This window comes from Zeimonas sediminis, from assembly GCF_023721795.1.
GTDB classification, from domain to species: Bacteria; Pseudomonadota; Gammaproteobacteria; order Burkholderiales; family Burkholderiaceae_E; genus Zeimonas; species Zeimonas sediminis.
On sequence record NZ_JAMQYE010000001.1, the window covers coordinates 55127 to 110291 of the forward strand.

Annotated in this window: 51 protein-coding genes and 1 tRNA gene (2 of these 52 cut by a window edge); 32 read left to right on the forward strand and 20 right to left on the reverse strand. The window is 70.8% G+C overall.

Annotated elements, in window-relative coordinates:
* Both M6I34_RS00270 and M6I34_RS00275 read right to left on the reverse strand, forming a co-directional pair.
* Window positions 1–381, reverse strand: the start of a protein-coding gene (locus M6I34_RS00270) for an ABC transporter substrate-binding protein (protein ID WP_272483721.1). Its footprint begins 1212 nt before the window's first position; 381 of the gene's 1593 nt are visible here — the first part of the coding sequence; its start codon is at window positions 379–381; its stop codon lies off the left edge, out of view.
* Between the two features lie 217 nt (window positions 382–598).
* Window positions 599–2122 carry a fumarate hydratase gene (locus M6I34_RS00275; protein ID WP_272483722.1) on the reverse strand — a complete coding sequence of 508 codons (1524 nt, stop codon included), beginning with the start codon at window positions 2120–2122 and terminating at the stop codon, window positions 599–601.
* 167 nt (window positions 2123–2289) lie between these two features.
* Between M6I34_RS00275 and acs the strand changes: the two genes are divergently transcribed.
* The 5 genes from acs (at window position 2290) to M6I34_RS00300 (ending at window position 7366) form a co-directional block, all read left to right on the forward strand.
* Window positions 2290–4272 carry an acetate--CoA ligase gene (acs, locus tag M6I34_RS00280; RefSeq protein ID WP_272483723.1) on the forward strand — a complete coding sequence of 661 codons (1983 nt, stop codon included), beginning with the start codon at window positions 2290–2292 and terminating at the stop codon, window positions 4270–4272.
* A 30-nt stretch (window positions 4273–4302) separates the two neighbouring features.
* Window positions 4303–4890, forward strand: a complete 588-nt coding sequence (locus M6I34_RS00285) for a tetratricopeptide repeat protein (protein ID WP_272483724.1) — start codon at window positions 4303–4305, stop codon at window positions 4888–4890.
* Window positions 4881–5144, forward strand: a complete 264-nt coding sequence (locus M6I34_RS00290) for a DUF4212 domain-containing protein (protein WP_272483725.1) — start codon at window positions 4881–4883, stop codon at window positions 5142–5144. Before M6I34_RS00285 ends, M6I34_RS00290 begins: the two co-directional genes overlap by 10 nt.
* A complete protein-coding gene (locus tag M6I34_RS00295; protein WP_272483726.1) occupies window positions 5144–7213 on the forward strand; it encodes a sodium:solute symporter family protein in 2070 nt (689 codons plus the stop codon). Before M6I34_RS00290 ends, M6I34_RS00295 begins: the two co-directional genes overlap by 1 nt.
* 62 nt (window positions 7214–7275) lie before the next feature.
* Window positions 7276–7366, forward strand: a tRNA-Ser gene (locus tag M6I34_RS00300).
* Window positions 7367–7371: 5 nt separating this feature from the next.
* Here the strand turns inward: M6I34_RS00300 and M6I34_RS00305 are convergent.
* The gene (locus M6I34_RS00305; RefSeq protein ID WP_272483727.1) at window positions 7372–9747 is read right to left on the reverse strand and encodes a putative bifunctional diguanylate cyclase/phosphodiesterase; all 2376 of its coding nucleotides are present in this window, start codon (window positions 9745–9747) and stop codon (window positions 7372–7374) included.
* A 322-nt stretch (window positions 9748–10069) separates the two neighbouring features.
* The gene (gene aptA / locus M6I34_RS00310) at window positions 10070–11422 is read right to left on the reverse strand and encodes an omega-aminotransferase AptA (RefSeq protein WP_272483728.1); all 1353 of its coding nucleotides are present in this window, start codon (window positions 11420–11422) and stop codon (window positions 10070–10072) included.
* Between the two features lie 162 nt (window positions 11423–11584).
* On the opposite strand from aptA, the gene M6I34_RS00315 reads away from it, so the two are divergent.
* Both M6I34_RS00315 and M6I34_RS00320 read left to right on the forward strand, forming a co-directional pair.
* Window positions 11585–12502, forward strand: a complete 918-nt coding sequence (locus M6I34_RS00315) for a LysR family transcriptional regulator (protein ID WP_272483729.1) — start codon at window positions 11585–11587, stop codon at window positions 12500–12502.
* Between the two features lie 87 nt (window positions 12503–12589).
* Entirely contained in the window at window positions 12590–13405 is an 816-nt protein-coding gene (locus tag M6I34_RS00320) for a mechanosensitive ion channel family protein (protein WP_272483730.1), read from the forward strand.
* 84 nt (window positions 13406–13489) lie between these two features.
* Here M6I34_RS00320 and M6I34_RS00325 read toward each other — a convergent pair whose 3' ends face one another.
* Window positions 13490–13804: a hypothetical protein gene (locus M6I34_RS00325; RefSeq protein WP_272483731.1), complete on the reverse strand. Its 315-nt coding sequence runs from the start codon at window positions 13802–13804 to the stop codon at window positions 13490–13492.
* A 337-nt stretch (window positions 13805–14141) separates the two neighbouring features.
* On the opposite strand from M6I34_RS00325, the gene M6I34_RS00330 reads away from it, so the two are divergent.
* The 4 genes from M6I34_RS00330 to M6I34_RS00345 all read left to right on the forward strand — a co-directional run bounded on the left by M6I34_RS00330 (window position 14142) and on the right by M6I34_RS00345 (window position 17969).
* Entirely contained in the window at window positions 14142–14642 is a 501-nt protein-coding gene (locus tag M6I34_RS00330) for a hypothetical protein (protein ID WP_272483732.1), read from the forward strand.
* Between the two features lie 177 nt (window positions 14643–14819).
* A complete protein-coding gene (locus M6I34_RS00335; RefSeq protein WP_272483733.1) occupies window positions 14820–15869 on the forward strand; it encodes a TRAP transporter substrate-binding protein in 1050 nt (349 codons plus the stop codon).
* A gap of 140 nt (window positions 15870–16009) precedes the next feature.
* Complete coding sequence (locus tag M6I34_RS00340) at window positions 16010–16573, forward strand: TRAP transporter small permease subunit (RefSeq protein ID WP_272483734.1); 564 nt, start codon at window positions 16010–16012, stop codon at window positions 16571–16573.
* A 13-nt stretch (window positions 16574–16586) separates the two neighbouring features.
* On the forward strand, window positions 16587–17969 hold the full coding sequence (locus M6I34_RS00345) for a TRAP transporter large permease (protein WP_272483735.1): 1383 nt from the start codon (window positions 16587–16589) through the stop codon (window positions 17967–17969).
* A gap of 63 nt (window positions 17970–18032) precedes the next feature.
* Here the strand turns inward: M6I34_RS00345 and M6I34_RS00350 are convergent, their stop codons facing one another.
* Both M6I34_RS00350 and M6I34_RS00355 read right to left on the reverse strand, forming a co-directional pair.
* The gene (locus tag M6I34_RS00350) at window positions 18033–18908 is read right to left on the reverse strand and encodes a DMT family transporter (RefSeq protein WP_272483736.1); all 876 of its coding nucleotides are present in this window, start codon (window positions 18906–18908) and stop codon (window positions 18033–18035) included.
* Between the two features lie 33 nt (window positions 18909–18941).
* Window positions 18942–19319, reverse strand: coding sequence for a DMT family transporter (locus M6I34_RS00355; protein ID WP_272483737.1), 378 nt, complete (start codon window positions 19317–19319; stop codon window positions 18942–18944).
* Window positions 19320–19399: 80 nt separating this feature from the next.
* On the opposite strand from M6I34_RS00355, the gene M6I34_RS00360 reads away from it, so the two are divergent.
* Window positions 19400–21274 carry a potassium transporter Kup gene (locus tag M6I34_RS00360; protein ID WP_272483738.1) on the forward strand — a complete coding sequence of 625 codons (1875 nt, stop codon included), beginning with the start codon at window positions 19400–19402 and terminating at the stop codon, window positions 21272–21274.
* Window positions 21275–21362: 88 nt separating this feature from the next.
* On the opposite strand, the gene M6I34_RS00365 is transcribed toward M6I34_RS00360, so the two are convergent.
* A complete protein-coding gene (locus M6I34_RS00365; RefSeq protein ID WP_272483739.1) occupies window positions 21363–22538 on the reverse strand; it encodes a trans-sulfuration enzyme family protein in 1176 nt (391 codons plus the stop codon).
* 103 nt (window positions 22539–22641) lie between these two features.
* Between M6I34_RS00365 and M6I34_RS00370 the strand changes: the two genes are divergently transcribed.
* From M6I34_RS00370 to M6I34_RS00390, 5 genes are all read left to right on the forward strand, one after another.
* Entirely contained in the window at window positions 22642–22800 is a 159-nt protein-coding gene (locus M6I34_RS00370) for a hypothetical protein (RefSeq protein ID WP_272483740.1), read from the forward strand.
* Window positions 22801–22831: 31 nt separating this feature from the next.
* Complete coding sequence (locus M6I34_RS00375) at window positions 22832–24811, forward strand: DNA topoisomerase IV subunit B (protein ID WP_272483741.1); 1980 nt, start codon at window positions 22832–22834, stop codon at window positions 24809–24811.
* Between the two features lie 16 nt (window positions 24812–24827).
* On the forward strand, window positions 24828–27149 hold the full coding sequence (gene parC / locus M6I34_RS00380; protein ID WP_272483742.1) for a DNA topoisomerase IV subunit A: 2322 nt from the start codon (window positions 24828–24830) through the stop codon (window positions 27147–27149).
* 92 nt (window positions 27150–27241) lie between these two features.
* Window positions 27242–28330, forward strand: a complete 1089-nt coding sequence (locus M6I34_RS00385; protein WP_272483743.1) for an enoyl-CoA hydratase/isomerase family protein — start codon at window positions 27242–27244, stop codon at window positions 28328–28330.
* The gene (locus tag M6I34_RS00390) at window positions 28327–28761 is read left to right on the forward strand and encodes a hypothetical protein (protein WP_272483744.1); all 435 of its coding nucleotides are present in this window, start codon (window positions 28327–28329) and stop codon (window positions 28759–28761) included. Before M6I34_RS00385 ends, M6I34_RS00390 begins: the two co-directional genes overlap by 4 nt.
* Window positions 28762–28802: 41 nt before the next feature.
* On the opposite strand, the gene M6I34_RS00395 is transcribed toward M6I34_RS00390, so the two are convergent.
* Entirely contained in the window at window positions 28803–29672 is an 870-nt protein-coding gene (locus M6I34_RS00395; RefSeq protein ID WP_272486563.1) for a DMT family transporter, read from the reverse strand.
* A gap of 35 nt (window positions 29673–29707) precedes the next feature.
* The gene (locus M6I34_RS00400; RefSeq protein WP_272483745.1) at window positions 29708–30340 is read right to left on the reverse strand and encodes a LysE family translocator; all 633 of its coding nucleotides are present in this window, start codon (window positions 30338–30340) and stop codon (window positions 29708–29710) included.
* Window positions 30341–30431: 91 nt separating this feature from the next.
* Between M6I34_RS00400 and M6I34_RS00405 the strand changes: the two genes are divergently transcribed.
* From M6I34_RS00405 to M6I34_RS00430, 6 genes are all read left to right on the forward strand, one after another.
* Entirely contained in the window at window positions 30432–31943 is a 1512-nt protein-coding gene (locus M6I34_RS00405; RefSeq protein WP_272483746.1) for an aminotransferase-like domain-containing protein, read from the forward strand.
* 79 nt (window positions 31944–32022) lie between these two features.
* Window positions 32023–33966, forward strand: coding sequence for a molecular chaperone HtpG (gene htpG, locus M6I34_RS00410; RefSeq protein WP_272483747.1), 1944 nt, complete (start codon window positions 32023–32025; stop codon window positions 33964–33966).
* Between the two features lie 119 nt (window positions 33967–34085).
* Complete coding sequence (locus M6I34_RS00415; protein ID WP_272486564.1) at window positions 34086–34553, forward strand: DNA-deoxyinosine glycosylase; 468 nt, start codon at window positions 34086–34088, stop codon at window positions 34551–34553.
* Between the two features lie 45 nt (window positions 34554–34598).
* On the forward strand, window positions 34599–35462 hold the full coding sequence (locus tag M6I34_RS00420) for a class I SAM-dependent methyltransferase (RefSeq protein ID WP_272483748.1): 864 nt from the start codon (window positions 34599–34601) through the stop codon (window positions 35460–35462).
* Between the two features lie 4 nt (window positions 35463–35466).
* A complete protein-coding gene (gene tfpB / locus M6I34_RS00425; protein WP_272483749.1) occupies window positions 35467–37320 on the forward strand; it encodes a type IV pilus assembly ATPase TfpB in 1854 nt (617 codons plus the stop codon).
* Between the two features lie 47 nt (window positions 37321–37367).
* Window positions 37368–38294, forward strand: coding sequence for a M23 family metallopeptidase (locus M6I34_RS00430; protein ID WP_272483750.1), 927 nt, complete (start codon window positions 37368–37370; stop codon window positions 38292–38294).
* 12 nt (window positions 38295–38306) lie between these two features.
* Here M6I34_RS00430 and M6I34_RS00435 read toward each other — a convergent pair whose 3' ends face one another.
* Genes M6I34_RS00435 through M6I34_RS00450 form a run of 4 tightly spaced genes read right to left on the reverse strand, consistent with a single transcriptional unit; the run spans window position 38307 to window position 41806 of the window.
* Window positions 38307–39020: a DUF2238 domain-containing protein gene (locus M6I34_RS00435; protein WP_272483751.1), complete on the reverse strand. Its 714-nt coding sequence runs from the start codon at window positions 39018–39020 to the stop codon at window positions 38307–38309.
* Between the two features lie 46 nt (window positions 39021–39066).
* On the reverse strand, window positions 39067–40242 hold the full coding sequence (locus M6I34_RS00440; RefSeq protein ID WP_272483752.1) for a vWA domain-containing protein: 1176 nt from the start codon (window positions 40240–40242) through the stop codon (window positions 39067–39069).
* 21 nt (window positions 40243–40263) lie between these two features.
* The gene (locus M6I34_RS00445; protein ID WP_272483753.1) at window positions 40264–40911 is read right to left on the reverse strand and encodes a GNAT family N-acetyltransferase; all 648 of its coding nucleotides are present in this window, start codon (window positions 40909–40911) and stop codon (window positions 40264–40266) included.
* 52 nt (window positions 40912–40963) lie between these two features.
* The gene (locus M6I34_RS00450) at window positions 40964–41806 is read right to left on the reverse strand and encodes an AAA family ATPase (protein ID WP_272483754.1); all 843 of its coding nucleotides are present in this window, start codon (window positions 41804–41806) and stop codon (window positions 40964–40966) included.
* Between the two features lie 156 nt (window positions 41807–41962).
* Between M6I34_RS00450 and M6I34_RS00455 the strand changes: the two genes are divergently transcribed.
* A complete protein-coding gene (locus M6I34_RS00455; RefSeq protein ID WP_272483755.1) occupies window positions 41963–42280 on the forward strand; it encodes a c-type cytochrome in 318 nt (105 codons plus the stop codon).
* A 20-nt stretch (window positions 42281–42300) separates the two neighbouring features.
* Complete coding sequence (locus tag M6I34_RS00460) at window positions 42301–42648, forward strand: c-type cytochrome (RefSeq protein WP_336254289.1); 348 nt, start codon at window positions 42301–42303, stop codon at window positions 42646–42648.
* Here the strand turns inward: M6I34_RS00460 and M6I34_RS00465 are convergent.
* Window positions 42627–43397, reverse strand: coding sequence for a helix-turn-helix domain-containing protein (locus M6I34_RS00465; protein ID WP_272483756.1), 771 nt, complete (start codon window positions 43395–43397; stop codon window positions 42627–42629). The genes M6I34_RS00460 and M6I34_RS00465 overlap by 22 nt on opposite strands.
* A 219-nt stretch (window positions 43398–43616) precedes the next feature.
* On the opposite strand from M6I34_RS00465, the gene M6I34_RS00470 reads away from it, so the two are divergent.
* From M6I34_RS00470 to rraA, 6 genes are read left to right on the forward strand one after another with little or no spacing between them, the layout of a single operon-like run.
* Window positions 43617–44786 (forward strand): efflux RND transporter periplasmic adaptor subunit, encoded by a 1170-nt coding sequence (locus tag M6I34_RS00470; RefSeq protein WP_272483757.1) that lies wholly within the window; start codon window positions 43617–43619, stop codon window positions 44784–44786.
* A gap of 52 nt (window positions 44787–44838) precedes the next feature.
* A complete protein-coding gene (locus M6I34_RS00475) occupies window positions 44839–48063 on the forward strand; it encodes an efflux RND transporter permease subunit (RefSeq protein WP_272486566.1) in 3225 nt (1074 codons plus the stop codon).
* A 27-nt stretch (window positions 48064–48090) separates the two neighbouring features.
* Window positions 48091–48324, forward strand: a complete 234-nt coding sequence (locus M6I34_RS00480; protein ID WP_272483758.1) for a YgaP family membrane protein — start codon at window positions 48091–48093, stop codon at window positions 48322–48324.
* Complete coding sequence (locus M6I34_RS00485) at window positions 48321–49364, forward strand: SLAC1 family transporter (RefSeq protein ID WP_272483759.1); 1044 nt, start codon at window positions 48321–48323, stop codon at window positions 49362–49364. The genes M6I34_RS00480 and M6I34_RS00485 overlap by 4 nt, the downstream gene beginning before the upstream one ends.
* Window positions 49365–49377: 13 nt before the next feature.
* Window positions 49378–49686: a metal-sensing transcriptional repressor gene (locus M6I34_RS00490; RefSeq protein WP_272483760.1), complete on the forward strand. Its 309-nt coding sequence runs from the start codon at window positions 49378–49380 to the stop codon at window positions 49684–49686.
* A gap of 5 nt (window positions 49687–49691) precedes the next feature.
* Window positions 49692–50204 (forward strand): ribonuclease E activity regulator RraA, encoded by a 513-nt coding sequence (rraA, locus tag M6I34_RS00495; protein WP_272483761.1) that lies wholly within the window; start codon window positions 49692–49694, stop codon window positions 50202–50204.
* A gap of 66 nt (window positions 50205–50270) precedes the next feature.
* On the opposite strand, the gene M6I34_RS00500 is transcribed toward rraA, so the two are convergent.
* The gene (locus M6I34_RS00500) at window positions 50271–50837 is read right to left on the reverse strand and encodes a septal ring lytic transglycosylase RlpA family protein (protein WP_272483762.1); all 567 of its coding nucleotides are present in this window, start codon (window positions 50835–50837) and stop codon (window positions 50271–50273) included.
* 71 nt (window positions 50838–50908) lie between these two features.
* Between M6I34_RS00500 and M6I34_RS00505 the strand changes: the two genes are divergently transcribed.
* Window positions 50909–51775, forward strand: coding sequence for a DUF6544 family protein (locus M6I34_RS00505; RefSeq protein WP_272483763.1), 867 nt, complete (start codon window positions 50909–50911; stop codon window positions 51773–51775).
* Between the two features lie 91 nt (window positions 51776–51866).
* On the opposite strand, the gene moeA is transcribed toward M6I34_RS00505, so the two are convergent.
* The 4 genes in view from moeA to moaA are tightly spaced (at most 5 nt apart) and all read right to left on the reverse strand, a layout consistent with a single transcriptional unit that may run on beyond the window.
* Window positions 51867–53159 carry a molybdopterin molybdotransferase MoeA gene (gene moeA, locus M6I34_RS00510; RefSeq protein WP_272483764.1) on the reverse strand — a complete coding sequence of 431 codons (1293 nt, stop codon included), beginning with the start codon at window positions 53157–53159 and terminating at the stop codon, window positions 51867–51869.
* Window positions 53156–53779, reverse strand: a complete 624-nt coding sequence (gene mobA / locus M6I34_RS00515) for a molybdenum cofactor guanylyltransferase MobA (RefSeq protein ID WP_272483765.1) — start codon at window positions 53777–53779, stop codon at window positions 53156–53158. The genes moeA and mobA overlap by 4 nt, the downstream gene beginning before the upstream one ends.
* Window positions 53776–54675: a formate dehydrogenase accessory sulfurtransferase FdhD gene (locus M6I34_RS00520; protein WP_272483766.1), complete on the reverse strand. Its 900-nt coding sequence runs from the start codon at window positions 54673–54675 to the stop codon at window positions 53776–53778. The genes mobA and M6I34_RS00520 overlap by 4 nt, the downstream gene beginning before the upstream one ends.
* Before the next feature lie 5 nt (window positions 54676–54680).
* Window positions 54681–55165 carry the 3' portion of a GTP 3',8-cyclase MoaA gene (gene moaA, locus M6I34_RS00525; protein ID WP_272483767.1) on the reverse strand. It continues 619 nt past the right edge of the window, so 485 of the gene's 1104 nt are visible here — the last part of the coding sequence; its start codon lies beyond the right edge, outside the window; the stop codon is at window positions 54681–54683.

Genomic DNA, 55165 nt, shown 5'->3' on the forward strand with positions numbered 1-55165 from the left:
CTGGCCCATCGCGTCGCGCTTGCCCCAGCGCGACAGCGAGGCGATGACGTCCTCGCCGGTGACCGGCGCGCCGTCGTGGAACACCAGGCCCTTGCGCAGCTTGAAGGTCCACAGGCGGTTGTCGTCGCTGACCGTCCAGGAGTCGACCATCTGCGGCTTGATCTGGCTCTTGGCGTCGGTGCCGAACAGCGTGTCGTAGATCATGTACCCGTGGTTGCGGACCATGTACTGCGTGGTCCAGATCGGGTCGAGGATGGCCAGGTTCGAGTGCGGGATGACCTTGAGAACCTTCTCCTGCGCCGCGACCTGCGGGCCCTGGAAGGCGGCGAACGCGACGATGCCCGCCGCGATGACCGACTTGAGCCTGAAACTGACTGCCATGTGAAGCCTCCGCTGTTTGGTGTACGACAACGCGTTGGGATGCGCCGTTCCGGAGCCGGCCCGAAAGCCGGCTTCGCGGAATGTTACCGCGAGATCCGGGCGGCCGCGCCCCGCGCGCCCCGGCAGATGGAATGCAGGAATCGTGCCCGCCCCGCGGCGGGGGCGGGCGCCCCAATCCGGGGCGAAAGGGCCCGGGCGGTCGGTCCCCGGCGACCGGTCAGGCGGTCGCGACCGGGATCTTGCCGATCCGCGCCTGCCACTCGGCCGGGCCGGTCTGGTGCACCGAGGTGCCGCTGGAGTCGACCGCCACGGTCACCGGCATGTCCTGGACCTCGAACTCGTAGATCGCTTCCATGCCCAGGTCGGCGAAGCCGACCACCTTCGCGCTGCGGATCGCCTTCGACACCAGGTAGGCCGCGCCGCCGACCGCCATCATCGAGGCGGCCTTGTGCCGGCGGATCGCCTCGATCGCGGTGGGCCCGCGCTCGCCCTTGCCGATCATCGCGATCAGGCCGGTCTGCGACAGCATCATCTCGGTGAACTTGTCCATCCGGGTGGCGGTGGTCGGGCCGGCCGGGCCGACCGCCTCGTCGCGCACCGGGTCGACCGGACCCACGTAGTAGATGACCCGGTTCGTGAAGTCGACCGGCAGTTTCTCGCCGCGGGCGAGCATGTCCTGGATGCGCTTGTGCGCGGCGTCGCGGCCGGTCAGCATCTTTCCGGACAGCAGCAGCGTCTGGCCGGGCTTCCACGACGCGACCTCTTCCTCCGTGAGGGTGTCGAGGTTCACCCGCTTCGAGGCCTTCACGTCGGGCGTCCAGTTGACGTTCGGCCAGGCCGACAGCGGCGGCGGCTCGCAGTAGGCCGGGCCCGAGCCGTCGAGCACGAAGTGCGCGTGCCGGGTGGCGGCGCAGTTCGGGATCATCGCGACCGGCTTGGAGGCCGCGTGCGTCGGGAACATCGCGATCTTCACGTCGAGCACCGTGGTCAGGCCCCCGAGGCCCTGCGCGCCGATGCCCAGCGCATTGACCTTCTCGTAGAGCTCGATGCGCAGCTCCTCGACCTTGTTCGACGGCCCGCGCTTCAGCAGGTCGAACATGTCGATCGGGTCCATCAGCGATTCCTTGGCCATCAGCATCGCCTTCTCGGCGGTGCCGCCGATGCCGATGCCGAGCATGCCGGGCGGGCACCAGCCGGCGCCCATCGTCGGGACGGTCTTGAGCACCCAGTCGACGATCGAGTCCGACGGGTTCATCATCACCAGCTTGGACTTGTTCTCCGAGCCGCCGCCCTTGGCGGCCACGGTCACGTCGATCGTGTCGCCGGGCACCAGCTCCATGCTGATCACGGCGGGGGTGTTGTCCTTCGTGTTCTTGCGCTCGAACTGCGGGTCGGCCACCACCGAGGCGCGCAGCGTGTTGTCCGGGTTCAGGTAGCCGCGGCGCACGCCCTCGTTGACCGCGTCGGCGATCGAGCCGGAAAAGCCCTCGAAGCGCACGCCCATGCCGATCTTCAGGAACACGTTGACGATGCCGGTGTCCTGGCAGATCGGGCGATGGCCCTCGGCGCACATCCGCGAGTTGGTCAGGATCTGCGCGATCGCGTCCTTCGCGGCCGGGCCTTGTTCGGTCTCGTAGGCCCGCGCGAGGTGCTCGATGTAGTCGCGCGGGTGGTAGTAGCTGATGAACTGCAGCGCGGCGGCCACCGATTCGATCAGGTCGTCCTGCTTGATGACGGTCATGGGTCGGTCCTCGCGGAAATCGGGCCGAGTTTAGCGGATTTGCCGATGGCTCCCGGCCGGGCGGCAGGCCCCCGCGCGGCCGCTCTCCGTAAGGCGTCCGTAAGGCAGTCTGCGCAGAATTTTTCTTGTATAAGTGGAAATCCAGCAAAAAAGATGGAGGATGGGACATGTCCGCTCAGATCGAATCGGTGCTCCAGGAAGGGCGTCTCTTCCCGCCGCCCCAGAGCTTCGTCGAGCAGGCCGCGATCGCGGGAATGGACCAGTACCAGGCCCTCTGCGCCGAGGCCGAGAAGGACCACGCCGGCTTCTGGGCCCGCCTGGCCCGCGAGCACCTGGTGTGGCGCAAGCCCTTCAGCCGCGCGCTCGACGACTCCAACGCGCCGTTCTTCAAGTGGTTCGACGACGGCGAACTGAACGTCTCCTGGAACTGCCTGGACAGGCACCTCGGCACGCCGGTCGAGAACAAGACCGCGATCGTCTTCGAGTCCGACGACGGCAAGGTGACCCGGGTCACCTACCGTGAACTGCACGACAGGGTCTGTCGCTTCGCCAACGGCCTGCGCGCGATGGGCTTCAAGAAGGGCGAGCGGGCGATCGTCTACATGCCGATGTCGATCGAGGGCGTCGTGGCGATGCAGGCCTGCGCGCGGCTGGGCATCGTGCACTCGGTCGTGTTCGGCGGCTTCTCGGCCAAGAGCATCCACGAGCGGATCATCGACGCCGGCGCCACGCTGGTGATCACCGCCGACGAGCAGGTGCGCGGCGGCAAGCACATTCCGCTCAAGCCCGCGATCGACGAGGCCTTCGCGATGGGCGGCTGCGACGCGGTCCGCAAGGTCGTCGTCTTCCGGCGCACCGGCGGCAACGTGGCGATGCAGCCCGGCCGCGACCTCGGCTGGGAAGAGGTCGTCGCCGGCCAGCCCGCGCAGTGCGAGCCCGAGTGGGTGGGCGCCGAGCACCCGCTCTTCATCCTCTACACCTCGGGATCCACCGGCAAGCCCAAGGGCGTCCAGCATTCGTCGGCGGGCTACCTGCTGCATGCCGCGCTGACGATGAAGTGGACCTTCGACATCAAGCCCGAAGACGTCTTCTGGTGCACCGCCGACATCGGCTGGGTCACCGGGCACACCTACATCGCCTACGGCCCGCTCGCGTGCGGCGCCACGCAGGTGGTCTTCGAGGGCGTGCCCACCTTCCCGAACCCCGGGCGCTTCTGGGAGATGATCGATCGCCACAAGGTGTCGATCTTCTACACCGCGCCGACCGCGATCCGGTCGCTGGTCAAGGCCGGCGAGGCCAGTCCCGACCACCATCCGCGCAAGTACGACCTGTCCTCGCTGCGGCTGCTCGGCTCGGTCGGCGAGCCGATCAACCCCGAAGCCTGGATGTGGTACTACACGAACGTCGGGCGCGAGCGCTGCCCGATCGTCGACACCTGGTGGCAGACCGAGACCGGCGGCCACATGATCACGCCGCTGCCGGGCGTTCACGCGCTCAAGCCGGGCTCGTGCACGATGCCGCTGCCCGGGGTGGCCGCGGCGATCGTCGACGAGACCGGCGCCGACGTGGAGAAGGGCAAGGGCGGCTTCCTGGTCATCAAGAAGCCGTGGCCGTCGATGATCCGCACGATCTGGGGCGACCCCGACCGCTTCCGCAAGAGCTACTACCCGGACGACTTCAAGGGCCGCTACTACCTGGCCGGCGACGGCGCCAGCCGCGACCTCGACGGCTACTTCTGGATCATGGGCCGGATCGACGACGTGCTCAACGTGTCGGGCCACCGGCTCGGCACGATGGAGATCGAGTCGGCGCTGGTGTCGAACCCGCTGGTGGCCGAGGCAGCCGTCGTCGGGCGCCCCGACGACCTGACCGGCGAGGCGGTGGTCGCCTTCGTTGTGCTCAAGCAGGCCAGGCCCTCGGCGGAAGACGCGAAGAAGATCGCCAACGAGCTGCGCAACTGGGTCGGCAAGGAGATCGGGCCGATCGCCAAGCCCAAGGACATCCGCTTCGGCGAGAACCTGCCCAAGACTCGCTCCGGCAAGATCATGCGCCGGCTGCTGCGCTCGGTCGCCAAGGGCGAGGAGATCACGCAGGACGTGTCCACGCTCGAGAACCCGGCGATCCTCGACCAGCTGAAGCAGGCCAACTGATCGTCACCGGGGCGGGCCGCGCGCGCGTCCATGATCGCGCTCCGGGTCTGGCTCTGCGCCCGTATGGCGCTGCTGTCGCGCCTGCTGCGCGCGAGCGAGGCATCGGAGCGCTGGTGGGGAAGGGCGCTGGCGCTCGCGCCGTCCCATCCCCGCGCGCTGGCCTCGATCGGCTTCCTGAAGGCCGCCGCGGGTGACTACGCCGCGGCGCTGCCCTGGCTGGAGCGAAGCGCCGCGCTGAGCGACGCGCCGGCTTCGGCCTGGTTCAACCTGGGCTTCGCGCGCCAGCAGCTCGGCGATCACGACGGCGCGAACCAGGCCTTCGACCGGGCGATCGCGCTCGACGAGCGCTTCGACCGCGCCTGGTACGGCAAGGCGATCTCGATGCTCGCGATGGCCCGGCCCGCGGACGCGATCCCCCTGCTCGAGCGCAACACCGCACTGCAGCCGATGTCGCCCTACGGCTGGTACCAGCTCGCCCACGCGTATCACCGGCTCGGCCGCGCCGACCGGGTCGCGGCCACGATCCGGCACCTGGCGGGCTTCGAACCGGCGGTCGCGCGCCGGCTCGAGCGCGAGACCGGCGTCTGCGCCGCGGCGGGGGAGGGCGGATGCGGCTGAGCGCGCGGCATCGCGATTACTGGCGCAAGAGCCTGCGGCTGACCTCGGTGCTGCTGGCGATCTGGTTCTTCGTGAGCTTCGTGCTGGTGTTCGGCGCGCCGTGGCTCACCTTCGACTTCTTCGGCTGGCCGTTCTCCTTCTTCATGGGCGCCCAGGGGGCGCTGCTCGTCTACTTCGCGATCATCGTCTTCTACGCCTGGCGCATGAACCGCATGGATCGCGACTACGGCGTCGGCGAAGAAGAGGACTACTGATGGACGGCGGGGGCGCGAGCGGCAAGGCCTTCCGCGCGCAGCTCAGGCGCGTCTACGGCATCTACACCGGCGGGTTCGCGCTGTTCGTGGTCGCGCTGGCGCTGCTCGAGCAGGCCGGCATGCCGCGGCAGACGATCGGCTACGTGTTCCTGGTCGCCACCGTTGTGCTGTACGCCGCGATCGGCATCGTCAGCCGCACCAACGAGGCCGCCGAGTACTACGTTGCCGGACGTCGGGTGCCGGCGATGTTCAACGGGATGGCGGTCGGCGCCGACTGGATGTCGGCGGCCTCCTTCATCGGGCTCGCGGGCACCCTGTACCTGACCGGCTTCGGTGGGCTGGCCTTCGTGATGGGCTGGACCGGCGGCTACGTGCTGGTCGCGCTGCTGCTCGCGCCCTTCCTGCGCAAGTTCGGGCAGTTCACGATCCCGGACTTCCTCGGCGCGCGCTACGGCGGCCACATCCCGCGCCTGATCGGGATCCTGATCGCGATCCTGTGCTCGTTCACCTACGTGGTCGCGCAGATCTACGGGATCGGCATCATCACCACGCGCCTGACCGGCGTGCCCTTCGAGATCGGCATCTTCCTGGGGCTGGCCGGGGTGCTCGTGTGCTCCTTCCTGGGCGGCATGAAGGCGGTCACCTGGACGCAGGTGGCGCAGTACATCGTGCTGATCATCGCGTACATGATCCCGGTGGTGTGGCTGTCGGTGAAGCAGACCGGCATCCCGGTGCCGCAGATCGCCTACGGCGAGCAGCTCACCAAGGTCACGCAGCTCGAGGAGAAGCTGATCGCCGACCGCCAGGAGAACGAGGTCAGGCGGATCTTCACCGCTCGCGCCGAGGCGGCCGCCCGAAAGCTCGAGAATCCGGCGCAGGCGTGGAGCGAGGGCAGGGCGTCGCTCGAGCGCGCGCTGATCGAGGCGCGGGCCTCGGGCAGCCCGGGCGCGATCGAGCGCGCCGAGGACGCGCTTGCAGTCTATCCGCGCGACGTGGCGGCGGCGGTGGCCGCCTGGGAGCGCGAGGCCGCGCTGGCCGGACGCGGGGCGCCGCTGGCGCGCCACGCCGAGCCGTTTCCGGGCGCCGACGCCGAGGCGCGCGGCGACGCCCGAAAGAACTTCCTCGCGCTGATGTTCTGCCTGATGGTCGGCACGGCCGCGTTGCCGCACATCCTGATGCGCTTCTACACGACGCCGTCGGTCCGGGAGGCGCGCAACTCGGTCGCGTGGTCGATCTTCTTCATCCTGCTGCTCTACGTGACCGCACCGGCGCTGGCGGTGCTGGTCAAGTTCGTGGTCTACAGCGAGATCACCGGCTCCGCCTTCGCCGAGCTGCCGGGATGGGTCCACTCCTGGGCCCGCGTCGACCCCGGGCTGCTGTCGATCGAAGACGTGAACGGCGACGGGATCGTCCAGCGGGCGGAGATCGCCATAGGCGGCGACATCGTGGTGCTGGCCACGCCCGAGATCGCGGGGCTGCCCTACGTCGTGTCGGGCCTGGTGGCGGCGGGGGGGCTGGCCGCCGCGCTGTCCACCGCCGACGGGCTGCTGCTCACGATCGCCAACGCGCTGTCGCACGACCTGTACTACCGGATGATCGACCCGAACGCGGCGGCGGCGCGGCGCGTGCTGATGTCGAAGATGCTGCTGCTGATCGTGGCGGTGCTGGCCGCCCTGGTGGCGTCCCAGAAGCCTGCGGACATCCTGTTCCTGGTGTCGGCCGCCTTTTCGTTCGCGGCCGCCGGCTTCTTCCCGGCGCTGGTGCTGGGGGTGTTCTGGAAGCGCACGACCGGCATCGCCGCCTCGCTCGGCATGATCGCCGGTTTCGGCATCACCTTCTACTACATGACCCTGAACCAGCCCTGGCTGCGCGAGCTCTTCCTCGGCATTCCGCGCACCGCGCCGGTCACCGAGCTGTGGTGGAACATCCAGCCGATCTCGGCCGGGGTCTTCGGCGTGGCGCTCGGCTTCGTGGTGATCTACCTGGTCTCACTGGTCACGCCGGTGCCCGATCCCCGCACGCAGGAGCTGGTCGAGAGCCTGCGCTACCCGAACCTGCGCGCGCCCTGAGCGGCGGTGCCGGCCCGGCCGCGCGCTTGCCGGCCCTTTCGTTTGCTAGAATGGCGGGTTCCGGAGGGATGGATGAGTGGTTTAAGTCGCACGCCTGGAAAGCGTGTAAGGGTTAACAGCCCTTCGGGGGTTCGAATCCCCCTCCCTCCGCCACTCGGCTAGGCAAGACTGCGCGCCCTGCGCGCCGGCCGGAGGTTCTCCAGCGATTCCTCGAAACGTTCCCGCGTCACGCCCGGCGAGAACAGGAATCCCTGCACCTTGTCGCAGCCCATTTCCTCGAGCATCGCCAGCTGGCGCTCGGTCTCGACGCCTTCGGCCGTCACGGTCAGCCCCAGGCTGTGGCCGAGCTCGATCGTCGAGCGCACGATCGCGTTGTCGTGCGAATTGGTTCCCATGCCGGCGATGAAGGACTTGTCGATCTTGAGCTCCGTCACCGCGAGCCGCTTCAGGTAGGAGAGCGACGAGAATCCGCTGCCGTAGTCGTCGATCGCGACCTGGACGCCCAGCTGCCGCACTGCGCGCAGGGTCTCGGCTGCCCGGTCCGGATCCTCGATCAGCGCGCTCTCGGTCACCTCGACGCACAGCAGCCTGGGCGGCAGCGATTCGAGCGCCAGCAGGCTGGCGATCCGCTGCGGCAGCAGATCGTCGACCAGGTCGCGCGCGGAGACGTTGACCGACAGCTCCACCTCGCGCCCGCCCTTTCGCCAGGCGGCCGCCTGCGCGATCGAGCGCTTCAGCAGCCAGTGCGTCATCTCGCGGATGAAGCCGGTCTTCTCGGCGAACGGGATGAAGTCGTCCGGCGCGACCAGGCCGCGCGTCGGGTGCTCCCAGCGCATCAGCACCTCGGCGCCGGCCGTCGGCCGGTCGGGGCGAAGCGCGACCTTGGGCTGGAAGACGAGCAGCAGCTCCGGCCTGTCCAGCGCGTTGCGCAGCTCGGAGAGCAGCGACAGGTGGTGCTCCCGATTGGTGTCGAACGCGGGGTCGTAGACCGAGCAGAGCACGCCCTGGCGCTTCGCGGCGTACATCGCCACGTCGGCGTGGCGCAGCAGGTCGCTCGGCGCGGTCCCGTGCTCGGGGAAGTGCGCGACGCCGATGCTCGCCCCGACGTCGACCTTCTGGCCGGCCACCGTGATCGGCGACTCCAGCGCCCGGCCGATGCAGGACACGAGGTAGTCGATCCTGCCGTCGGCGGTCTGCGCGAGGATCGCGAACTCGTCGCCGCCCAGGCGCGCGATCGTCTGGCCTTGGGGCAGGGCATCCCGGAGCCGGTCGGCGACCATCGCGAGCACCTGGTCGCCGCAGTGGTGACCGAGCGTGTCGTTCACCCACTTGAAACGGTCCAGGTCCATCAGCATCACGGCGAAACGCGCGCCGCCGGGGTCGTGACTGTGCGATGCGTCGTGCACCGCCTGCTCGAGCTTGCCCGCGAAGCTCGCCCGGTTGTCCAGCCCGGTCAGGGTGCAGCGGTAGGCGAGGCGCGAAACCTCCTGCTCGCGCGCGGCCATGCCGCGGCGCATGTGCTCGAGGCTGTCGGCCAGATCGCCGATCTCGTCGCGGCGAGCCAGCGCGAAGCTGGCCTCGGCGTCGCCGCTGCGCACGCGCTGCGCGGCGGCCGCGAGTTGCCGGATCGGCCGCGTGATCGAGGCGGCGATCACCGCGCTGCCCAGCATGAACACCAGCATGCCCCCGGCCGTCACCAGGCCGAAGGTCGCCCGCAGCAGCTCGACGGTGCTCTCCAGCTCGCCGATCGGCTGGCGAAGCAGGATCGCCGACTCCGTGTCGCCTGTCGGCAGCTCGATCCGCGCGGTCCGGTGGGTGCGCGGGCGGAAGACGTCGAGCAGTTCGGAGATTTCGGGGGGAAGCATCGCGGCGATCGAGGGGTTGGCGATCTCCGGCAGCGGCCGGCCGCCGCGCGACGCGAGCTGCCATTTTCCGTCGTCCGATCGCTTCGCGACGCTCAGCTCGACCCCGGGCGCCCCGGCCAGCGCTGCGGCCAGGCGCTCGTCGATCGCCTGCCCGACGACTACCCGGTGCCCCGGACCCTTGCCGCCGGCCCTCGAGACCGCGACCAGGTAGAGACGGCCCTGGACATCGCCGAAGGTGCCGACTGCGGGACGGCGACCCGGCGACAGCGACAGGGAGCCGGGAAATGCCTGCCGCGACCAGGTCCCGCGGGCGCGCGTCAGCGCGAACCGGCCGTCGTCGGACACGAAGCCGACGATGTCGGCCGCGAGTCGGGCGGTTTGCGACTCGAGAAGGCCCTGGACCTGACGGGCGTTGCGCGCCCTGGCCGCCGCGAGCAGCGTCGCGTTCGATGCGATCGCCGCTGCCGCCTCGCTCAACGAGGCCTCGCGCCCGTCCAGTTCGCGCTCCAGCCGGTCGCGCGCGGCGTCCAGCTGCGAGTCGCCCGGGCTGCCGGCCACTTGCGTGCCGAGGTGGCTGATGACCACGAAGGCGCCGGCCTGCACTGCCACGAGCAGCGCGAGCAGCAGCAGGGTCATCCGCAGCCTGATGCCGCGCGGCAGCAGCCTCATGGCGAGGGCGCCGCTCTGTCCGTGCGGGGGGCGGGGCGAGTGCGCTCGGCCTTGCACGGGTTGGTGACTGGACATGGCATCGGCAGGGGCTCTTCAAGCCGGCTGAAACCGGCCCGGGTGGGCGGATCACGACCGGATTCTTTCGGCCGAACAAGGAAGATCCTGTGCCGGATGTCTCACGCACGCGCGATCCGCGACGTGCGGCGGGCGGGCCCGGACGAGCGGCGCGTCGCGCGTCGGGCAGGGGCCACGCGCCTTCGGGCCGGAAGCGAAACGGGCGCCCGTGGGGGCGCCCGTTCGGCAAGGCGAGAGCGCCGCAGCCTCAGGCGGTTTCCTGCAGCGTCTCGCCGAGGGCGTCGACCAGGCTCGCGATCTCCGCCGGCGTGCTGATGAAGGGCGGGGCCAGCTGGATCGTGTCGCCGCCGTAGCGCACGTAGAAGCCCTTGCGGTACATCGCCATCGCGATCTCCCAGGGGCGCTTGGCGGGCTCGCCCGGCAGCGAGTCGATCGTGATGCCAGCGGCCAGGCCGATGTTGCGCACGTCGGCCACGTGCCGGGCCCCCTTCAGGCCGTGCACCGCGTCCTCGAAGACCGGCGCGAGTTCGCGGACCCGCTGCATCGCGTCGTCGCGCTCGAGCAGGTCGAGCGAGGCGATGCCGGCGGCGCAGGCCACCGGATGCGCCGAGTAGGTGTAGCCATGCGGGAATTCGAGCATGTAGTCGGGCCCGCCGGCCGCCATGAAGGTGTCGTGGATCTCCTGCCGGGCGATCACCGCACCCAGCGGCTGCACGCCATTGGTGACCTGCTTGGCGACGTTGATGATGTCCGGCGTCACGCCGAAGGCCTCGGCGCCGGTCCAGTGGCCGGTGCGTCCGAAGCCGCTGATGACCTCGTCGAAGATCAGCAGGATGTCGTGCGCGGTGCAGATCTCGCGCAGGCGTTGCAGGTAGCCCTTCGGCGGCACGATGACGCCGGCCGACCCGGCGAAGGGCTCGACGATCACCGCGGCGATGTTCGATGCGTCGTGCAGCGCGATCAGCGTGAGCAGCTCGTCGGCGAGCTCGGCGCCCCTGTCGGGCATGCCGCGGAAGAAGCTGCCGTTGGGCGGCTGCGTGTGGGGCAGGTGATCGGCCTCGACCGCCTGGCCGAACAGCTTGCGGTTGGCGACGATGCCGCCGACCGAGATGCCGCCGAAGTTCACGCCGTGGTAGCCCTTCATCCGGCCGATCAGTCGGGTCTTGCCCGCCTGGCCCTTCGCGCGCCAGTAGGCGCGGGCCATCTTCAGCGAGGTGTCGGCCGACTCCGAGCCGGAGCCGGTGAAGAAGACGCGGTTCAGGCCTGCCGGCATCCGTTCCACGATCCGGTTGGCCAGCTCGAACGACAGCGGGTGGCCGAACTGGAAGGCGGGCGAGTAGTCCAGCGTGGCGGCCTGCCGGCTCACCGCGTCGACGATCTCCTTGCGGCCGTGACCCAGGCCGGTGCACCACAGGCCCGACAGGCCGTCGAAGATCCGGCGCCCGTCGTGGCTGGTGTACCAGGCACCCTGCGCGCCGGTCAGCAGCCGGGGGTTCGCCTTGAAGTCCCGGTTGCCGGTGTAGGGCATCCAGTGCGCGGCGAGCCATTCCGCGTCGGTGCGGGGCCGGTCCTGCAGGTGCTCGCGGTCGGTCATGTCCATGGCCGTCGATCCTCGTCGTCGTGTCGGTGGGGTGGTCGACGCGATTGTGCGGATCGGTGTTAGTCTTGGGAATGGCAAGTTATGTCAGCTGACTTGAAGAAATCTGCAAGTGATTGTCGTGTCGTGACTGCCCTGTCGAATCCTGCCTCGCCGAGCCCTTCATTGCCGGGTGGCGCCGTCCCCGAACGGGTCGGCGACGTCGACCTGCGCCTGCTGCGCGTGTTCAAGGCGGTGGTCGACTGCGGCGGCATGGCCGCGGCCGAGCTGGAGCTCGACCTGGCCATGTCGACGATCAGCCGGCATGTGAAGGAGCTGGAGACGCGCCTGGGCTTCGTGCTGTGCCGGCGCGGGCGGGGCGGCTTCGCGCTCACGCCCGAGGGCGAGCAGCTGTACGCGGCCACCGGGCAGCTGCTCGCGGCCACCGAGGCCTTCCGGGGCAGCCTGCACCAGATCCGCCGGCGACTGGGCGGCGACCTGCACGTGGCGGTGTTCGAGAAGACCGCGAGCAACCCGGCCTGCCGGATCGCCGAAGCGGTCCGTGCGTTCCGGCAGCAGGCGCCCGAGGTCACGCTGCACATGCACGTCGGAACGATCGCGATGATCGAGCGCGGCGTGATCGACGGGCAGTACCACCTCGGTGTGGTGCCCGAGCACCGGCGTTCCGAGAGCCTCGCCTACGACGAGCTGTTCGGCGAGCGGATGCTGCTGTACGCGGGCGTGTCGCATCCGTGGTTCGACGCGGACGACGCTGCCCTCGACTGGCCGGACCTGCGCGCCCGGGACCTAGCCGCGCTCGGTTATCACTCGCCCAACATGATGCTCGCGCACGAGCGGCGCCTTGCGCGGGCAGCGACCGCATCGGACCAGGAGGCGGTCGCGACGCTGGTGCTGTCGGGGGCCTACGTGGGCTTCCTGCCCGATCACTACGCCGCGCCCTTCGTGCGCGACGGCCGGATGCGCGCGGTGGCCCCCGGCCGGTTCAACTACCACTGCCGCTTTTCCTGCATCCGCAGGCATGCGCCGGCCCCGCTGCGGGTTGCGCAGGCCTTTCGCGACGCCCTGCTGGGCGCGCATCGCTGAGCGCGCGCCGGCCGGCCTCGGGCCCTCCGGCCCCGACGGCGACCGGCGGCCTCGACCCTTGCATCCAACGACCGGAAGGAGAGAACGATGTCCAGTGAGCAGATCGACGCACTGTTGAGCTACGTGACCGAGTACGGAATGAAGGTCGTCCTCGCGCTGCTGATCTTCGTGGCGGGGAAATGGATCGCCGGCCTGGTCCGCAAGGCGGTGCGCCGCGCGATGGAGCGCAGCAAGGTCGACGCGACGCTGGTCGGCTTCCTGTCGAACATCGTCTTCTACCTGTTGATGGTGGCGGTCGTGATCGCCGCGGTCTCCCAGCTGGGCATCCAGACCACCTCGTTCGTCGCGGTGCTCGGTGCCGCCGGCCTCGCGGTCGGCCTGGCCCTGCAAGGCTCGCTGTCGAATTTCGCCAGCGGCGTGCTGATCATCCTGTTCCGGCCGTTCAAGGTGGGCGACTTCGTCGAGGCGGGCGGGGTCGCGGGCACGATCGACGAGATCGGCATCCTGGCCACGCAGATGCACACGCCGGACAACAAGGGCATGACGGTGCCGAACTCGCAGATCATGGGCGGACAGATCGTCAACTTCAACGCGTTCGACACCCGCCGCTGCGACATGAGCTTCGGCATCGGCTACCAGGACGACATCGATCGCGCGAAGGCCGTCCTGGCCGAGATGGTGGCCGCCGACGAGCGCTGCCTGAAGGAGCCGGCGCCCGTGATCGTGGTCGGCGGGCTCGGCGAGAGCAGCGTGGACATCCTGTGCCGCCCCTGGGTCAAGGCCAGCGACTACTGGGGCCTGTACTGGGACATGCAGGAGCGGGTCAAGAAGCGCTTCGATGCCGAAGGCATCTCGATCCCGTTCCCCCAGCGCGACGTGCACCTGTATCGCGCGGCGGAGTGAGGCGGGCGCGCCCTCGAACGAAGGATTCGCGCCGGCGCTCGGGATGGAATCGCGCCGGCGCTCAGGATGGAATCGCGCCGGCGCTCAGACGAACCGTATGCGAGCGCCGAGGGCCTCGGCGCCGATCACCGGGTCGGCGAGCGCCGAGCCCTCGGCCCGCGAGCCGACGACGACGCCCTTGCCGGCCACTGGCGCGAGGCTGTCGAGCTGGAAGCGGCCGGCGCCGGGCACCGCGCGCAGGAAGCACTCCTCGTCGAAGAACAGCCGGTCGCCGGTCGCGTCGATCTCGTCGGAGTCGATCGTGTCGAAGCCGATCAGCTGGCGCAGGCCGTCGAGGCTGCCGTCGAACTCGACGGCTTCGATTCGCCTGGCGGCGGGGTCGATCAGGAAGGCTTTCATGAGCTTGTCGCCGGAAGAGGGCTTGGGAGGGTAGGGGGACACGAGGCGCGCGCCTTCATCGGATGCCGCCGGAAGCGAGCCCGGAGCGGGCCGGTGCCCTGGAGGGGGCCGGTGCGACTCAGCGGGGATTCTCGGGTGCTTCGGCCCCGAGGCGGAAATTGATTGTCGCAATCGGGCCGATTGGCGCTGGCAATGCCGCGGCGGGGCCGGACGGTCCCCGGGCGTTGACCTCGGTCAGCGCGCGCCGCGCCCAGGGCGATATCTTGTGTCGAAGCGGTCGGCGAGCCGCGCATCGTCTTGCCAACCGCTCCACCGCACTGGCCGAAGGAGGTAGACGATGTCGATGCCGATGCCGATCGACGGCGAGAGCCGGGCGAGCGAGGCGCTCGCCGCGTTCATGGAGTCGCTGCTGGTCGATCCTGACATCCAGGAGCCGATCACCCTGGGCTTCGTCCGCGACCGGCTTCGGCGCTCGCTGGTGAGCCGCGGGTTGAAGGCTGACCGGTCGCGCTTCGGCACCGAGCAGTCGCTGTACGCCGAGATCGAGGCGTTGGTCGACGAGTTCGGCGAGGAGGCCTTGGCTGCCGACTTCACGGCCGTGAAGGCCAGCGAACAGCTCTCGTCGATCATCGAGGCGATGGTCGACGAGAGCGAGGCCGACCTGGCGCCGACCCTGGGCATGGTGCGGGAGGCGATGGCCGACGGGCTGCTCGCCCGCCTGGTGGGCGAGGGCGCGGTCGACGACGACCAGGAGGCGAGCCTGCTTGCCGAGATCGACGCGTTGATCGACCGCTACGGCGCCGACGTTCCGGCCGAGCATCTGCTGCGCTTCGAGTAGACGGGCGCATCGACGCGTGCCCACCGCAAGTCCGCCCCGCCGAGGAGGCGCGGTGCGGAGAATTCCCGTTGCCGTGAACGACGGGCCTGTGATAGCGTCCCTCCACCGCGCCGCGCCACAGGCGCCGGCACGGACCAAAGAATCGGCGCGCAACGCGTCACGATGGAGGAGACAGGAATGGCGTTCAAGCGATTGGCGGCGGCGGCGCTCGCCGTGGGCATGGTTTTCGGCGGCTCGCAGGCGATTGCACAGGACAAGAAGGTCCGCGCGCAGATGGGATGGGCCTTCCCCAGCACCACCGGCCTGCTCGGTCCGGCGCAGACCCGGCTCGTCGAGATGATCCGCACGATGTCCGGCGGCAGCATCGACGTGAAGGGCTTCGAGCCCGGCGCGCTGGTCCCGGCGAACCAGTACCTCGACGCAGTCGGGAACGGCTCGCTCGACATGGCTTTCACCGTGTCGGCGTTCTGGACCGGCAAGGACATCGCGTTCGCGCTGTACGGCGCGGTGCCCTTCGGGCCCGAGGGCGGCGAGTACATCGCCTGGCTCAAGCACGGCGGCGGCGAGAAGCTGATGAAGGAGCTCCATGCCAAGTACAACGTGGAGGTCATCCCCTGCGGCCTGATCTCGCCCGAGGCCTCGGGCTGGTTCCGCAAGGAGATCAAGTCGGTCGAGGACCTCAAGGGCCTGAAGATGCGCTTCCTGGGGCTGGGCGCGAACGTGATGCAGAAGTTCGGCGTCGCGACGCAGCTGCTGCAGGCGGGCGAGATCTTCCAGGCGCTGCAGCTGGGCACGATCGACGCGACCGAGTTCTCGATGCCGATCATGGACGCCACGCTCGGCTTCCACCAGGTGGCCAAGCACTACTACTTTCCGGGCTGGCACCAGCAGTCCACGCTCAACGAGCTGATCATCTCGAAGAAGAAGTGGGCCGAGTTCAGCCCGAACCAGAAGGCGATCATCCAGAACGCCTGCGACGCGAACATGCTGCAGATGTTCGCCGACGGCGAGGCCTCGCAGTTCGCGGTGCTGCAGGACCTGCAGAAGAACAAGGGCGTCACGCTGCACCGCTGGCCCAAGGAGATCCTGGCCCAGTTCGAGAAGGCCTGGGAGGAAGTCGCGGCCGAGCAGTCCGCGAAGAGCCCGGACTTCAAGAAGGGCTACGAGTCGTACACCGCCTTCCGCAAGAACTACAAGATCTGGCAGGACCTCGGCTACCTGAGGTAAGCGCCGGCGCGAGCGTCCGTCCTGGGCGCTCGCGCCAGCCAGGATGTCCGATGCGGCTCTCGGAGCCGCATCCCCGTTCCCTTGCAGCATGCCCGTGCCGGCCCACGGAGGCGGGTGCGTGGCCGTCCGGAGCCCGTTAAATGGCCCTTCTCCTGCGCTTGAGCGACCTGATCGAGGCATTCCTCGGCGCGGTCGCGCGCCTGTTCGCGTGGGCGTTCATCGCCTGCATCGTGGTGATCGTGTTCGATGTCATCACCCGAAAGTTCGGTTTCCAGTTGCCCGGCCTGGGCTCCACCCGGCTCCAGGAGCTCGAGTGGCAGATCCACACGCTGCTGTTCACAACCTGGCTGGGCTTCGCCTACCTGAAGAACGCGCACGTGCGCATCGACGTGTTCGTCGCGGGGCTGTCCACGCGAAAGAAGGTCTGGCTCGAGCTGATCGGGTGCATCGTCTTCGCGCTGCCGTATCTCTACGTCGCGCTGCCGCACGCGCAGGACTTCTTCGTGACGTCCTTCCTGCAGAACGAGAGCTCGGACGCGCCGACCGGGTTGCCCTATCGATGGATCGTCAAATTCTTCCTGTACGCGGGCCTCTGGGGCGTTCTGCTCGCGGTGCTGTCGGTGATGGCGCGCTGCATCGTCGTGCTGTTCGGGCCGCCGGAGCTCGCGCGTCGCGCGCCGCTGCCCGTGGCTTCCTCGCACTGAGCCGGAGAGCGCGATGATCGACTGGCTGATCGACCACCTGGCGGTGGTGATGTTCTTCGGACTGATCCTGGTGATGTTCATCGGATACCCGGTCGCGTTCCTGCTGGGCGCGGTCGGCGTGTTCTTCGGGCTCGTCGGCGTGTGGTTCGACGTGTTCAACCTCGCGCAGTTCGCCAACCTGCTGCCGCGCATCTACGGGCAGGCCGCGCAGAACCAGGTGTTGGTGGCCATCCCGATGTTCGTCTTCATGGGCACGATGCTCGAGAAGAGCAGGGTGGCGGAGGACCTGCTGCGCGCGCTGCAGGTGCTGCTGCGCCGCCTGCCCGGCGGCCTGGCCGTGGCGGTGACCGTGCTCGGCACGGTGATGGCCGCGACCACCGGCATCGTGGGCGCCTCTGTGATCATGCTCACGCTGATCGCGCTGCCCGCGATGCTGCAGCGGGGCTACCAGAAGGAGCTCGCGGTCGGCACGATCGCGTCGGCGGGAACGCTGGGCATCCTGCTGCCGCCCAGCATCATGCTGGTGATCATGGGCGACCTGGTCGGCCTGTCGGTGGGCTCGCTGTTCATGGCCGCGGTGATCCCGGGCCTGCTGATGAGCGCGCTGTACGTCGTGTACATCGTCGTGCTTGCGGGGTTCCGGCCGGGGCTTGCGCCGGCGCTCGAGCTGAGCGAGGGGCCGTCGGACGCCGGCGAGATGACCCGGATGATCCTGCGCAGCTTCCTGCCGCCGGCCTCGCTGATCGTGCTGGTGCTCGGCTCGATCTTCGCCGGATGGGCCACGCCGACCGAGGCCTCGGGCGTGGGCGCGCTGGGCGCGATCCTGCTCGCCTGGTTCAACGGCCAGCTGAGCATGAAGGTCCTGAAGGAGGTGATGTACTCGGCCGCCCAGACCAACGCGATGGTGTTCTTCATCATCTTCGGCGCCACGCTGTTCTCCTACGTGTTCCGGGCGCTCGGCGGCGACGAGGTGGTGCTCGACATCCTGAAGGCCTTCGGCCTGGACACCGGCTGGGAGGTGCTGGTGTTCGTGATGGTGCTGGTGTTCGTGATGGGCTTCTTCTTCGACTGGATCGAGATCTGCCTGATCGTGATCCCGGTCTTCGCGCCCATCATCGGCAAGCTGGACTTCGGCACGGTCATCGAGGGCAGGCAGGTGATCCTGCTCTGGTTCTCGATCCTGCTCGCGGTGAACATGCAGTCGGCCTTCCTGACCCCGCCCTTCGGCTTCGCGCTGTTCTACATGAAGGCGACGGTGCCCAAGGAGGTCACGATGATGCACATCTATCGCGGCATCATCCCCTTCGTGCTGATCCAGATGGTGGCGCTGGCGCTGTGCGTGGCCTTCCCCGAGCTCGTGCTGTACCTGCCGAGGGAGATGGGGCTGCTCGATTGACGCCCGGCCCGTCCGGGCGCCCGGGGCCCGGAGGACCGGCCCCGGCGGGGGCGCGGGCCGGCGTCAGCCGGCGCTGCGCTCGCGCCAGAGCAGGTACAGCCCGCTCGCGATGACGATCCCGGCGCCGGCCACCACGGCGGCGCTCGGAACGTCGCCGAACACCAGGAAGCCGAGCAGCGTCATGTACAGGATCTGCTGGTACAGGAAGGGCGCAAGCGTCGAGGCGGGCGCGTAGCGGTGCGCGTGGGCCAGGCAGAGGTGGCCGGTGCCGCCGGCCAGGCCGGTCAGCGCGATCAGCAGCCACTGCAGCGGCTCTGTCGGCGTCACCCACACGGACAGCGCGAAAGGCGCGATGACGACCACGGCGCCGACCCCGGACAGAAGGTTGGTGACCGCCGGCGGATCGGTGGCCGCCAGGCGCCGGGTGAGAAGGTTGAACAGCGCATACAGCACCGCGTTGCAGAGCGCGATCAGCATTGCGGGGTGGAAGCCGGCGGTGCCGGGTCGCACGATGACAAGCACGCCGGCGAAGCCGACCAGGACGGCGACCCAGCGCCCGGCGTCCAGGCGCTCGCCGAGCAGCCATGCCGCGAACAGCGCGACCAGGATGGGCACCGCGAACTGGATCGCGCCGGTCTCGGCCAGTTGCAGGTACTGCAGGGCCCAGAAGTTCAGCCCGGTCATCGAGCAGAGCATCGCCGCCCGCAGCAGCTGCAGGCCGGGCCGGCGGACCCGGTGCAGCTTGCGGCCGCCGGCGCGGGCCATCGGCACCAGCATGAACAGGACGTGGGTCACGAAGCGCAGCCACACCACCTCGAGCACCGGCAGCGACTTCACCAGCCACTTCGCCGAGGTGTCGAGCACCGCGAAGCAGAGGTAGGCGCCCGACACGATCGCGATGCCGAGCAGGCGATTCCGGGAACTGTCGGGAAGGAGCAAGGCGTGGTCCCGCGGGTTTCGGTCTCTTGCGAGTCAGGCCCCCTGCCGGGCGATCAGCGCGACCCCGGCGCCGATCAGCGCGATGCCGAGCCAGCCGCTGGTCCCGAGCGTCTCGCCCAGCCAGAAGCGCGCGATCAGCGCGTTGATCACGTAGCCGATAGACAGCATCGGGTAGGCGATCGTGACCGGCACCCGCGTCAGCGCGGCGATCCAGACGATCAGGCTGATGCCGTAGCAGGCGAAGCCGAGCAGGAACGGCCACTCGCCGAGCACGCGCAGCGTGACCGGCCAGGCCTGGGACAGCGAGAACTCGACGGGCCCGAGGCGGTTCGCGCCGGCCTTCAGCAGCGACTGGGCGAGCGCGTTCAGGACGACGCCGGTCAGGACCAGGACCAGGCTCAGGGCGTTCATGCGCGGTGTCGGGGCGTGGAAGATCCGCGGATGATAGCGGCGAAACCGGCGCGGCCCCCCGGGTGTAGACTTCCGCCCTCATGAGCAAGCCAGCCCGCACCGGCCTGCCGGCGATCGCCCTCGCGGCCCTCGGCGTCGTGTTCGCCGACATCGGCACCAGCCCGCTTTACGCCTTTCGCGAGGCCTTCCGCCCAGGCTTCGGCATCCCGCTGACCCCGGCCAACGTGTTCGCCGTGCTGTCCATGATCTTCTGGACGGTGACGCTGATCGTGTCGCTGAAGTACGTGGCGATCATGCTGCGCTTCGACAACCGCGGCGAAGGCGGGGTGCTCGCGATGCTGTCCTGGTGCATGCACCGGCTGCGCGCCAGCCCGCGCATGCTGTGGCTCGGCACGGTGCTCGGCATCCTGGCGGTGTCGCTGTTCTACGGCGATGCGGTCATCACGCCGGCGATCTCGGTGCTGGCCGCGGTCGAGGGGCTCGCGGTGGCGCGGCCGGCGCTCGCGCCCTTCGTGCTGCCGGTGGCGCTGACGATCGTCGTCGCGGTGTTCCTGATCCAGCGCGGCGGCACCGACGCGGTCGGCGCGCTGTTCGGCCCGCTGATGCTCGCCTGGTTCGCCACGCTTGCGGTGTCGGGCGGGCTCAGCGTGCTGCAGACACCCGACGTGCTTTGGGCGCTCGATCCGCGCCACGCGCTCGGCTTCGTCGTCGAGCATCCGGGGCTGGCCTTCGTCGCGGCCGGCGCGGTCTTCCTGTGCGTGACCGGCGTCGAGGCGCTGTACGCGGACCTCGGCCAGTTCGGCCCGAAGCCTGTCCGGCTCACCTGGTTCGCGATCGTGCTGCCGGCGCTCACGCTGAACTACTTCGGCCAGGGCGCGCTGGTGCTGCGCAACCCCGGCGCGGTTCACAACCCGTTCTTCCTGCTGGTGCCGCCGGAGATGGTGCTGCCGCTCACGGCGCTGGCGATCGCCGCGGCGGTCATCGCCTCGCTGGCGGTCATCTCGGGGGCCTTCTCCGCCACGCAGCAGGCCTCGCGGATGAACTTCCTGCCCCGGCTTCGGGTGATCCAGAAGTCGCGAACGCGCAAGGGTCGCATCTACATCCCGGTCGTCAACTGGCTGATGCTCGCGCTGGTGGTCTTCCTGATGCTCGAGTTCCGCGACTCCGGCTCGCTCGCCGCGGCCTACGGGATCGCGGTGTCGGGCGACCTGCTGCTGGCGAGCGTGCTGATGCTGGTCACGCTGCCGCGGGTCCGGGGCGCCAGGAGCCTGCGGCTGCTGTGGCTGCCGTTCGCGGTCTTCGCGCTGGTCGAAGGGGCCTTCCTGGCGGCCAACGCCACCAAGGTGCTCGACGGCGGCTGGTTCCCGCTGCTGCTGGCGATGGCGGTGTTCACCGTGCTCACCACCTGGCGGCGCGGCATCGACATCATGCGCTCGAAGAAGCGCTCGGGGCCTCGCAACGCGGTCGACGGCCTGGCGATGGACCTGTCGGGCCTGCAGCGGGTGCCCGGCGTGGCGGTGTTCTTCTCGTCGTCTTCGACCCGCTGCCCGAGTTCCTTCCTGCACAACCTGAAGCACAACGGCGTGGTCCACGAGACGACGATCTTCCTGACCGCCGAGTTCGAGGACGTGCCGCTGGTGCCCGAGGCCGAGCGGGTGCAGGTGCAGCGGGGCGCCAACGGCGTGATCCGGCTGACCGCCCACCTCGGCTACCGGGAGGACCCGGACATCCAGGGGATCCTGCGGCTCGCCGCCCGCAAGGGCCTGGTGATCAAGGTCGAGGAGGCCTCGTTCTTCACCAGCAAGCCGACCGTCGTGTCGGTCAGCCAGCGCGGCCTGTTCGGCTGGCGGCGATCGCTGTTCGGCTGGATGCTGCAGAACAGCACCAGCGTGGCCAACTACTTCCGCCTGCCGGCCGACCGGGTGATAGAGGTCGGCACCCAGGTGGCGATCTGAGCCGTCGCGCGCAAGGGCAGGGGCCGTCGCGCGGGGGGCCACGGCCGGCGCGCGGGGGGCCGCGGCCCGCGGCCTTCGGTAGCCGGCTTCAGCCGGCGTCAGTGTCCAGCGCCTGCGCCAGGTCCGCGGTCAGGTCGTCGGCCGCCTCGATCCCGCAGGCCAGCCTGACCAGGCCCGGCTCGACGCCAGCCTCGCGCATCTGCGCCTCGTTCAGCGTGCCGGCCCACATCGCCGCGGCGTGCACCGCGAGCGACTCGACCCCGCCCAGGCTCACCGCGTTGGCGAACAGCCGCAGCGAGGCGGTGAAGCGGGCGGCCGGCAGGTAGCCGCCGCGGATCCGGACCGCGACGACGCCGCCGAAGCCGCTCATCTGGCGCCCGGCGAGCGCGTGCTGCGGATGGCTTTCCAGGCCCGGATAGTGGACTGCCTCGACCCGCGGATGCCGCTCGAGGAAGCGCGCCACCGCCATCGCGTTGTCGTTGGCGCGCGCCACCCGCAAGGGCAGCGTGCGCATGCCGCGCAGCAGCAGCCAGGCGTCGAAGGCGCCCAGCGTGGCGCCGAGCACGATCGCGCTGTCCCAGATCCGCTCGACCAGGGCGGCGGGGCCTGCGACCGCACCGGCGATCAGGTCGTGGTGGCCACCGAGGTACTTGGTGGCGCTGTGCACGACCAGGTCGATGCCGTGCTCGAGCGGGCGCTGGTTGATCGGCGTGGCGAAGGTGTTGTCGGCCACGCTGATCGCGCCGGCGGCGCGGGCGGCGGCGGCCACCTCCGCCAGGTCGGTGACCGCCATCGTCGGGTTGACCGGCGTTTCCACCATGACCAGCCGGGCGCCTTCGCCGATCGCCGAGACCAGCGCCCCGGTGTCGGTCTGGTCGACCAGCCGGGTGCGCACGCCGAAGCGGGGCAGCAGCTCGGTGAACAGCTTCGTCGTGCCCATGTAGTGGCTGGCCTGGCCCACGGCCAGATCGCCTGCCTTCAGCAGCCCGAGCGCGACCGCGCTGATCGCGCCCATGCCGCTCGCGGTCATCAGCGCGGTCTCGGCGCCCTCGAGCCCGGCGATCAGCCGGGCGGCGCGCTCGTGGGTCGGATGGCCGTAGCGGGTGTAGAAGCGCGGATGGCGCGGCCGGCTGGCCATGTCCGAGAATTCGGCCGCGTCGGCGGCCGCGTGCGTGACCGACGGAAAGACGGGGGGCGCCAGCGAGCCGTCGCCGGCCAGCTCGGCGTCGCCGTGGATCAGCAGGGTGTCGGGGGAGGGGCGCATCGGATGCCTTTTTCGGGGGGCGCGGCCGGCAAGTAGAATCGGGGGCCATGAAACCGAACCGTCGCCGGATTCTAGCCGCCGTGCCCGCGCGCGGAGGGTCGTCGTGACCGGCTCGCGCGCCCTGCGAGCGGCCGGCTGGACCCTGCTCGCCGCGCTTCTCGGCTTCGCGGTCGTCTGGGCCTTCCTGGCCTACCTGCACCCCGACCGGGTGCTCGACTTCGCGAGCATGCTGCAGATGTGCGGCTTCCCGATCGCGCGCTGAATCGCGCGACCCCGATCTTCCTCCGTTCCCCATGGCAACACGCAACAGCGAATACAGCGAAGCCTCGATTCGCGTCCTGAAGGGCCTGGAGCCGGTGCGCCAGCGCCCCGGCATGTACACCCGCACCGAGAATCCGCTGCACATCGTGCAGGAGGTGATCGACAACGCCGCCGACGAGGCGCTCGCCGGCTTCTGCCGCGAGATCGTGATGACCCTGCACGCCGACGGCAGCATCGCGGTCGAGGACGATGGCCGCGGCATTCCGGTCGGCGCGCATCCGGAAGAGGGCGTGCCGGTCGTCGAGATCGTCTTCACCCGCCTGCACGCCGGCGGCAAGTTCGACAAGGCCGGCGGCGGCGCCTACAGCTTCTCCGGCGGCCTGCACGGCGTCGGCGTGTCGGTGACCAACGCGCTGTCGAAGCGGCTCGAGGTCACCGTCTGGCGCGACGCCGGCGTGCACGAGATCGCCTTCGCCGGCGGCGAGGTCTCGCAGCCGCTGGCCTCGCGTCAGGCCGCCCGCGGCGAGCGGCGCAGCGGCACCCGGGTGCGCTGCTGGCCCGACCCGAAGTACTTCGACTCGGCGGCGATCCCGCACGGCGAGCTGGTGCAACTGCTGCGCTCGAAGGCGGTGCTGCTGCCCGGCGTCAAGGTCACGCTGGTCGAGGAGAAGGCCGGCCGCCAGCAGACCTGGCAGTACGCCGAGGGCCTGCGCGGCTACCTGGTCGAGGCGCTGCAGGCCGGGCCGGGCGCGGCGCCGGTGATCCCGCTGTTCGAGGGCGAGCAGTACATCGCGGCCGGCCACGAGACCTTCGCCGAGGGCGAGGGCGCGCAGTGGGTGGTGGCCTTCACCGAGGACGGCGCTCCGGTGCGCGAGTCCTACGTGAACCTGATCCCCACGCCGGCCGGCGGCACCCACGAGGCCGGCCTGCGCGAGGGCCTGTTCAACGCGGTCAAGGGCTTCGTCGAGCTGCACAACCTGCAGCCCAAGGGCGTGAAGCTGTTGCCCGAGGACGTCTTCGCGCGGGCGAGCTTCGTGCTGTCGGCCCGCGTGCTCGATCCGCAGTTCCAGGGCCAGATCAAGGAAAGGCTCAACTCGCGCGACGCGGTCAGGCTGGTCGGCTCGCTCGCGCGCGCGCAGCTCGAGCTGTGGCTGAACGAGCACGTCGAGTACGGCCGCAAGCTCGCCGAGCTGGCGATCCGGCAGGCGCAGATCCGCAGCCGCGCCGCCCAGAAGGTCGAGAAGAAGAAGAGCTCGGGCGTCGCGGTGCTGCCGGGCAAGCTGACCGACTGCGAATCCACCGACACCGCGCGCAACGAGATCTTCCTGGTCGAGGGCGACTCGGCCGGCGGCTCGGCCAAGATGGGCCGCGACAAGGAGTTCCAGGCGATCCTGCCGCTGCGCGGCAAGGTGCTGAACACCTGGGAGACCGAGCGCGACCGCCTGTTCGCGAACAACGAGATCCACGACATCGCGGTGGCGATCGGCGTCGACCCGCACGGGCCCGGCGACTCGCCCGACCTGTCGGGGCTGCGCTACGGCCGGATCTGCATCCTGTCGGACGCCGACGTCGACGGCTCGCACATCCAGGTGCTGCTGCTCACGCTTTTCTTCCGGCACTTCCCCAGGCTGGTCGAGCGCGGGCACGTGTACGTGGCGCGCCCGCCGCTGTATCGCGTCGACGTGCCGGCGGCCGGCAAGCGGCCGCTGCGCAAGCTCTACTGCCTGGACGACGGTGAGCTGCAGCACGTCGAGGACAAGCTGCGCAAGGACGGCGTGCGCGAGGGCAGCTGGACGATCTCGCGCTTCAAGGGGCTGGGCGAGATGAACGCCGAGCAGCTCTGGGAAACCACGATGAACCCCGACACCCGCCGGCTACTGCCGGTCTCGCTGGGCGAGTTCGGGGCCGAGGCCACGGCCGAGCGCTTCACGATGCTGATGGGCAAGGGCGAGGCGGCCGCGCGGCGCGCCTGGCTCGAAGAGCGCGGCAACGAGGCCGAGGTCGACATCTGACCGTCACAAGAACTCCATGATCGAACAGGACCTCTTTGCCAACGCCCCGTCCGACGACGAGGCGCTCACCCTGGCGAGCTACGCCGAGCGCGCCTACCTCGACTACGCGATCTCGGTGGTCAAGGGCAGGGCGCTGCCCGACGTGTGCGACGGCCAGAAGCCGGTGCAGCGGCGAATCCTGCACGCGATGAACGAGATGGGGCTGGGCCCGTCGGCCAAGCCGGTCAAGTCGGCGCGCGTGGTCGGCGACGTGCTCGGCCGCTTCCATCCGCACGGCGACATCGCGGCCTACGACGCGCTGGTCCGGATGGCGCAGGACTTCACGCTGCGCTATCCGCTGATCGACGGGCAGGGCAACTTCGGCTCGCGCGACGGCGACGGCGCCGCGGCGATGCGCTACACCGAGGCGCGGCTCACCCGCTACGCCGAGCTGCTGCTGTCGGAGATCGACGAGGGCACGGTGGACTTCGTGCCCAACTACGACGGTTCGACGCAGGAGCCGCGGCTGCTGCCGGCGCGGCTGCCCTTCGTGCTGTTGAACGGCGCATCGGGCATCGCGGTCGGCATGGCCACCGAGATCCCGCCGCACAACCTGCGCGAGGTCGCCGCGGCCTGCGTGGCGGTGCTCAGGAACCCGGCCACGCCGCTCGACGAGCTGCTGACCTTGGTGCCGGGCCCGGACTTCCCGGGCGGCGGCCAGATCATCTCGCCGCCGGCCGACATCCGCGAGATCTACGCCGGCGGGCGAGGCTCGCTGAAGGTGCGGGCGCGGCACCGCTTCGAGGACCTCGCGCGCGGCCAGTGGCAGCTTGTCGTCACCGAGCTGCCGCACGGCGTGTCCGCGCAGAAGGTGCTCGAGGAGATCGAGGAGATCACGAACCCGAAGGTCAAGGCCGGCAAGAAGTCGCTGACGCCCGAGCAGCTGCAGGCGAAGCAGGCGATGCTGGCGGTGCTCGACTCGGTGCGCGACGAATCGGGCAAGGACGCCGCGGTGCGGCTGGTGTTCGAGCCGCGCAGCTCGCGGATCGACCAGAACGAGCTGCTGAACACGCTGCTGGCGCAGACCAGCCTCGAGACCAGCGTGCCGATGAACCTGGTGATGATCGGCGCCGACGGCCGGCCGCGCCAGAAGACGCTGCCGGCGATCTTCGGCGAGTGGTGCGCCTTCCGTGTCGACACGGTCACGCGGCGCAGCCGTCACCGGCTGGCGAAGGTCGACGACCGGATCCACATCCTCGAGGGCCGGCAGCTGGTGCTGCTGAACATCGACGAGGTGATCCGGATCATCCGCGAGTCCGACGAGCCCAAGCCGGCGCTGATCGCGGCCTTCGGGCTGAGCGACCGGCAGGCCGAGGACATCCTCGAGATCCGGCTGCGCCAGCTCGCCAGGCTCGAGGCGATCCGCATCGAGAAGGAGCTGGCCGAGCTGCGCGAGGAGAAGGGCGGGCTCGAGGCGCTGCTCGCCAGCCCGGCCGCGATGAAGCGGCAGGTGATCCGCGAGATCGAGGCCGACGCCAAGCGCTACGGCGACGACCGCCGGACGCTGATCGAGGCGGCCGAGCGGGCCAGCGTCGAGGTGCGCGTGGCCGAGGAGCCGGTCACGGTCATCGTGTCCGAGAAAGGGTGGGTGCGGGCGCGCCAGGGCCACGGCCACGACTGGTCGCAGTTCTCGTTCAAGTCGGGCGACGCCTTCGACGGCGCCTTCGAGGTGATGACGACCGACCAGCTGTTCGTGCTCGCGACCAACGGCCGCGTGCACTCGGTGCCGGTGGCCCAGCTGCCCTCGGCGCGCGGCGACGGCGCGCCGGTCACCTCGCTGGTCGAGCTCGAGCCGGGCAGCCGCGCGGCCTTCGTGTTCGCCGCGCCCGAGTCGGCCGGCGTGCTGCTCGCCACCCGCGGCGGCAACGGCCTGCACTGCCGAGCCGCGGACCTGGTCGGGCGCACCAAGCAGGGCAAGAGCTTCCTGACCCTCGACGAGGGCGACGCGCCGCTGCGGCCCGCCGTCTTCTTCGATGGGATGGACACCGTGTTCTGCGTGTCCGAGGGCGGGCGCGGGCTGGCCTTTCCGCTGGCCGAGGCCAGGCAGCTGCGCAGCGGCGGCCGCGGCACGATCCTGATGGGGCTGGACCCGAAGGAGTCGCTGCTGCAGGCGATCGTGTGCGGCGCCGCCGGGCTGATCGTGCGCGGCACCGGCCGCGGCGCCAAGGCCATCGAGAAACCGCTGTCCGGCGCGGCACTGGCCGCCTATGCCGGCGCGCGGGCGCGCAAGGGCAAGCTGATCGAGCCCCGGGTCAAGCAGGCCGCGCTGGCGCTGCCGCGCAGCCTGCCGCAGGCCTGAGCCCGCGCATCGCAACCGCCGTCTTCCCGGGGCCGCGCTGACGGCGCCGGGAGGCCGCACCGAATTCGAGACCCAAGACAGGAGCCAGGAGAATGACCGAGCAAGCACCGGTGCTGTTCGAGGAGCGCGAGGCGGCGGGCGGCCGCCGGATCGGCTTCGCGAAGCTGAACCGCGCGAAGCAGTTGAACGCGCTGACGCTGGAGATGTGCCAGCTGATGCTCGACCGCTTTCGCGCCTGGGCATCCGACGAGGGCATCGTTGCCGTGGTGCTCGAGGGCGACGGGCCCAAGGGCTTCTGCGCCGGCGGCGACGTGGCCGGCGTGATCCGCGAGGTGCGCGCCGGCGGCCCGAAGCGCTTCGTCTACGGCGACGCGTTCTTCGACGTGGAATACACGCTGGACCTGCTGATCCACACCTACCCGAAACCGCTGCTTTCCTGGTCGCACGGCGTGTGCATGGGCGGCGGCGTGGGCCTGTCTGTGGGCGCGAGCCACCGGATCGTGTCCGAGGGCAGCCGCATCGCGATGCCCGAGATCCACATCGGCCTGTTCCCCGACGTGGGCGGCGGCTGGTTCCTGAACCGCCTGCCCGGCGGCGCGGGCATCGTGATGGCGCTGACCGGCATGATCGTCAACGAGGCCGACGCGATATTCGCCGGGCTGGCCGACGCCTTCGTGCCCGAGGAGGCGCGCGCGCGCTTCTTCGACGAAATGCTCGCGCTCGACTGGAACGGCGAGCCGGCCGCCGACCGCGAGCGGCTGACCCGGCACTGCCTGTCGCACCACCGCCGCTGGAAGGCCGGCATGCCGGTGTCGAACCTGCAGCAGTACTTCGACGCGATCCGCTTCATCGCGGCGCAGCCGACCGCGGCAGGCATCCGCGACGCGCTGCTGGCCGCGGCCGCCGAGGACCCGTTCTTCCGCGCCGCCGCCGACAACCTGGCCAACGGCTCGCCCACCGCGGCCCACGTGAACCTGGAGTACCTGCGGCGCACGCGGCAGCTGTCGATCGCCGAGGTGCTGCGGCTCGACCTGGTGCTCGCGCGCAACTTCCAGCGGCTCAACGACTTCCCCGAGGGCGTGCGCGCGCTGCTGATCGACAAGGACCGCTCGCCGAAGTGGTCGCCCGACCGCTTCGAGGACGTGACGCCGGAACTGGTCGAGCGGCACTTCCGCGGATGAGCGCCGGCCCGGCCTCGAGGGGCGCGCAGCGGGCGAGCGCGCCGCTCTTCTCGGTCCGAATCGCGGCGATCCTGGTGGCCGCGCTGTCGGCCTGGCTGGTCGTCGTGCTGCCCGGGGAGCTCCGGTGGACCGAGGAGGCGAGGCCTCTCGGCGGCACGATCCTCGGTGTAGCGGCTCAGCCCAGGTCGAGGGTCGCCAGCGTGCGGATCGATGCAGCCACGGGGCCGGGCACGGTCGAGGTCCGGCTGCCGGCGTTCGGAACCTGGCAGGCGGGCCAGATCGTGCCGTTGCTGCAGCGGGGCAAGGAATTCAGGCTCGACGCATGGCCGACCCGCTATCCCCGGAGCTTGGTCGGGACGGCCGGAATCGTCGCGCTCGCCGCGCTGCTGTTGCTGGCCGAGATGGCGCGGCGGGCACGCCGCCGGGGCTGACGCTCGGCCCGCTGGGGCTGCGGCGGCTGCGGACTGCGCTGTCAGCGCGCAGCCGAAGGAAGCGCCTTCACCGGTGCGCGCCGGCCCGCAGCGACGATCGCCACGACCCCCGCGGCCACCGCCCAGGTCCATGCATCGACCCGCTCGCCGCCGACCCAGGCCGCGAAGACCAGCGTGAGGAACAACTGCAGCAGCTGCACCTGCGAGACGCGCGCGACGCCGCCGATCGCCATGCCGCCGTACCAGAAGAAGAAGCCGACGAACTGGCTGAACACGGTCACCCACAGGAAGCCGGTCCAGGCCGCCGGGCCGGCCGACGAGAGATCGGTGCGCAGGCTCAGCCACAGCGTGGGCAGGGCCAGCACCGGCGCGCTGAAGACCAGCACCCAGGCGATCGTCTGCCAGCCGCCCAGTTCGCGGGCCAGCCGGCCGCCCCAGGCGTAGCCGGCGGCCCCGGTGGCGACCGCCGCCAGCATCGCCAGGTCGCCGGCCCCGACGCTGCCGGCGCCTTCGCGCAGCGCGAAGCCGCACACCACCAGGCTGCCGGCGATCGCCGCGAGCCAGAAGCCACGACTCGGCCGCTCGCCGGCGAGGCGGGTGGCGATCAGCGCGGTGGCCAGCGGCATCAGGCCGGTGATCACCGCGCCGTGCGACGCGTCGGTGTGGCGCATCGCGATCGAGGAGAAGAGGGGGAAGCCGACCACGACGCCCGCCGCGGTGGCGGCCAGCGCCGGCCAGTGGCGGCGCGCCGGCAAGGGGCTGCCGGCGGCCAGCAGCGCGGCGGCGGCCAGCAGCGCGGCGCCTTCGGCGCGGGCGCAGGCGAGCCAGACGGGGTCCAGCTCGGCGACCGCGAGCCGGGTCATCGGCAGTGTCATCGCGAACATCGCCACCGCCACCAGGCCCAGCAGCATCCCGCGGGTCTCGGCCGAACGGGGCGCTGCGGCGCTCACGACAGGGCCAGCCAGCCGGCGGTCGCCACCAGCGACAGGCCGAGCAGCCCGTTGAACCAGGCGAGCCGGCGACCGTCGGCGAGCCAGCGCCGCAGTGCCGCGCCGAGCCAGGCCCAGAGCACCAGCGCGACCATGCAGCAGGCGACGAAGATCGCCACGATCAACAACCCGTTGAGCCAGCCGGGCCGGGCCAGGTCCTGGTAGGCGCCGACTGTCGCGGTCATCAGCATCCAGGCCTTCGGGTTCGCGAACTGCAGCAGCGTGCTCTCGTGCACTCGCGGGGGGCGGGCGCTTCGCCGCTCGGCGAGGCTGCGCGAGCGCGCGAGCTGAACGCCCATCCACGCGAGCCAGCCGATGCCGAACCACTTCAGCGCCAGGCCGAGTGCCGGCGACGCCGCCAGCAGGCCGTGGGCGCCGGCCAGCGCCACCGCCAGCATCGTCGAGAAGCCGATCGCCACGCCCAGCATGTGCGGGCCTACGCTGCGCGCGCCGAAGTTCGCGGCGGTCGACAGCGCGAGCGCGCAGTTCGGGCCCGGGGTCACCGAGCCGACCCAGGCGAACCAGGCGAAGGCGGCGAGCAGCGGCAGGTCGACCTGCCAGTGGCCGGAGGAAAAGGACAGCGATTGCATGAGGCGGGAGTGTAGACTTCCGTTCAGGTACGGTACCGGTACAGTTTGCCGATTCGGCTGCTGACTGTTCCGGTCGAACGGACGGCACGGCATGGAAAGGATCCTGACCCCCGGCAGCGACCGCACGTTGGTCGAGCAGATCGTCGACTGGTACGCGGCGCGGATCGACGAAAGGCTGTTGCGCCCCGGCAGCAAGATGCCGTCGGTGCGGCAGTTCGCGGCGGGCCACGGCGTGTCCCGGTTCACGGTGGTCGAGGCCTACGACCGGCTGATCGCCCGCGGTTACCTGGAGTCGCGGCGCGGATCGGGCTTCTACGTCCGCGAGCGCGGCGAGGGGCTGGCCGCGCGCAAGCCGGACGCCTGGACCGAGCCGCCGGGCACGCGGATCGACATCGGCTGGCTGCTGCGAAACATGTTCCGCAAGCTGCCTCCGCAGAACATGCCCGGCGGGGGCGTGCTGCCGCCCGACTGGCTCGACGCCGGCATCGTGGCCGCCGGCCTGCGCGCGCTCGGCCGCCAGAGCGCTTCGCCGCTGCTCGACTACGGCGAACCGCAGGGCTTCGCGCCGCTGCGCGAGCGCTTGCGGCACAAGCTGGCCGAGTTCGGCATCGGCGTGAGCGCCAGCCAGATCGTGACGACCAATGGCGTTTCGCAGGCGCTGGACCTGCTCGCCCAGCATTTCCTGAAGCCGGGCGACACGGTGCTGGTCGACGAGCCGTCCTGGTTCCTGATGTTCGGCCGGATGTCGCTGCTGGGCGCGCGGATCATCGGCGTGCCGAGGCGGGCCGACGGGCCGGATCTCGACCGGCTGCAGGAGCTGGCCGAGGCGCACCGGCCCAAGCTGTTCGTCACGGTGTCCGTGCTGCACAACCCGACCAGCACCGCGATCTCGCCGGCGGTCGCCTTCCGGCTGCTGCAACTCGCCGGTCGCTTCGGCTTCACGATCGTCGAGGACGACGTCTACGGCGACCTGCACCCTGGCCCGGCGGTGCAGCCCTGCCTGCGGCTGGCCGGGCTGGACCAGCTCGAGCGGGTCGTCTACCTGGGCGGCTTCTCCAAGACGCTGGCGGCCAGCCTGCGGGTGGGCTTCGTGGCCTGCGAACCGGGGCTCGCGCGGGCACTGACCGACCTGAAGATGCTGGTCGGGCTGACCACGCCCGAGCTCGGCGAGCGGCTGGTCCATCGCGTGCTCTCCGAGGGCCACTACCGGCGCCATCTCGACCGGCTGCGCGCGCGGCTGGCGGAGGCCCACGAACCGGCGCTGCGTGCGATCGAGCGACTGGGGCTGCGGCCCTTCGCCACGCCGGGCATCGGCATGTTCGTCTGGGCCGATGCCGGGGTGGACACGACCGCCGTGGCACAGGCGATGCACGAGCGCGGCTACCTGATGGCGCCGGGCAGCCTGTTCCTGCCCGACCAGCGGCCCAGCACGTGGATGCGCTTCAACGTGGCCACCACCTGCAACCCGAGGATGCTGGCCGACCTGGAGGACGTGCTCGGCCGGGTGCGGGCGCGCGCCGGCGTGGCGGCGCAGCCGGCGCCCGCGGCGGCGGCCGTGCCGCCGTCCGCCCGGCCGCGGCGCGACGCCGCGGCGGGGGCTTGAAATCGGCGGTGGCGCCCCAATCCTTGCGGACTGCTTGCTTACCCTTGCCACCGCAACGACACGAAGAGACGACAAGACGATGGGCGCGATGAAGGAAACCCTCGGCTTCCAGACCGAAGTCCGTCAGCTGCTCCAGCTGATGATCCACAGCCTCTACAGCAACCGCGAGATCTTCCTGCGCGAGCTGGTGTCCAACGCCTCCGACGCCTGCGACAAGCTGCGCTACGAGGCGCTGAACCGGCCCGAGCTGCTCGAGGGCGACGGCGAGCTGCAGATCCGCATCGACCTCGATCGCGATGCGCGCACGATCACGATCTCCGACAACGGCATCGGCCTGTCGCGCGACGAGGCGATCGAGCACCTGGGCACGATCGCGAAGTCGGGCACCCGCGAGTTCTTCGGCCGGCTGTCCGGCGACGAGGCGAAGGACGCCCAGCTGATCGGCCAGTTCGGCGTCGGTTTCTACTCGGCCTTCATCGTGGCCGACCGGGTCACGGTCGTGTCGCGGCGCGCCGGCCTGCCGGCCGACCAGGGGGTGCGCTGGGAGTCCGACGGCAGCGGCGAGTTCTCGGTGGAGACCGTCGAAAAGGCCGGCCGCGGCACCGACGTGATCCTGCACCTGCGGCCCGACGACGAGGGCGGCGACGGCGAGTCCTTCGGCGATCTGCTGGCCTCCTGGCGCCTGAAGAGCATCGTCACGAAGTACTCGGACCACATCTCGTTGCCGATCCGCATGCGCCGCGAGGAGTGGGACAAGGACAAGGGCGAGTACCGCCGGCTCGACGACTGGGAAACCGTCAACCAGGCGAGCGCGCTCTGGACCCGGCCCAAGTCCGAGATCACCGAGGACCAGTACAAGGCCTTCTATTCTCACCTGTCGCACGACGGCAGCGAGCCGCTGGCCTGGACCCACAACCGGGTCGAGGGGCGCGCCGAGTACACGCAGCTGCTCTACGTGCCGGCGAAGGCGCCGTTCGACATCATGGACCGGCAGCGGCGCCAGGGCCTGAAGCTCTACGTGCGCCGCGTGTTCATCATGGACGACGCCGAGCAGCTGCTGCCCGCCTACCTGCGCTTCGTGCGCGGCGTCGTCGATTCCAACGACCTGCCGCTGAACGTGTCGCGCGAGATCCTGCAGGAGAGCCGCGACGTCAAGGCGATCCGCGAGGGCTGCGCGCGCCGCGTGCTCGGCATGCTGGAGGACCTGGCCGAGAACCAGCCCGACAAGTACGCCGGCTTCTGGGCCGAGTTCGGCCAGGTGCTCAAGGAGGGGCTCGGCGAGGACTTCGGCAACCGCGAGCGCATCGCGAAGCTGCTGCGCTTCGCGAGCACGCAGTCCGAGGGCGACGCGCAGACCGTGTCGCTGGCCGATTACCTGGGCCGCATGAAGGAAGGCCAGGAGAAGATCTACTACCTGACCGCCGACTCGCTTCAGGCCGCGCGCAGCAGCCCGCACCTGGAGGTCTTCCGCCGCAAGGGGGTGGAGGTGCTGCTGCTGACCGACCGGGTCGACGAGTGGATGCTCAGCTTCCTCGATTCGCACGAGGACCGCGAGCTGGTGTCGGTGGCCCGCGGCGGGCTCGACCTCGGCAAGCTCGAGGACGAGGAAGAGAAGAAGCAGGCGCAGCAGGTCGCCGAGGAACATCGCGAGCTGACCGACAAGGTCAAGGCCGAGCTCGGCGACGCGGTCAAGGAGGTTCGCGTGACGAACCGGCTCACCGACTCCGCGTCCTGCCTGGTGTCCGACGAGGGCGACATCAGCGGCCACCTGGAGCGGCTGCTGAAGCAGGCCGGCCAGAAGGCGCCGCCGCGCAAGCCGATCCTGGAGCTCAATCCGCAGCACCCGATCGTGGCCCGGCTCAACGACCAGATCAGGCGGGGCGAAGGCACGCAGGTCGGCGACTGGGCGCGGCTGCTGCTCGACCAGGCGCAGCTCGCCGAGGGCGGCCAGCTCGAGGACCCGTCCGGCTTCGTGCAGCGGCTCAACCGCATGCTGCTGTCGATCTCGCCGCCGTCGGCGTGAGCGGCAAGGCGGGCAGCGCTCGCGCGACCGCACGGCAGGGCGCGCGGGCGGCCGCGCATCCGGACGCGCATCCGGACGCGCGGGCGGTCGAGCGCCGGGAGAAGGCCGGCTTCCCGCCGGTGGTCGGCCCCGGCGCGCGGCTGCTGATACTCGGCAGCTTCCCGAGCGAGGCCTCGCTCGCGGCCGGTCACTACTACGCGCATCCGCGCAACCTGTTCTGGACCATCCTCGGCCAGCTGCTCGGCGAGCCGCTGGCCGCGATGCCCTTCGAGCGGCGCTACGCGATCGTGGTCGCGCACGGCATCGCGATCTGGGACGTGATCTCCGCCTGCCGGCGCGAGGGGAGCCTGGACAGCGCGATCCGCGACTCCCGGCCGAACGACTTCTCGCGGCTGCGCGAGCTGGCGCCGGGCATCGAGCGCGTAGTCTTCAACGGGCGGCACGCCGGCCGCTACGCCGGCGCCTTCCGCGACCAGGGCTACGATGTCCTGGTGCTGCCGTCGACCAGCCCGGCCCACGCGGCCATGCCTGCGGCGGACAAGCTGGCGGCCTGGCGGCAGGCCTTGTCTCCCTTCCTTCGAACCTGAACCCGGGCCCAGAACTTGCCTGCACGCACCCGATCGCCACGCGACTTGCGCGATCCCGCGGAACGCCGCGCGCCCCGCGCGTCTCGCCCGCAATTTGCCGAGCCCTCGATCACGCTGTCGGAGGAGAATGGCATCCGCTACCTGCACTTCGGCTCCGAGTGGGTGCAAGGCGCGATGTTCATCCGCCGCCCCTGGGACATCGCGATCGACTACGTGGCGCAGATGATGGGCTGGCTGCTGTTCCTGGACCCGCCCGCTCGCATCCTTCAGCTGGGCCTGGGCGCCGGCGCGCTGACCCGCTGGTGCTGGCGCAGGCTTCCCGACACGGGCGTCGACGTGGTCGAGGCCTCGGCGGGCGTGATCCGGGTGGCGCGCTCCCAGTTCGCGCTGCCGCCCGACGACGCCCGGCTCGCCGTCCATCACGCCGACGCGGCGCGCTTCATGGCCGCGGCTGCGGCCTCGCTGGGCCCGGCGGCTGCGCCCGGCGCCGGCCAGCGCCGCTGGGGCGTGATCCAGGCCGACCTGTACGACGCCGAGGCGCGCGGCCCGGTCTGCGACAGTCTGGCCTTCTATCGCGACTGCCGCGCCGCGCTGGACCCGGCCGGCGGCATGCTGGTCGTGAACCTGTTCGGCGAGCACGCTTCGTACGCGCGGAACATCGCGCGGATCCGCCGCGCCTTCGAAGGCCGCGTGCTCGAGATGCCGCAGGTGAGGGCCGGCAACGTGGTCGTGCTGGCCTTCACCGGCCCGCCGCTGTCGGTCGAGGCCGGCGCCTTGACCGCGCGCGCCGTGGCGGTCGAGCGGCGGTGGCGACTGCCGGCCACCGGCTGGGCGAGGGCGCTTCTGGACGGCGCAGGCCGCCGTTCGTCCGGCGGGGCCGTCGGCCCGGAGGCGGCGCTGGTAGTGTGAGGCCATGAGCCTCGCCACAGCCTCCCGGGCCGATACCGCCGTCCAGGCCGACACCGTTCCCCTCGCCGCCGGCGCCGCTTCCTGCGCGCGCGCCGCGCTGCCCGCGCGCCCTGGCCGCCGGGTCGCGCTCGAGGACCTGCTGCCTTCGCTGGTCGCCGACGGCCTGCTGTCGGACGCCGACGCCGACGAGGCGGGCCGCTATGCCGGCCTTTCGAGCGAGCAGCACGCGCTGGTCGGGCTGGCCCGCCGCAAGCTGCGCTCGCCGACCACCGGCCGCACGCTGGACCTCGACACGCTGTGCGCCTGGTTCGCCGGCAAGGTGGGCCTGCCCTACGTGCGGATCGATCCGCTGAAGGTCGACCTGTCGCGCGTGGCCGACGTGATGTCCAGCCAGTACGCGACCCGCTTCAAGATCCTGCCGCTCGACGTGCGCAGCGGCGAGGTCACGATCGCCACCGCCGAGCCCTGGCTGACCGACTGGGTCGCCGAGCTGCGCGGCCTTCTGCGCCGCGAGATCCGGCTGGTGCTCGCGAATCCGCTGGAGATCAATCGCTACATCGCCGAGTTCTTCACGCTGGCCCGCACGGTGCGCGACGCGCAGAAGAAGGGCGGAGCGGCCGCGCAGGACAATTTCGAGCAGCTGGTCGAGCTGGGCCGCTCGGGCCGCAATCTCGACGCCAACGACCGGCACATCGTCACGATCGTCGACTGGCTGTGGCAGTACGCGTTCGACCAGCGCGCCAGCGACATCCACCTGGAGCCTCGCCGCGACCTCGGCGTGATCCGCTTCCGGATCGACGGCGTGCTGCACAACGTCTACCAGGTGCCGCCCACGGTGCTGGCCGCGATGACCAGCCGGATCAAGCTGCTCGGCCGGATGGACGTGGTCGAGAAGCGCCGCCCGCAGGACGGTCGGGTCAAGACGCGCAACGCCGACGGCCGCGAGATCGAGCTGCGGCTCGCCACGATGCCGACCGCCTTCGGCGAGAAGCTGGTGATGCGGATCTTCGACCCGGAGGTGCTGGTCCGCGACTTCACCGAGCTGGGCTTCTCCGACGACGAGCGCCGCCGCTGGGACGCGATGACCGCGCGGCCCAACGGGATCATCCTGGTGACCGGACCCACCGGCTCGGGCAAGACCACCACGCTGTACACGACGCTGAAGCAGCTCGCGACCGAGGACGTCAACGTCTGCACTGTCGAGGACCCGATCGAGATGGTCGAGCCGAGCTTCAACCAGATGCAGGTGCAGCCCGGCATCGAGCTGGGCTTCGCCGACGGCGTGCGCGCGCTGATGCGCCAGGACCCGGACATCATCATGGTCGGCGAGATCCGCGACCTGGAGACGGCCGAGATGGCGGTGCAGGCGGCGCTGACCGGCCACCTGGTGCTGTCCACGCTGCACACCAACGACGCGCCCTCGGCGATCACGCGGCTGCTGGACCTCGGCGTGCCGTCCTACCTGCTGAAGTCGACGTTGATCGGCGTGATGGCGCAACGGCTGGTGCGCACGCTGTGCGAGCACTGCAAGAGCGAGGGCGATCCGTTGCCCGACGACGACTGGTCGGCGTTGCTCAAGCCCTTCCGCGCGACCCGGCCGGGCCGCGCCTGGCGGCCGGTCGGCTGCATGGAGTGCCGGATGACCGGCTACCGCGGCCGCACCGGCCTTTACGAACTTCTCGCGCTGGACGAAGGCCTGCGCGCGCTGATCTCCGACAAGCCCGACCTCGACGCGATCCGCCGCAAGGCGATGCAGGGCGGGCTCAGGCCGCTGCGGCTGGCCGGCGCGCAGAAGATCGCGGCCGGGCTCACCACCCTCGACGAGGTGCTGAAGGCGGCGCCGCCGATCGAGGGATGAGGCCGCGGGCGGGGCGCCCGCCCGCCTTGCGGTAGTAACATCGACGCATGTCGAAGCTGCAGCATCGCCGGCCTCCGGCCGGCCGGTTTCCGTCTTATTCCCTGTCGTCCTTCATCGTGTCCGCCGCCGGCCGAAGCCGCCGCGCGCTGGTCCGTATCGCGCTGGCCGTGGCGGCCGGCGCTCTCGCACTCACTGTCGCCGCGGTCGAACTGCCGCGCCCGCGCAGCGTGCCCGGCGGTGTCGCGGTGATCGACCTGGGCGCGGCGCCCGAAGCGCCCCGGGCCAGCTTCGACGAGGTGCCGGTGCTGGTAGTCGGCGACCCGGGCCGATGGACCGCGGTGGTGGGCATTCCGCTCGCGGCCGAGCCCGGCACGAAGCGGCTGGCAGTGCGCCGCGCCGGCGCGGCCGAGGCTCACCTGTCCTTCGAGGTCGAGCCGGTCCGCTATGCAGAGCAGCGGCTCACCGTACCGCGGGCCAAGGTCGACCTCTCGAAGGCGGACCTGGAGCGTTACCGACGCGAGCGCGACCACCTGGCCGGCGTGATGGCCACGCACAGCGAGGCCGCGCCCGCGTCGCTGCGGATGCGCGCGCCCACCGACGGGGAGCGCTCGAGCTCCTTCGGTCTGCGCCGCTTCTTCAACGGCCAGCCGCGCAATCCGCACAGCGGCATGGACATCGCCGCGGCCGAAGGCACGCCGGTCGTCGCGGCGAGCGCCGGCCGCGTGATCGACACCGGCGACTACTTCTTCAACGGCAAGACGGTCTGGATCGACCACGGCAGCGGCCTGCTGACGATGTATTGCCACCTGAGCGCGATCGACGTGAAGACCGGCGACCGGCTGGCGGCCGGCGACAGGATCGGCGCGGTCGGCGCGACCGGCCGGGTGACCGGGGCGCACCTGCACTGGTCGGTGAGCCTGAACCGGGCGATGGTCGATCCGGCGCTGTTCCTGGAGCCGTTGCAGGCGAGGTGAGGGGCCGCGTGCCTACCGCGACCGCAGCCGCGCGATCTCGTCCTCGCCGAGCGGCTCGGGAATCTTCACCCGCAGGCTCTCCGACCACTCGCGCGCGAAGTCGCGCCGCGTGCGCGCGTTGACCACGAAGATGACGAGCATCGCGACGCCGGCGCCCAGCGCGGCCAGCAGCATGTCGCGCTGCGCGTCCCAGACGTCGCCCTGCGTGCCCAGGTAGGCGACGCCGAGGTCGCCGCCGAAGAGCTCCGCGGCGCCCCATTCGAACAGCTCGAAGATCGCCGAGGTGCTGATCGTGACGTCGAGCGGCAGGAAATAGCCCCAGAAGCCGCGCGCGTCGGCCACCCGCAGGAACAGCTCTCGCATCGGGTAGGCGAGCAGCAGGCCGTACAGGAAGTGCGCGAAGCGGTCGAAGTGGTTGCGCTGCCAGCCCATCGCCTCGTTCAGCGATTGCCCGGTCAGCGCCCGGATCCACGCGTCGTAAGGCACCAGCGCGTAGGTGTAGTGCGCGCCGATCTCGTGGATGCACAGGAAGACGAAGATCAGCGTGTACGAGGCGCGCGAGAACCGGAAGCGGCGCCGGGTGGCGGCGAGCGCCACGACGAAGACCACGGCCAGCGCGTTCTCGAGCGCCCAGTCGGCGCGGTCGTGCGGATCGATCGCCAGCGCGATCCACAGCACCCCGAAGAGCGCCGCCAGGATCGCCAGGTAACGGTCGCTGGAGGCCAAGGGGCGTTCGAGGCGGGGGCGGACGACGCCGGGGCGGGGCCGAGGATCAGCGCGACAGTTCGCGCATCGCCCGCTCGAGGCCCTGCAGCGTGACCGGGTACATCCGGCCGCCCATCAGCTGCTGGATCACCGAGATCGACTGCCGGTACTGCCAGACGCCCTCGGGCTCGGGGTTGAGCCAGGCGTACTTCGGGAAGCGCTCGACCAGCCGGCGCAGCCAGATCGCGCCGGCTTCCTCGTTGTTGTACTCGACCGAGCCGCCCGGCTGCAGGATCTCGTAGGGGCTCATCGTGGCGTCGCCGACGAAGATCAGCCGGTAGTCGGCGTTGTACTTGCGCAGGATGTCCCAGGTCGAGAAGCGCTCGGCGTGCCGCCGCCGGTTGTTCTTCCAGACGAAGTCGTAGACGCAGTTGTGGAAGTAGTAGAACTCGAGGTGCTTGAACTCGGTCTTGGTCGCCGAGAACAGCTCCTCGGTCCGCTTGATGTGGTCGTCCATCGTGCCGCCCACGTCGAGCAGCATCAGCACCTTGATCGTGTTGTGCCGCTCGGGCCGCATGCGGATGTCGAGCCAGCCGGCGTTGCGCGCCGTGTTCGCGATCGTGCCGTCGAGGTCGAGCTCGTCGGGCGCGCCCTGGCGGGCGAAGCGGCGCAGGCGGCGCAGCGCCACCTTGATGTTGCGGGTGCCGAGCTCGACCTGGTCGTCGTAGTCGCGGTAGGCGCGCTGCTCCCAGACCTTGACCGCGGTCCGGTTGCCCGCCGACGGGCCGCCGATCCGGATGCCCTCGGGGTTGTAGCCGCCGTTGCCGAAGGGCGAGGTGCCGTTGGTGCCGATCCACTTGTTGCCGCCCTCGTGGCGGCCCTTCTGCTCCTCGAGCAGCTCCTTCAGGCGCTCGATCAGCTTGTCGAGCCCGCCCATGGCCTCGATCGCTGCCTTCTCCTCGGCGGTGAACTCGCGGTGCAGCTGGCGCTTGAGCCACTCGAGCGGCACGTTCACGTCGATGCCCTCGATCGCCTGCACGCCCTTGAAGTAGGTCGCGAAGGCCTTGTCGAACTTGTCGAAGTTGCGCTCGTCCTTGACCAGCGTGGCGCGCGACAGCCAGTAGAAGTCGTCGACCGACTGCCCGATCACGTGCTCCCTGATCGCCTCGAGCAGCATCAGGTATTCCTTGATCGACACCGGCAGCTTGGCCTGCCGCATGTGGAGGAAGAAATCGATCAGCATGTCGCCTCCCGTCCTTTGCGCTCAGGCCCGGCCGGCGGTCGGGGCGTCCGCCGCGCGCCAGGCAGCCCCGGCGGGGCGCGGCCGCTCGAGTTGCCAGCGAAGGTTCTCGCGCACCGCCGGCCATTCGGGGGCGACGATGCTGTAGACGCAGGTGTCGCGGATCGTGCCGTTGGCCAGCAGCTGGTGGTGACGCAGCACGCCGTCGAGCTTCGCGCCGAGCCGCTCGATCGCGGCGCGGCTCTGCCGGTTCATGAAGTGGGTGCGCATCTCGACCGCGATGCAGCCGAGCGCGTCGAAGGCGTGGGCCAGCAGCATCGCCTTGCACTCGGTGTTGACGGCCGAGCGCTGCACGCTCGCCGAGTACCAGGTGTGGCCGATCTCGAGCCGCCGGTTGGCGGCGTCGACGTTGAACATGCGGGTGACGCCGACCACGCGATCGTCGGCGGCGCGCCGGACCACGAAGGGCATCGCGCCGAGCCGCTCTCGCTGGTCGAGCGCGGCGTCGAGCCATGCGTCGATGGTCTCCGGGCCGGGCGCCGCGGTGTACCAGAGCCGCCAGAGCTCGCCGTCGGCCGCGGCCGCCAGTACCTGGTCGCGATGCGCGCGCGCGAGCGGCTCCAGCACGGCATGCGCGCCGCGCAGCGTGACCGGCTCGATCCAGCGGCTCATCGCTGCATCGCCCCGGAAAACGGAAACCGGCGGGCAGGCCTGCGCACGGCTGTCAGCGGTTGTGGCGGGCCATGAACACCAGCCGCTCGAACAGGTGCACGTCCTGCTCGTTCTTCAGCAGCGCGCCGTGCAGCGGCGGGATCACCGCCTTGGCGTCCTTCGAGCGCAGGGCCTCGGCCGGAATGTCCTCGGCCACCAGCAGCTTGAGCCAGTCGAGCAGCTCGGACGTGGACGGCTTCTTCTTCAGGCCGGGCAGCTCGCGGATCTGGAAGAAGGCCTCGAGCGCCTCCTTGAGCAGTTCCTTCTTCAGGCCCGGGAAGTGGACGTCGACGATCGCCTGCATCGTCTCCTTGTCCGGGAACTTGATGTAGTGGAAGAAGCAGCGGCGCAGGAAGGCGTCGGGCAGTTCCTTCTCGTTGTTGGACGTGATCATGACCACCGGGCGGTGCCTGGCCTTGATCGTCTGGCGAGTCTCGTAGACGTGGAACTCCATCCGGTCGATCTCGCGCAGCAGGTCGTTCGGGAACTCGATGTCGGCCTTGTCGATCTCGTCGATCAGCAGCACCACCGGCCGGTCGGACTCGAAGGCCTGCCACAGCACGCCCTGGACGATGTAGTTGTTGATGTCGCGCACCCGCTCGTCGCCGAGCTGCGAGTCGCGCAGCCGCGAGACCGCGTCGTATTCGTACAGGCCCTGCTGCGCCTTCGTCGTGGACTTGATGTGCCACTGCAGCAGCGGCATGTCGAGGGCGCGCGCCACTTCCTCGGCGAGCATGGTCTTGCCGGTGCCGGGCTCGCCCTTGATCAGCAGCGGGCGCTGCAGACGGATCGCGGCGTTGACCGCGAGCTTCAGGTCGTCGGTGGCGACGTAGGAATCGGTGCCTTCGAAGCGCATGGGTCGGGGAAGAAGCGGTGGGGATGCGATCGAGTATAACCGCCGGTGACGGCGCCGGTTTCGCGATCGTTGGACGACGCCGGGCCGAGTCCGATAGAATCCCCGGTTGATCCAGCGCAAGCATTCCAGCGAAAACCCGATCCACGCTCCAATCCCATGTCCAACAAACTGCTGATCGCCGCCGGCCTGCTCGCCGCAGCCGCCCCGTTCGCCGCGTCGGCGCAGGGCAATGCCGAGGCAGCCCGCGACAAGATCTCGATGTGCGTCGGTTGCCACGAGATTCCCGGGTACAAGGCCTCGTTCCCGTCCGTGTACCCGGTGCCCAAGATCGCCGGCCAGACCTCGAAGTACATCGAGGCGGCGCTGATCGCCTATCGCAAGGGCGACCGCAGCCATCCGACGATGCGCGCGATCGCCGGCAGCCTCAGCGACCAGGACATCGCCGACCTGGCGGCCTACTACGGCTCGAAATGAAGGCGACGGGATTCGACATCATGATGACGCTCTCCAAACTGAAGTTCGCCGCCTTCGTGTCCTTCGCCGGGCTCGCCTTCGCGGCCGCCCCGGCCTTCGCCGGCGACGTCGCCAAGGGCAAGGAGAAGGCCGACCAGGTCTGCGCCGCCTGCCATGGCAAGGACGGCAACACGCCGATCGACCCGTCGTATCCGAAGCTCGCCGGCCAGTTCGCCGAGTATCTCGAGCAGGCGCTGATCGACTACAAGGCCGAGCGCCGGAACAACGCGATCATGGTCGGCCAGGCCAAGGCGCTGTCCCGCGAGGACATCCGCAACCTGTCGGCCTACTACGCGAGCCTGCCGGGTCAGCTCTCGGTTCGTCGCTGAGCATCGCCTTCCCCGGCGTTCTGGCGGCGAAGCCGCCGCATGAACGCCGGTTCCCATCTTCTCGCAGCCACCAGCAGGCTCAGGGGCCGACGCATCGCCGACGGCACCGCGGCCTCGGCGTTGTGCTGCCCCGAGTACTCGGCCACCAGGGCCTCGATCCGGGCAAGCAGCTGCAGCCTGGCGGCCTCGGTCAGCCGCACGTTGACCACCCTGACCACCTCTCCCGGCCCGTCGAAGCGTGAGCCGAGGAAATCGCCTGCCTGCGAACGGAAGTAGCGCAGGATCGGGCCGTCCGGCAGCCACCGGAAGGTGCGCGAAACCAGCAGCCGGTAGCGGTTGTTCGGCAGCAGGCGCAGGAATCCCATGCGGTCGAGCCTGAGCAGGCAGCGCACGCAGTCGGCCGGGGCGAGCCGGTAGAGCGCCAGCATCTCCTCGAAGTCCATCAGGTTCAGCGCGCACACGGCCGTGGCGAACAGCCGGTCGTCGCCGACGATTTCTGCCTCTTGTTCCCAGCGAAGCTGCGAGACCAGCGGCTCGGCGCGCCCCAGCCCGCGGGCCAGCGACTCGAAATCGATCCCGGTGGCGCAGCAGATCGCGTCGAGCCGGGCCAGGTCGAAATTGCGCCGCGAGAACATCCGCTTGACGGTGGCGGTCGAAAGGCCGAGCCGCGCGGCCAGCGCGGCGTAGCTGATTCGCTGGGCGCGAAGTTCGCGTTTCAGGCAGTCGGTGAGCAGGGCACTCGGGCTCATGAGCGCAGCTTGACCCGGCAGCGGCCCCGGCGCAATGTCACTTCGCGCCTAGGCCATGGGGCCGGCCGGTCAGGGTCGGCCGGGTGTGGCCAGCCGGGTCGGGCCACCCGGCTTGCTGCGATGCCGCATCTTGACTCCCGCCAGGCTGTTTAGATACTATGGGGGGTATACGGAAACCCCCGGCAGTATCGACACCCGCCGCCCAGCCAGGAAAGCCAGATGAACGAACCGATCCGCAAGTCACCGCGAACCCGCGCGATCCACGCGGCCGCGCTGCGCCGGCCGGCGCTGCTGGCAGCAGCCTTGCTGGCGCTCGGCGCCGCCGCCTCGGTCGCGCTTCCGGGCGGCCGGGCCGATGCGCAGATCGCAGTTGCCGGCGGCGCGCCGGGAACTGCGGCGAACGCCCCGCAGGTGCCGGTGGCCACGGTCGGCCGGGACCGTTTCGCCCAGTCCGAGTCCTGGGACGGCACGCTGCAGGCGGTCCGGCAGGCAACGATCGGTGCGCAGGCGCAGGGGCGGATCGTCAAGCTGCACGTGCAGGCCGGCGACGGCGTCAAGGCCGGGCAGGTGCTCGCCGAGATCGACGCGCGCGAGGCGAACCTCGCGGTGTCGCGCGACCGGGCCCAGCTCGGCGAGTCGCAGGCCACGCTGGCCGAGGCGCGCGCCGCCTACGAGCGCAGCCGCGAGCTTCACGAAAAGGGCTTCATCAGCAAGGCGGCGCTGGAACAGGCCGCGGCGGCGCTGAAGGTCGCCGAGGCCCGACAGAGCCAGGCGCAGGCCGGCATCGGCCTGTCCAGCGTCGCCTCCGAGCACACGATCGTGCGCGCCCCGTGGGACGGCGTGGTGACCGCGGTGCCGGTGCAGGTCGGCGACCTGGCCACGCCCGGGCGGCCGCTGTTCGAGCTGCATGCGCCGGACAAGCTTCGCGCGGTGGCCTTCCTTCCGAACAGCCGGGTCGCCGAGGCGGCCGGCGCGCCGCGCGCCTGGGTGCGCCTGGACGCGGCGGGCCGGACCACCCAGCTGGAGAGCACGCAGATCGTCGCGATTCCTTCCGCCGATCCGGCCTCGGGCACGACCGAGGTCCGGGTCGAGCTGCCGGGCGGCGCGGGCGCCGGGCCCGACTGGGTGCCGGGGCGGCACGTGCGGGTCGCGTTCGACACCGCCGGCGCGCAGCAGGCGCTGGTCGTGCCGGCCGCGAGCCTGCTGGTGCGCGGCGAACTCGTCGGGGTCTACGTGGCCACCGACTCGGGCTTCGTGCTGCGCGCGGTGCGCGTGGGCCAGCGCTCGGGCGACTCGGTGGAGATCCTGTCCGGCCTTCGCGAAGGCGAGCGCATCGCGCTCGACCCGGTGCGGGCCGGCCTGAAGGGCGCGATGCCCGCCGCACGCTGAGCCGGAGCCGACGATGAGCGACGATTCGCAGCGTACCGAGGCCCGGCCGGACATGCCGGCCGGCGACGAGACCGGCGCCACCGCCTTCGGCGTTTCCGGTCGCCTCGCGGCCTTCTTCCAGGATCACGCGCTGACGCCGCTGATCGCGATCGTGCTGATGCTGATCGGCATCTTCGCGGTGCTGGTCACGCCGCGCGAGGAAGAGCCGCAGATCGACGTGACGATGGCGACGGTGAGCATCCCGTTTCCGGGCGCGTCGGCGCGCGACGTCGAGCGGCTGGTGGCCACGCCGGCCGAACGGGTGCTGTCCCGCATCGCCGGGATCGAGCACGTCCATTCGGTCTCGCGGCCCGACGGGGCGCTGGTCACGATCCAGTACGAGGTCGGGGTGCCGCGCACCGAGGCTCTGGTTCGGCTCTTCGACACGCTCGAGGCGCACTCCGACTGGCTGCCGCAGGGCCTGGGCGTCGGCGATCCGCTGGTGCGGCCGATGGGCATCGACGACGTGCCGATCTGGAGCGTCACGCTGTGGGCCGACGACGCGCGTTCCGCCGACGAACTGGCCCGCGTCGCCCGCTCGGTCGAGCAGGAGCTCAAGCGGGTCGCCGGCACGCGCGACGTGATGCTGCACGGCGCGCCCGAGCGCGCGGTGCGCGTGCTGCTCGACTCGGGCCGGATGCGCAGCGCCGGCATCCCGGTCGAGCGGCTGGCCGCCCGCCTGCAGGGCGTCAACGTTTCGTCGCCGGCCGGCACGCTGCTGCGCGAGGGCGGGGCGATCCAGGTGCAGACCGGCGATTTCCTGCGCTCGGCCGAAGACGTCGCGTCGCTGGTGGTCGGCGCGCGCGACGGCCGCCCGGTGTTCCTGCGCGACGTCGCCACGATCGAGGCGGGCCCGGCGCCGGCGTCGCGCTACGTCTGGCACATGCCGTCGGCGGGCAGCGTGCACCCGGCGGTCACGATCGCTGTCACCAAGAAGCCCGGCGAGAACGCGGTCGACGTGGCGCGCGCGCTGGACGATCGCTTCGCGGCGCTGGTCGACGCGGTGGTGCCTTCCGACGTCGCTCACACGGTCACCCGAAACTACGGCGAGACCGCGGCGCAGAAGGCGTCGCAGCTGATGCACAAGCTCGCCTTCGCGACCGCGTCGGTGATCCTGCTGGTCGGGTTTGCGCTCGGCGTGCGGGAGGCGGTCATCGTGGGCGCCGCGGTGATCCTGACGCTGACCGCCACGCTGTTCGCCTCCTGGGCCTGGGGCTTCACGCTGAACCGGGTGTCGCTGTTCGCGCTGATCTTCTCGATCGGGATCCTGGTCGACGACGCGATCGTCGTCGTCGAGAACATCCACCGGCACCGGGCGCTAGAGCCAGGCGCGCCGCTGTCGAAGATCATCCCGGTCGCGGTCGACGAGGTCGGCGGCCCGACGATCCTGGCCACGCTGACCGTGATCGCCGCGCTGCTGCCGATGGCTTTCGTGACCGGCCTGATGGGCCCGTACATGAGCCCGATCCCGATCAACGCGTCGATGGGGATGATGCTGTCGCTGGCGATCGCCTTCATCGTGACGCCCTGGCTGTCGCTGAAGCTGATGAAGTCCGGCGGGGTCGCGCACCACAGCAAGGTCGCCACGATGCTCGAGCGCGGATTCGGCGGCCTGCTGGCGCGCTTCATCACCGCGCCGCGCGCCCGCGCGGGCCGGATGCTGCTCGGCCTGCTGGTGCTCGTCGGGCTGGCGGGCGCGGTGGCGCTGGTGCCGATCCAGGCGGTCATCCTGAAGATGCTGCCCTTCGACAACAAGTCGGAGTTCCAGGTCGTCGTGGACATGCCGGCCGGCGCCCCGGTGGAGGCGACCAACGCGGTGCTGGTGGAGCTCGCGCAACGGCTCGTCCGGGAGCCCGAGGTCACGCACGTGCAGGGCTATGCGGGCACCGCGTCGCCGATCACCTTCAACGGCCTGGTGCGCCAGTACAACATGCGCTCGCTCGCCGAGCAGGGCGACCTGCAGGTCACGCTGGTCGGCAAGGAGGCGCGCGACGAGAAGAGCCACGCGATCGCCACGCGGCTGCTGCCCGATCTCGAGGCGATCGCCGCGCCGCATCGCGCGCGGATCAAGCTGGTCGAGGTGCCGCCCGGCCCGCCGGTGATGTCGCCGATCGTGGCCGAGGTCTACGGGCCCGACGACGCCGGCCGAGCCGAGCTGGCGCGTCGCATCGAATCGGCCTTCCGCGAGGTGCCGGGCATCGTCGCGATCGACACCTCGCTGGAGTCGCGCGCGCCGAAGCTGCAACTGGTCGTCAAGCGCGACCGCGCGGCCACGCTCGGGATCTCCGACGCCAGCGTCGCGCTGGCCGCCCGTACCGCGCTGTCCGGCCACGACGCCACCTGGATGCGCTCGCCCGACGCGATCGACCCGGTGCCGGTCCGGCTGCAGTTGCCCGAGACCTCGCGCGGGTCGCTGGCCTCGGTGCTGAACATGCCGGTGGCCGCCGCCGACGGACGGATGGTGCCGCTGGGCGAGCTGGTGCGGGTCGTCGAGGCCGACCGCGACCTGCCGATCCATCACAAGGACCTGGTGCCGGTCACCTACGTGTTCGGCGACATGGCGGGGGTGGCGGGCAACCGGATCGACAGCCCGCTCTACGGGATGTTCGAGCTGCGCGGCAAGCTCGCCGAGGCGGCGCTGCCCGGCACCGGCGCGCTGGGCGAGCACTTCTTCGCCCAGCCGCGGGACACGCTGCGCGGCTATTCGCTGAAGTGGGACGGCGAGTGGCAGATCACCTGGGAGACCTTCCGCGACATGGGCCTGGCCTACGGCGTGGGCCTGATCCTGATCTACCTGCTGGTGGTGGCGCAGTTCCGCTCGTACCTGACGCCGCTGATCATCATGGCGCCGATCCCGCTGACCATCATCGGCGTGATGCCCGGGCACGCGCTGCTCGGCGCGCAGTTCACCGCGACCTCGATGATCGGGATGATCGCGCTGGCCGGCATCATCGTGCGCAACTCGATCCTGCTGGTCGACTTCATCCAGCTCGAGACCGCGCGCGGCGTGCCCTTCGCCGATGCGGTCGTGCGCTCGGCCGCGGTGCGCGCGCAGCCGATCCTGCTGACCGCGCTGGCCGCGATGCTCGGCGCCTTCTTCATCCTCGACGACCCGATCTTCAGCGGCCTGGCGGTCTCGCTGATCTTCGGGATCCTGGTCTCGACGCTGCTCACGCTCGTCGTGATCCCGGTCCTTTACTACATCGTCTGGCGCAAGCCGGCATCCAGAGCGGCCTGACAGGGCCCATTCGAAAGGAGCATGAAAATGACCACCGAACGCTTCATCCGCATCTTCGCAGGCGCAGTCATCCTGGTCTCGCTGGGCCTCGGCGTGCAGGGCAGCCCGATCTTCGTCAGCCAGAACTTCCTGTGGCTGACCGCCTTCGTGGGCGCGAACCTGTTCCAGAGCGGCTTCACCCGCCTGTGCCCGCTCGAGACGATCCTGCGCCGCGTGTTCAAGATGCCCAGCGGCGAGGGCGGCGCGGCCTGCAGCCGGTGAGCGCCGACGTGCAGCCTGCGACGGCAGCCGGCGCGACTCCGGCGGGCGCGGTCCCCGCGTCGGCCGGCGACGCGCTCAGGCACCTCGGCCCGCAGTGGTTCGCGATCGTGATGGGCTGGTGCGGGCTCGCGCTGGCCTGGCACCGGGCCGAGCCGATCTTCGGCAAGGCGGCGGGGACGCTGTCGGGACTCGCGGGCGGCGTGGCGCTGGCGGCGTTCGCCGTGCTGGCGGTCGCCTCGCTGATACGCTGGCGGCGGTTTCCGGACGCGGTCGCCGACGACCTGCGCCACCCGGTGCTGCACGCGTTCTTCGCCGCGGTGCCGATCTCGCTGATGCTGCTCGGCACGCTCGCGGTGGCGCTGGGCGTGGCTCACGACCTCGCCCGGGTGCCGTGGGCCGTCGGGCTGGTGCTGCAGTTCGCCGCTACCGTGTGGGTGCTCGGCCGCTGGCCGGTCGGCGCATCGAGCTGGCCCGCCAAGTCGCCGGTGCTGTTCATCCCGATCGTCGGCAACGTGCTGGTTCCGCTGGCCGGCATGCCGATGGGGCATCCGAACCTGTCGTGGGCCTTCCTGGGGATCGGCGCGTTCTTCTGGCCGGTCGTCGTGGCGCTGCTGCTCGCGCGGCAGTCCCATCAGCCGCTGCCGGAGCGCCTGCAGCCCAGCTGGTTCATCCTGATCGCGCCGCCGGCGGTGATCGGGCTGGCGCTGCCCGCGATGGGATTCGGGCAGGGGGCGGTCTTCGCGATGATCGGGCTGGCGGCCTTCAGCTTCGCGCTCGCGCTGCGGGTCGCGCCGCGGCTGCCGAAGCTGCCCTTCGGCATGCCTTTTTGGGCCATGTCGTTCCCGCTCGCCGCCTTCGCGGCGCTGCTGCTGCGCAGCTCGCAAGCCGAGCCCCTGCTGCGGCTGCCGGCGGTGGCGATGCTGGCGCTCGCGTCGGTCGTCGTGCTGTGGCTGAGCCTGGCCACGATCCGGGGCTTGCGCAACCGCAGCCTGCTGCAGCCCGAGCCGGTCGCCGCGATCGTGCCGGTCGCCAACGCCTGAGAGGATTTCGAAGATGTCGGAAACCGAGACCAAGTCCTTGCCCGCGGGCGCGATCGTGCAGGGCGAGGGCCGCAAGGACATCCTTCGCCGCCTGCGCCGCGTCGAAGGACAGCTTCGTGGCGTGATGCGGATGATCGAGGAAGGCGAGGGCTGCATGCCGGTCGCGCAGCAGCTCAGCGCGGCCCGCAAGGCGCTCGACGCGGTCTTCTTCCGGATGACCGTCTGCTATCTCGAGCAGGAGCTCGGCGAGGCCGGCGGGCTCGACGACGAGACCGCGGACAAGCTGCGCACGGTCGGGACGCTGCTGGGCAAGTACGGGTGAACGTGATGACAGCCATGCCGACCTTCGCCACCACCGATCTCTGCGACGACAACGAGCCCCTGCTCGCCAGCGGCGAGCTGCGGGTCCTGCCGCCGGTCTGGCGCGCCTGGGGGCGCCTGCCGTGCTTTGCCGGGCCGGTGGCCACGGTGCGCTGCCACGACGACAACTCGATGGTGCGACAGTCGCTCGAGACGCCCGGCCAGGGCAGGGTGCTGGTTGTCGCCGGCGGCGGCAGCCTGCGCTGCGCGCTGCTGGGCGGCAACCTGGCGGTGCTGGCCGAGAAGAACGGCTGGGCGGGCGTCGTGGTCGACGGCTGCGTGCGCGACACCGCCGAGATCGACGCCTGCGCGATCGGCGTGCGGGCGCTGGCCCCGCATCCGCGCCGCAGCGACCGGCGCGGATCAGGCGAGCGCGAGGTGGCCGTCGAGATCGGCGGCGTGCCGATCGCGCCCGGCGACTGGTGCTACGCCGACGCCGATGGCGTCGTGATCGCCGCCCGGCCGCTGCACGCGGCCTGACTCGCCGGGCCGGCCTGCGCGCCGCCCGTCGACCGACTCGCAGTCCGCGCGGCCCCCTGGCGGGCCTCAGCGCACGGTCCGCACCCGGAGCACCTCGAGCCGGGCCTCGACCACGCCGTCCCGGATCATGTCGAGGCGCTCGGCCGCAGCCTCCGACACGTCGGCGATCCGGCCCGAACCCGAGGGGCCGCGGTCGTTCACGCGCAGGATCACGCTGTTTCCGTTGGCCAGGTTGGTGACCCTGACCCGGGTGCCGAAGGGCAGCGTTCGGTGGGCCATCGTCATCGCCTCGGGGTCGAAGCGCTCGCCACTGGCGGTGCGCCGGCCGGCGAAACGCTTGCCGTAGTAGGCGATCCGGCCGGTCTGCGTGATTCGCTCGGTGCCGCGGTCGGCGGCGTCGCGCGCCGGCGCCTGGTCGCGATTCCCCTGCGGCGAGGCCTCCGTTGCCGGCGGCGCGGTCAGCGACTGCAGCGGGGCCGTCAGGAAGGGCAGCGCGCCGGGCTCGCCGGGCCGCTGCTGGGCGTGGACCGCCGGCACGGGGGCGGCCAGCAGGCTGCCGGCGGCCGCCAGCACGGCCGCGAGTCGAAGCATCGTCGGGGTTCGGTTCACCATGATCCGTTCGTCGATCGGCATCAGCGCCTCGGGGCGAATCCTAACCCGCCGCGCCGGGGAGCCAAGCCGGCACGGCTTGTGTATCTTGGGGTATGTCCGAACTCCTCCAGGCAATCCTCGTCGTCGTCCTCACCGTCCTGGTCGCGCTGCGCCTCTGGCGTCGGCACGACGAGCGCGCCGCGGCCGTCGCCTGGGACCGGCTGGCCGCGATGCCCTGCGACCTTCCCGAGCGATTCGACCCGGTGATGGTCGCCGGCCTGCCGGAGCCAGCAAGGCGATTCTTCGGCTTCGCCATCGCGCCGGGCACCCGGCTGAGCCCGGTCGTCGAGATCTCGATGGCCGGCGAACTCTCGCTGGGCACGAAGGAGGCGCCCCGCTACCAGCCGATGCGCGCCAGCCAGTTGCTCTGCCCGCCGCACGGGCTGGTCTGGCGCCTGGCCGCCGGCCGCGGCGCGCTGCGGATCGCCGGAGCCGACGCGATGGAGGGCGACCGCTCCTGGACGCGCTTCCGGCTGACCGGGCTGCTGCCGATCGTCCGCGCGGGCGGCGGGCCCGACCACCTGCGCTCGGCCTTCGGGCGAGTGGTCGCCGAGGCCGCGTTCTGGGCGCCGGCGGCGCTGCTGCCGCAGAGCGGCGTCGCCTGGGAGGCGATCGACGCGGACACCGCGCGCGCGACCGTTCGGCACCGGGGGATGACGCAGACGGTCGACGTGCGCGTCGACGCGCAGGGCAGGCCGCTCGAGGTGACGATTCCCCGCTGGACCGACGCGAATCCGGAAAGGGCTTTCCGGCTGCAGCCCTTCGGCGGCACGCTTGCGGACTTCCGCGAGGTCGATGGCTACCGCCTCCCGTTTCGAGTCGAGGGCGGAAACTTCTTCGGCACCGAGCGCTACTTCCCCTTCTATCGCGCTCGGGTCGAATCGATCCGGATCCTGCCCGCGCCGCGGAGCCGGACGTGACCGCCTTCGTCGTGCTCCTCTCGCTGGCGACCCGCCGATCCCGGGCGCTAACGGATCTTCGGCGCGCCTGCGCGGGCCGCGGCGCGCCGGGTCAGACCAGGCCCTCGAACGCGATGCAGTCGACCTCGTCGCCGGCCGCCACCGATTCCTGGCCGTGGTGCAGGACCACGATGCAGTTCGCCTCGGACATCGACCGCAGCACGCCCGAGCCCTGGCTGCCGATGGTGCTCACCGACATGGTGCCGTCGGCCTCGCGGACCAGGCGGGCGCGCTGGTACTCGGTGCGACCCGGGCGCTTGCGGAACGCGGTCCGCGAGCGGGCGCGCACGAAAGGCAGCGGCTCCGGGTCCGCGCCCATCATGCGCAGCAGCGCCTCGCGGGCGAAGAAATAGAAGGTGATCATGACCGCGACCGGGTTGCCCGGCAGCCCGAAGTAGGCGGCCCGGCCGATCTTGCCGAAGGCCATCGGCCTTCCGGGGCGCATCGCGATCGTCCAGAACGCGATGTCGCCCAGCTTGCGCATCACCTGCTTCGTGAAGTCGGCTTCGCCGACCGACACGCCGCCCGAGGACACGATCGCGTCGGCGCTCTCCGAGGCGATCCGCACCGCGCGCTCGAGCGACTCCGGATCGTCGCGCACGACGCCCATGTCGACGACCTCGACGCCGAGCCGGGTCAGCATCCCCCAGATCGTGTAGCGGTTGCTGTCGTAGACCTCGCCGGGCCCGAGCGGCTCGCCGACGGAGCGAAGCTCGTCGCCGGTGGAGAAGAAGGCCACGCGCAGCCTGCGGCGCACCGGCACCTCGGCGAAGCCGAGAGAGGCCATCAGGCCCAGATCGGCCGGCGTGATGCGCTTGCCCGCGCGCAGTGCCGGCTTGCCGCGGGCCAGGTCCTCGCCGCGCAGCCGCCGGTTCTGGCCGGCCTGCTGGCCGGCGGGAACCAGGACCCGGTCGCCGTCGACCTGCACCACCTCCTGGATCACGACGGTGTCGAAGCCTTCGGGCATCACTGCGCCGGTCATCACGCGGACCGCGTCGCCGGCGCCCGCGCTGCCCGCGAAGGGCACGCCGGCCAGCGCGGTGCCCGCGATCCGCAGCGAGGTCGGTCCGTTCGCCGCCAGGTCGGCCGCGCGCACCGCGTAGCCGTCCATCGCGGAGTTGTCGCTCGACGGCACGTCGATCGGCGAGACCAGGTCCTCGGCGAGGACGCGGTCGAGCGCCGCGCGGATCGACACCCGCTCGATCGCCTCGACCGGCGACACGACCCGGTCGACGATCTCGCGCACCTTCGAGACCGGCAGCGCGTTGGGGTCGTAGTCGGAAAGGCAGCTGATCGCCTCGGTCAGCGTCATGCCGAGGGCGCCGCTCTGGGGGCTCGTGCTCATCGGGACTCGTTCTGCCGCAGTTCTTCCTGCGTGTTGATGTTGCGGAATGCGTCCTCGTCGGGGAAGTCGACCTCGACGACCCGCAAGGGCGCGTACCAGGCGTCGATCTTGCGCCGGCCGCTGGCGAGGAAGGCCTCGAGGCCGGGCAGCAGCGCGCGCTCGACCAGCGCGAAGACCGGGTGCGGCTGGCTGCCGCCGGTGCGCGCGACCGCCAGCTGGGCCGGCCCGCCAGGCGCGGCCTGCAGCGCGTTCCAGAGCCGCGCGACCAGGTCCTCGGGAAGGAAGGGCGAGTCGCAGGGCGCGGTGACCACCCAAGGTGTCGTCGCCGCGCGCAGGCCGGCGTGAAGGCCGGCCAGCGGCCCGGCGTAGCCCTCGATCGCGTCGGGCACGACCGGATGGCCGAAGGCCGCGTAGCGCTCGGCGTTGCGGTTCGCGTTGATCAGCAGCGCACCGACCTGCGGCGCAAGCCGCTCGATGACGTGGGCGACCATCGGGCGGCCGCGCAGCATCGCCAGCCCCTTGTCCATGCCGCCGCCGTCGGCGCTCATGCGCCTGCCGAGGCCGCCGGCCAGCACCAGCCCGGTGATCTGCGCGCGGACCTCGTCGGCCAGCCGGGTCATGCGAAGGCGGTCGCCGGCAGGCGGATGAAGCGCTCGCGGCCGGTGAACAGCAGGTAGTGCCTGCCCTGGCAGCGGCCGATCATCGTGATGCCGATGCGCCGCGCGATGTCCCAGCCCATCTGCGTGAGCCCGGAGCGCGAGACCAGGAACGGGATTCCCATCTGTGCGCACTTGATGACCATCTCGGAGGTGAGCCGGCCGGTCGTGTAGAAGATCTTGTCGTCGCCGGACACGCCCTCGAGCCACATCCAGCCGGCGATCGCATCGACCGCGTTGTGCCGGCCCACGTCCTCGACGAAGCGCAGGATCTCGCCCCTGTCCTCGCCGGCGTTGGAGCACAGCGCGCAGCCGTGGACCGCGCCGGCCACCTTGTAGATCGACTCGTGCCTGCGCACCCGGTCCATGACGGTGTAGAGGGTCTCCTCGGTCAGCCGCTTTTCCCCGGGCAGCCTGATCCGGTCGAGTTCCTCCATCAGGTCGCCGAACACCGTGCCCTGGCCGCAGCCGGTGGTCACCGTGCGCTTGCCCAGTCGCCCCTCGAGCGCCTCGCCGCGCTCGGCGTCGTCCCAGATCGTGGTGCCGTGCTCTGCGAGCGAACGCGAGGTGATCGCGACCGAATCGGTCTCCCAGTCGACCTGGACCGCGGCGATCTCGTCGACGCTGGCCACGATCCGCTGGTTGCGCAGGTAGCCGAGCGCCAGGTGGGCCGGGGCGGCGCCCAGCGTCATCAGCGTGACCAGCTCCCGCTTGTCCAGGTAGACAGTGAGCGGGTGCTCGCCGGCGATCGCGGTCGGCACGGTCTCGCCGCGCTCGTTGACCGCGTCGACGTCGAAGGTCGTGGGCCGGGGCTCGTCGACGAGCCGCGGGCGGTATCGCCGGGCCTGCTCGGGCGCCATCGCGATCAGCCTCCGATGTAGGACATTTCGATCTTGCGCAGCCCGGCAGTGGCTTCCGAGCGGATCTCGGAGTAGCGGTCGTCGCGGGCGCGCCAGATGCCGCCGATCGCAGCCTCGAGGGTCCGGTCGTCGGCGCCGCCGCGAACCAGCGCCCGAAGGTCGTAGCCGGAGTCGGCGAACAGGCAGGTGTAGACCCGGCCCTCGGTCGACAGGCGGGCGCGGGTGCAGTCGCCGCAGAAGGGCTGCGTGACCGAGGAGATCACGCCGACCTCGCCGGCGCCGTCGGCGTAGCGCCAGCGCTCGGCGACCTCGCCGGGATAGTTCGGGTCGATCTGCTCGAGCGGGAAGGCTTCGTGGATGCGGCGGACCACCTCGGCGCTGGGCAGCACGTCGTCCATCTGCCAGCCGTTCGACGCGCCGACGTCCATGAACTCGATGAAGCGCACGATGTGGCCGGTGCCGCGGAAGTGCCGCGCCATCGGCACGATCT

Excerpts from the sequence above, each read along its gene's own strand:
- M6I34_RS00465 (WP_272483756.1), bottom strand. The coding sequence starts at position 43,397 with ATGAGCCCGAGTGCCCTGCTCACCGACTGCCTGAAACGCGAACTTCGC.
- M6I34_RS00330 (WP_272483732.1), top strand. The coding sequence starts at position 14,142 with ATGTCGATGCCGATGCCGATCGACGGCGAGAGCCGGGCGAGCGAGGCG.
- M6I34_RS00390 (WP_272483744.1), top strand. The coding sequence starts at position 28,327 with ATGAGCGCCGGCCCGGCCTCGAGGGGCGCGCAGCGGGCGAGCGCGCCG.
- rraA (WP_272483761.1), top strand. The coding sequence starts at position 49,692 with ATGACAGCCATGCCGACCTTCGCCACCACCGATCTCTGCGACGACAAC.
- mobA (WP_272483765.1), bottom strand. The coding sequence starts at position 53,779 with ATGACCCGGCTGGCCGACGAGGTCCGCGCGCAGATCACCGGGCTGGTG.
- M6I34_RS00460 (WP_336254289.1), top strand. The coding sequence starts at position 42,301 with ATGATGACGCTCTCCAAACTGAAGTTCGCCGCCTTCGTGTCCTTCGCC.
- M6I34_RS00295 (WP_272483726.1), top strand. The coding sequence starts at position 5,144 with ATGGACGGCGGGGGCGCGAGCGGCAAGGCCTTCCGCGCGCAGCTCAGG.
- M6I34_RS00325 (WP_272483731.1), bottom strand. The coding sequence starts at position 13,804 with ATGAAAGCCTTCCTGATCGACCCCGCCGCCAGGCGAATCGAAGCCGTC.
- M6I34_RS00475 (WP_272486566.1), top strand. The coding sequence starts at position 44,839 with ATGCCGGCCGGCGACGAGACCGGCGCCACCGCCTTCGGCGTTTCCGGT.
- M6I34_RS00360 (WP_272483738.1), top strand. The coding sequence starts at position 19,400 with ATGAGCAAGCCAGCCCGCACCGGCCTGCCGGCGATCGCCCTCGCGGCC.
- M6I34_RS00365 (WP_272483739.1), bottom strand. The coding sequence starts at position 22,538 with ATGCGCCCCTCCCCCGACACCCTGCTGATCCACGGCGACGCCGAGCTG.
- M6I34_RS00375 (WP_272483741.1), top strand. The coding sequence starts at position 22,832 with ATGGCAACACGCAACAGCGAATACAGCGAAGCCTCGATTCGCGTCCTG.
- M6I34_RS00520 (WP_272483766.1), bottom strand. The coding sequence starts at position 54,675 with ATGGCGCCCGAGCAGGCCCGGCGATACCGCCCGCGGCTCGTCGACGAG.
- acs (WP_272483723.1), top strand. The coding sequence starts at position 2,290 with ATGTCCGCTCAGATCGAATCGGTGCTCCAGGAAGGGCGTCTCTTCCCG.
- tfpB (WP_272483749.1), top strand. The coding sequence starts at position 35,467 with ATGAGCCTCGCCACAGCCTCCCGGGCCGATACCGCCGTCCAGGCCGAC.
- M6I34_RS00445 (WP_272483753.1), bottom strand. The coding sequence starts at position 40,911 with ATGAGCCGCTGGATCGAGCCGGTCACGCTGCGCGGCGCGCATGCCGTG.
- M6I34_RS00305 (WP_272483727.1), bottom strand. The coding sequence starts at position 9,747 with ATGAGGCTGCTGCCGCGCGGCATCAGGCTGCGGATGACCCTGCTGCTG.
- M6I34_RS00395 (WP_272486563.1), bottom strand. The coding sequence starts at position 29,672 with ATGCTGCTGGGCCTGGTGGCGGTGGCGATGTTCGCGATGACACTGCCG.
- moeA (WP_272483764.1), bottom strand. The coding sequence starts at position 53,159 with ATGAGCACGAGCCCCCAGAGCGGCGCCCTCGGCATGACGCTGACCGAG.
- M6I34_RS00480 (WP_272483758.1), top strand. The coding sequence starts at position 48,091 with ATGACCACCGAACGCTTCATCCGCATCTTCGCAGGCGCAGTCATCCTG.
- htpG (WP_272483747.1), top strand. The coding sequence starts at position 32,023 with ATGGGCGCGATGAAGGAAACCCTCGGCTTCCAGACCGAAGTCCGTCAG.
- M6I34_RS00450 (WP_272483754.1), bottom strand. The coding sequence starts at position 41,806 with ATGCGCTTCGAAGGCACCGATTCCTACGTCGCCACCGACGACCTGAAG.
- M6I34_RS00430 (WP_272483750.1), top strand. The coding sequence starts at position 37,368 with ATGTCGAAGCTGCAGCATCGCCGGCCTCCGGCCGGCCGGTTTCCGTCT.
- M6I34_RS00335 (WP_272483733.1), top strand. The coding sequence starts at position 14,820 with ATGGCGTTCAAGCGATTGGCGGCGGCGGCGCTCGCCGTGGGCATGGTT.
- M6I34_RS00470 (WP_272483757.1), top strand. The coding sequence starts at position 43,617 with ATGAACGAACCGATCCGCAAGTCACCGCGAACCCGCGCGATCCACGCG.
- M6I34_RS00340 (WP_272483734.1), top strand. The coding sequence starts at position 16,010 with ATGGCCCTTCTCCTGCGCTTGAGCGACCTGATCGAGGCATTCCTCGGC.
- parC (WP_272483742.1), top strand. The coding sequence starts at position 24,828 with ATGATCGAACAGGACCTCTTTGCCAACGCCCCGTCCGACGACGAGGCG.
- M6I34_RS00275 (WP_272483722.1), bottom strand. The coding sequence starts at position 2,122 with ATGACCGTCATCAAGCAGGACGACCTGATCGAATCGGTGGCCGCCGCG.
- M6I34_RS00405 (WP_272483746.1), top strand. The coding sequence starts at position 30,432 with ATGGAAAGGATCCTGACCCCCGGCAGCGACCGCACGTTGGTCGAGCAG.
- M6I34_RS00490 (WP_272483760.1), top strand. The coding sequence starts at position 49,378 with ATGTCGGAAACCGAGACCAAGTCCTTGCCCGCGGGCGCGATCGTGCAG.
- M6I34_RS00290 (WP_272483725.1), top strand. The coding sequence starts at position 4,881 with ATGCGGCTGAGCGCGCGGCATCGCGATTACTGGCGCAAGAGCCTGCGG.
- M6I34_RS00500 (WP_272483762.1), bottom strand. The coding sequence starts at position 50,837 with ATGCCGATCGACGAACGGATCATGGTGAACCGAACCCCGACGATGCTT.
- M6I34_RS00400 (WP_272483745.1), bottom strand. The coding sequence starts at position 30,340 with ATGCAATCGCTGTCCTTTTCCTCCGGCCACTGGCAGGTCGACCTGCCG.
- M6I34_RS00505 (WP_272483763.1), top strand. The coding sequence starts at position 50,909 with ATGTCCGAACTCCTCCAGGCAATCCTCGTCGTCGTCCTCACCGTCCTG.
- M6I34_RS00345 (WP_272483735.1), top strand. The coding sequence starts at position 16,587 with ATGATCGACTGGCTGATCGACCACCTGGCGGTGGTGATGTTCTTCGGA.
- M6I34_RS00385 (WP_272483743.1), top strand. The coding sequence starts at position 27,242 with ATGACCGAGCAAGCACCGGTGCTGTTCGAGGAGCGCGAGGCGGCGGGC.
- M6I34_RS00455 (WP_272483755.1), top strand. The coding sequence starts at position 41,963 with ATGTCCAACAAACTGCTGATCGCCGCCGGCCTGCTCGCCGCAGCCGCC.
- aptA (WP_272483728.1), bottom strand. The coding sequence starts at position 11,422 with ATGGACATGACCGACCGCGAGCACCTGCAGGACCGGCCCCGCACCGAC.
- M6I34_RS00355 (WP_272483737.1), bottom strand. The coding sequence starts at position 19,319 with ATGAACGCCCTGAGCCTGGTCCTGGTCCTGACCGGCGTCGTCCTGAAC.
- M6I34_RS00320 (WP_272483730.1), top strand. The coding sequence starts at position 12,590 with ATGTCCAGTGAGCAGATCGACGCACTGTTGAGCTACGTGACCGAGTAC.
- M6I34_RS00285 (WP_272483724.1), top strand. The coding sequence starts at position 4,303 with ATGATCGCGCTCCGGGTCTGGCTCTGCGCCCGTATGGCGCTGCTGTCG.
- M6I34_RS00440 (WP_272483752.1), bottom strand. The coding sequence starts at position 40,242 with ATGCTGATCGATTTCTTCCTCCACATGCGGCAGGCCAAGCTGCCGGTG.